We start from the raw sequence: 57,671 nt of genomic DNA, 5'->3' as shown, positions 1-57,671 counted from the left end.
TTGCGACGCTCGAAGTGGGCAGCGCGGCGCTCGATCTGCGCCATGAACTGGCCGCGCTGCCCGCGCAGCCGAAGTACGCGGCGGGCACGCCGTGGCGCGCCGCCATCGACGCGACGCTCAAGGCCGTCGGCGCCCTGTTCGACCGGCCGAACGCCGCGCGCTACGGCCGCGCGCTCGCCGCCACCGACGCCGCCATCGAAGCGAGCCAGCGCGTGCTGCAAGGCATGTATTCCGCCGATCCAACCGATGCAACCGCCGATATGCCCGCTATACCCGCCATGCCCGCCGTGCCCAGTCACGCCGGCACGGCGGCGCGCGAAGCACGCCACCGTTTGCAGCGCATCCAGAGCCATCTGCATTTTGTCCGCACGGCGCTCATCGACCCGCAATCGCCGCTCGCCGGCTACGCGCGCGATGGGCGGCCGGCCGCCGCCCAGCAAGGAGCCCGCCATGCCCCGTGACGTTGCGTTTCTCGACGCCTATATCCCGGCGATCGTGCTGCTGTTCATGCTCGGCGCGGCGCTCACCTGGGTGCTCGATTCGCTGCTCGCCAGAACCGGCCTTTACCGCGTGGTCTGGCACCCGTCCCTCTTTCGCGTGAGTCTGCTCGTGGTCGTGTGCTGCGCGCTCGCTCTCGCCGTTTATCGCTGAACACGCTGACATCATGACTATCCGCAACCTCATTGGCTTTATCGCGACGGCCATCATCTTCGTCGTCGCCATTCTGATCGGGCGCGTGCTGTGGGTGCATTACATGGACGAGCCGTGGACGCGCGACGGCCGCGTGCGCGCCGACGTCGTGAACATCGCGCCCGACGTCTCGGGCGCCGTGGTCGACCTGCCGGTACGCGACAACCAGCTCGTGCGCAAGGGCGACCTGCTCATGCAGATCGACCCGTCGCACTACCAGATCGCCGTGGAGCAGGCGCAGGCCGCCGTGGCCGCGCGCAAGGCCGAACTCACGATGCGCCTCGACGACGCCAAACGCCGCGCCGACATGGACAGCGAAGTCGTCTCGCAGGAAAGCCGCGAAAACGCCTCGCACACGGCGAACTCGGCGCAGGCGCAGTACCAGCAGGCGCTGGCCGCGCTCGACGCCGCGAAGCTCAATCTCGAACGCACGCGCGTGATCTCGCCCGTGGACGGCTACGTGACCAATCTGCAAGTGTTCAAGGGCGACTACGCGACGGCCGGGCAGCCCAAGCTGGCCGTGGTGGACAGCCATTCCTTCTGGGTCTACGGCTATTTCGAGGAAACCAGGCTGCCGCACGTGAAGATCGGCAACAAGGCCGACATCAAGCTGATGAGCGGCGGCACGCTGGAGGGCCATGTGGAAAGCATTTCGCGCGGCATTTACGACCGCGACAATCCGCAAAGCAAGGAACTGCTCGCCGACGTGAACCCGACCTTCAACTGGGTGCGGCTCGCGCAGCGCGTGCCGGTGCGCATTCACATCGACAGGATTCCCGACGACATGATTCTCTCGGCGGGCACGACCTGCACGGTGGTGGTGAAGCCGGGCACGTGACGGCCGCGCCTGGGCGCGCCCGCAACGAAAGAGCCAGACCGCGCGTCTGGCTTTTTTGCGTTTGCGACGGCATTCGGCGCCGCTGAAACTTTGCCGAAGGTTTGTCCGACAGGCAATCCGCGTTCTTTGCAAAATCTTTTCCTTCGCGATATTAAGGCTCGCCGAATTTGATTCACATCAATCAAATATTCGCGATTTGCTAGGACGATTCCGATTTCTTGGTCTCGCTCAATTCTTCAACGTGATTTTCCATGCCCCCATCCTGCGCGAAATCGGACGCGCGCCGCTGTCGATGCACGGACTTGTGCGCCGGGCGCTTGCCGGGCTCGCGAAACGAACCGCGCCGCCGCCCGAACGCGTCGTCGTGCTCGCACTCGGCAACGAGAAATGGGGCGACGCCGACGCGGGCGCGCAGTCGCTCGCGCGCCTGAAAGCGCGCTGGGTGCTGCCCGCGCAGGTCGAGCTGGTCGATGGCGAGACGCTCGGCCGCGCCCTCGTGCCTCTGCTCGAATCCGCCTCGCGGCTCATCGTTTTGAGCGCCCTCGACCTGCAAGGGCCGCCCGGCACGCTGCACGTTCTCACCGGCGACGCCGCCGCCGAGCAGCTTTACGTGCGCGGCCCGAAGCGTCCCGGCATGGGCTTCGCGGCCGCGCTCGCATGCGCGCAACTGGCCGGGCGCGTGCCGCGCGAACTCGTGCTGATCGGCCTGCAGCCGCAGCGCGGCGACCGCCACGGCGCGCAGCTCTCGCCGGCCGTGGCCGCGCAACTCGACCGCGCCGCCGACGTCGCGTGCGACTGGCTGCGGCGCTGGCGCGTGGAGACGCTGGCGCGCGAGACGGAGCCGCCCGCCCGGCCCTCCTGAAGGCGGCGCTTGCGGCCTTGCGCATTTGCTGGTTTGCGGGTTCGCGGGTTCGCGGGTTCGCCACTTTGCCGCCGTGCCCATTTGCCGCCTTGCGCGTTTGCGCGTTTGCGCGTTTGCGCGTTTGCCGCCTTGCCGCCTTGCCGCCTTGCCGCCGTGCCCATTTGCCGCCTTGCGCGTTTGCGGTTTGCCGCCTTGCCGCCTTGCCGCCTTGCCGCCTTGCCGCCTTGCCGCCTTGCCGATTTGCGCGTTTGCCGCTCCGCCCCGACGCCAGGCAAGTACGCCGCCGCCAACGCGCATAGTGGTGAACCCGCGTTGCCCGCGCGCGCTGCGCTGCACTATCCTCGAAAGCTGGAGCCGCGTCGGGCCGCGCGCCATCAGCACGAGGAAGCCAGTCATGCGTTACCGCGACTTTCATCGCGAGTCGATCGCGAACCCCGAGGACTTCTGGCGCCGCGAAGCCGCGCGCATCCACTGGGAAACGCCGTTCGGGCAAGTGCTCGACCGCTCGAATCCGCCGTTCGCCCGCTGGTTCGGCGGCGGGCGCACCAATCTTTGCTTCAATGCCGTCGACCGTCATCTCGCCTCGCGCGCGCAACAGAACGCGCTCGTGTACGTATCGACGGAAACCGGCATCGAGCGCCGCTACACCTACGCCGACCTGCACGCCGAAGTGAACCGCATGGCCGCCGTGATGCGCTCGCTCGGCGTGAAGCGCGGCGACCGCGTGCTCATCTATCTGCCGATGATTCCCGAAGCCGTGTTCGCGATGCTCGCCAGTGCGCGGCTCGGCGCGATCCACTCGGTCGTGTTCGGCGGTTTCGCGGCGCCGAGCCTCGCCGCGCGCATCGACGACGCCAGGCCCGCGCTGATCGTGAGCGCCGACGCGGGCGCGCGCGGCGGCAAGGTGATCGACTACACGCCGCTCGTCGACGAGGCAATGGCGCGCGCCGAACACAAGACGCCGCGCGTCCTGCTGATCGACCGCCAGCTTGCGCCCGAGCGCCTGAACGCCGAAAACGCGCCCTATCTCGTCGATTACGAGCCGCTGCGCGAGCAGCACTACAACGCGCACGTGCCCTGCGAATGGCTCGAATCGAACGAGCCGTCGTACGTGCTCTACACCTCGGGCACGACGGGCAAGCCGAAGGGCGTGCAGCGCGACGTGGGCGGCTACGCGGTGGCGCTCGCGGCGTCGATGGAATACATCTTCGAAGGCCGCGCGGGCGACACGATGTTCACGGCGTCCGATATCGGCTGGGTGGTCGGGCACAGCTACATCATCTACGCGCCGCTGCTCGCGGGCATGACGACGGTGATGTACGAGGGCACGCCCATTCGCCCCGACGGCGGCGTGTGGTGGCGGCTCGTCGAGCAGCATCGCATCAACCTCATGTTCACGGCGCCCACGGCCATACGCGTGCTCAAGAAGCAGGACCCGGCGCTGTTGCGCGCGGCCGATCTCTCTAGCCTGCGCACCTTGTTTCTGGCGGGCGAGCCGCTCGACGAGCCCACGGCGACGTGGATTTCCGGTGCGCTCGGCAAACCCGTCGTCGACAACTACTGGCAGACCGAGACCGGCTGGCCGATGCTCGCGATTCAGGGCGGCGTGCAGAAGCTGCCGCAAAAGCCCGGCTCGCCGGGCGTGCCGTGCTACGGCTACGACCTCGTGCTGCGCAACGAGCACACGGGCGAGCCGTGCGCGACGGGCGAAAAAGGCGTCATCACGCTCGGCTGGCCGCTGCCGCCGGGCTGCATGCAGACGGTTTGGGGCGACGACGCGCGCTTCGTCAAAACCTACTGGGACAGCGTGCCGGCCCAGCAGGTCTATTCGACGTTCGACTGGGGCGTGCAGGACGAAAACGGCTACGTGACGATCCTCGGCCGCACCGACGACGTGATCAACGTGGCCGGGCACCGGCTCGGCACGCGCGAGATCGAGGAAGCGATTTCGTCGCACGCGGCGGTCGCGGAAGTGGCCGTGGTGGGCGTGAGCGACGCGGTGAAAGGCCAGGCCGCGCTCGCTTTCGTCGTGCTGCGCGACGCGGGCACGGCGGCGGACGCGCAAGCGGCGCAAAAGCTCGCGGCCGCGCTCGCGGCGACGGTCGACCGCCAGCTCGGCGCGATCGGGCGGCCGGCGCGCGTGCATTTCGTTTCGATGCTGCCGAAAACCCGCTCGGGCAAGCTGCTGCGGCGCGCGATCGCGGCGCTCGCGGAAGGACGCGAGCCTGGCGAACTGCCGACGATCGAGGACGCCGCGGCATTGACGCAGATTCGCGAGGCGGTGGCGGCGGGCGCCGGAGGCTGAGGAACGGCGCAGGTGCGCGGGGTTGCGCGGGGCGGTTTGTTGTCGGTTTGGTCGCGGTTTGGTCGCGGTTTGGTCGCGGTTTGTTGGCAGTTTTCCGGCCGTTTTTCGGCAGTTTTTTGGCGGCTTCGTTTCGCGCAACGCTTTTCCGCCGCCGGGTTGCGCTGACGACCTCGCGTTTCGCCGCGCACCAACACGGCATGGCGAGCCGGAAACCGGCTTCCGCGCGATGGTCGGCCAGCATCGCCTTCGTTTCGACGTGATGCCAGGTGGTGCTACACGGTGCTACGTGTGCTTCGGTTCAGTGTGCCGCACCCGCAACGGCGCCGGCCGTTTCACATCGACAAGGCCCGGCGAGGAGAAACCGGCGCCATCGTTGCCCTCGCCCGCGCGCCGATGCGGCGCTTCCGGTCAGTGCGTTGCGCTCGAAACCGCACGCCATCGACGATAAAAAAGTCACGACATCCGCGCACCGCCGACCGCTCGCCCGCGATCATCGGCTTCGGCATCGGCATTGGCCGCCGCCTCGCCGCGCGCCCGCGACGGCAGCGCGGCGACGGCCAGCGCCGCCACCAGCGCCGTGGCCGCGAACGCCACGAAATTCCACGCGAGGTCCGCGCCGACGCTCGCGATATAGCCGCCCATCAACGGCCCGCACATCGCGCCGAAGCGCGCGAAACTGAGCGCCCAGCCCGTCGCCGCGCCGCGCGCATGCGCGGGATAAAAATGCGTGAGATGGCCGGTAAGAATGAGCGACGCGGAAATGCTGCCGACGCCCGCCAGCGCCACCAGCAGGTAGCTCACCGCGAGCGCGTTTTTCGTCATCAGCGCGGCGATGGCCAGCGCCCCCGCCGCATACGCCAGCGCCACGGTCGCGCGCACGCCGAAGCGGTCGGCGATCTTGCCGAGCACGAGTCCGCCGAACGCCGAAGTCAGGCTGAACACGAACAGAAACGCGAGGCTCGATCCGAGGTCGTAGCCCTTTTTGCGCATGATCATCGGCAGCCACGTATTGAGGCCGTAGACGAGCAACATGCCGCAAAAAAGCGCGATCCAGAAGCACACGGTGGCGCGCAAGCGCCGCTTCGCGAAGATCGCCGCGACCACTTCGCGCAGGCCCGCGCGCTCGCGCTTCGCCGCGCTCGCATCCGCGACGCGCGAGACCCATGCGCCCGCAATGCCGAGCCGCGCGGCCAGCGCCTGCGCTTCGGCCACGCGGCCGCCCGCCACGAGATAGTCGATCGATTCGGGAAGCGCGCGCGCCATCGGCCACAACGCCGCGAGCGGCAATGCGCCCACGGCCATCACGCCGCGCCAGCCCCACACGGGCAGGAGCGCCATCGCCACGAGCGCCGCGCACAGGATGCCGAGCGAGTAGCCCGAGTACATCATCCCGTAGTTGAAGCTGCGACGCGCTTCGGGCGAATACTCGATGGTGAGCGCCGCCGCCACCGGAATCACGCCGCCGAGCCCCACGCCGCCGAGCAGCCGGCACACGCCGAACCAGAACGGCGTGGGCGCGAGCGCCGCACCCGCCATCGTCAGCGAAAAGAGCGCGACGCAACCGAGCAGCATGCGTCTGCGCCCGAGCAGATCGCCGAGCGTGCCGACGATCAACCCGCCGAAAAACATGCCGGCGAGCGCGTAGCTGCCGAGCGCGCCGAGCTGCATGGGCGTGAGTTGCCAGTGGCGGTCGGCGGCGAGCGCGGGCAGCACCGCGCCGATGCTGCCCACGTCGTAGCCTTCGAACAGCACGGCAAGGCCGCAGACGAGCAATACGGCGCGCGTCGTGCGCGCGGGAATGGAGCGGGCTTCGGACATGGCGGCGCGGCGCAAGAGGAACGAAAAAGCGAAACGGAAAAGGCGACGGTTCGCAGCTACGCCGGGACGCATCGGCGTGGGATTCGGCGCGTCAATCCAACGCGCGAATTCAGCAACCCGGTGCGAACCAGATTACTTGAGACATAAATAAATTCACAGTCATTGTTAACCCGCGCGGGTCCGATCAGCGGTACGACGCGAGAAAGCGCTTGAGAATGCCGGTGGAATAGGTGCCGGCGATGGCGGTGAGGAACGAGGAAAACGACGCGCTCGCGTGTTCGTCGGCGGTATCGGAAATCGTGCGCACGACCGCGCACGGCACGCCGTATTCGTAGCAAACCTGCGCGATGGCCGCGCCTTCCATCTCGACGGCGAGCGCGTCGGGCAGCAATGCGCGCAACGCGCCCACGGCCGCGGCGCTGGCGACGAACTGGTCGCCGCTGATCACGAGCCCGCGATGCACCCGCGGCGCCGCGCTCGCCAGACGCGGCAACGCGCCGCCGAACTGCGCCGCGAGCGAGGCGCCCTCCTCGGCGATAAAGCGCTCGCACGCGGCGGCGAGCGCGTCGGCGAGCGCACGCTCGGTGTCGAAACGCGCGCGCCCGAGCAGCGGAATTTCGTGACGGGGAAAAATCGGCTCGCAGTTCATGTCGTGCTGAAGCAGCGTGTCGCCGACCACCACGTCGCCCACGTGTACCTGGCCGCCGACGCCGCCCGCCACGCCCGTGAACACGATGGCTTCGACGTCGAACGCGTGGATCAGCGCGCTCGCGGTGGCCGCCGCCGCGACCTTGCCCACGCGCGCCAGGGTGACGACGCACGGCGCACCGTGGACCGTGCCGAGGTGATAGTCGCGCTGCCCGAACGTGCGCGTGACCACGCCCGATTCGGCCCGCATCGCCGCGATCAGATCGCCCAGTTCCTGCGGCAGCGCCGCCAGCACGCCGAGCGGACGCGCGGCCGCGCCGCCCGGTTGCGCCGGCGCCGGGGTCGGCATCTGGGTCGGCGTTGGCGTCGGCGGCGGCGTTTGAGTCGAATCGTTCATCGTCGGGGAAAGGAATTCGTTGCGTTATTCGACGGCCTGAAGCTTCGCGACCGCGAGCGCGAGCCACTTCTCGCCGTGCCGCTTGAAGCGCACTTGCGCCTTGGCGTCGGCGCCGCTGCCTTCGAGCGCCGTGATCGTGCCTTCGCCGAACTTCGTGTGAAACACGCCCTGACCGACGCGGAAGCCGGTTTCGGCCGCGCGCTGCGCGTTGGCGAACGCGGGCGCCGGGCTGTTGTCGGCGACATAGGCGTCGCGATCGCGCGAGCCACCGCCGCCGTTGCCGCCACGCGCGAACCAGTCGCGCCCCCAACCGGCGTTGTCCGAGCGGCCGCCCCAGCGCGCGCCCGCCTCGACCTTCGGCGTGAGCCACTTGAGCGCTTCCTGCGGCAGTTCGTCGAAAAAGCGCGAGCGCACGTTATAGCGCGTCTGGCCGTGCAGCAGGCGGCTTTGCGCGAACGAGATGTACAAACGCTCCTTCGCGCGCGTAATCGCCACATACATCAGGCGGCGCTCCTCCTCGAGGCCGTCGGCTTCCATTGCGCTGTTTTCGTGCGGGAACAAGCCTTCTTCGAGACCGGTGATGAACACCGCCGTGAATTCGAGGCCCTTCGCCGCGTGCACCGTCATCAGTTGCACGGCGTCCTGACCGGCTTGCGCCTGGTTGTCGCCCGCTTCGAGCGACGCATGCGAGAGAAAACCCGCGAGCGGCGTCATGAGGTCGGGATTCTGCGCGGGGTCGGTGATGCCGGGCGCGTCGAGCACTTCGATCTCGCCGTCCTGCGAGACGATTTCGGGCAGCGCGCTCGCGCCGGGACGCAGCGGAATCGAGCGCGCGGGCGTGTCGAGCCCGTAGCCCGCCTCGCTCACGAACGCGGTGGCCGCGTTCACGAGTTCCTGCAAGTTTTCGAGCCGGTCCTGGCCTTCGCGCTCGGTTTGATAGAACTCGGCGAGACCGCTCATGCGCACCGTGTATTCGACGGTTTCCGGCAGGCTCATCTGCGCGGTTTCTGCGCGCATCTTCGCGATCAGATTGGCGAACGAACCGAGGCTCGTGCCGGCCTTGCCCGTGACGTACGGAATGGCCGCCGCCATCGAGCAGTTGTAGAGACGCGCCGCGTCGGCCAGTTGCTCGATCGAGCGCGCACCGATGCCGCGCGTGGGAAAGTTCACCACGCGCGAAAACGCCGTGTCGTCGTTCGGGTTGTCGATCAAGCGCAGATACGCGAGCGCGTGCTTCACTTCCTGACGCTCGAAGAAGCGCAGGCCGCCGTACACCTTGTACGGCACGCCCGCGTTCACGAGCGTGTGCTCGATCGTGCGCGACTGCGCGTTGCTGCGGTAAAGAATGGCGATCTCGTTGCGCGCGAGCCCCTGGTTGATGAGCGCGCGGATTTCCTCGACGATCCAGCCCGCCTCCTGCGAATCCGTGGCCGATTCGTACACGCGCACGGGCTCGCCGTGGCCCGCGTCGGTGCGCAGGTTCTTGCCGAGACGCCGCGAGTTGTGCGCGATCAGGTGATTCGCGGCATCGAGAATATGACCGTGCGAGCGGTAGTTCTGCTCGAGCTTGATCATGTGTTTCACGCGGAATTCGCGCTCGAAGTCGCGCATGTTGCCGACGTTCGCGCCGCGAAACGCGTAGATCGACTGGTCGTCGTCGCCCACCGCGAAAATCGCGTTGCCCGGGCCCGCGAGCAGCTTGAGCCAGGCGTACTGAAGCTTGTTGGTGTCCTGGAACTCGTCCACGAGGATGTCGCGAAAGCGCGCCTGATAATGCGCGCGCAGCGGCGCGTTGTAGGCCAGCAGTTCGTAGCAGCGCAGCAGCAGCTCGGCGAAATCGACCACGCCTTCGCGCTGGCATTGCTGGTCGTAGGCTTCGTAAAGCTCGACGAACTTGCGGTTGAAGTCGTCCGTCACGTCGACGTCCTTCGGCCGCAGCCCCTGCTCCTTCGCGTTGTTGATGAAGTACTGGAGGTTTTTCGGCGGATATTTTTCGTCGTCGATGTTCAAGCCCTTCATCAGGCGCTTGATGGCCGAAAGCTGGTCGGCCGTGTCGAGAATCTGGAAGGTTTGCGGCAGGCCGGCGTCGCGGTAATGCGCGCGCAGCATGCGGTTGCACAGGCCGTGAAAGGTGCCGATCCACATGCCGCGCGTGTCGATGGGCATCATCGCCTGAAGGCGGGTCATCATCTCGCGCGCGGCCTTGTTCGTGAAGGTCACGGCGAGAATGGTCATCGGCGAGGCGAGACCTTGCTGGATCAGCCACGCGATGCGCGTGATGAGCACGCGCGTCTTGCCGCTGCCGGCCCCGGCCAGAATGAGCGCCGGCTCGTTGGGCAAGGTGACGGCGGCGTGTTGTTCGGGATTCAGGTTCGCGAGCAGTTCGGGCATGGGGCGAAAAAAGGGACGAGGCGCAAGAGGACGGCACGGCGGCGCGCGGCTTCGGGCGCCCGCGCCAACGCCTGTCGATCGCGCCGATCAATGGCAGACCGACATTATAAGTGCGCGCGCCCTGGCTGGCCTCGCGCCGGATCGCGGCGGTCGCGCCGCGCGGTGGCGTTCGCCGCACGAAGATCGGTGCGGGCTTCATTGCAGACTTCATGCAGGCTTCATGCGGGCTTCGCGCCGCATTCGTTTCGTAGCCGGGCCTTCGCGTGTTCTTCGTGTACCGATATTGCGTGCCGTGCGTGTTCATTGCGTAACCATTACGCGCCGAGTGTCTGCCGATTACGTGCCGAGTGCCTGCCGACTGCGTGCCGATTACGAGCCGATCGCGCCCCCATCGCGTGCTCTTTTTGCGTCGTAATCGCGTCGCAATCGCGCCGTGCTCGCGCCGTTTGCGCGCGTCCCGCGTCCGGCGGCGCGTCGGCGCGGCAAGCGCTTGCCCTTATAATCGAACGTTTCACGCATCTTTTTTCGGCAGATTCCACCCATGAGCGACAGCACGCTAGCGAAAAGCTTCGAGCCCCAGACGATCGAGGCCCAATGGGGCCCCGAGTGGGAGCGTCGCGGCTACGCCGCGCCGACCTTCGAGCCCGGCAGCAAGAACTTCTCGATCCAGTTGCCGCCGCCCAACGTCACCGGCACGCTGCACATGGGGCACGCGTTCAACCAGACGATCATGGACGGCCTCACGCGCTATCACCGCATGCTCGGCGAGAACACGCTGTGGGTGCCCGGCACCGACCACGCCGGCATCGCCACGCAGATCGTCGTCGAACGCCAGCTCGACGCGCAGAAGATTTCGCGCCACGACCTGGGCCGCGAGAAGTTCGTCGAACGCGTGTGGGAGTGGAAGCAGAAGTCGGGCTCGACCATCACCGGCCAGGTGCGGCGCCTCGGCGCGTCGATCGACTGGTCGCGCGAATATTTCACGATGGACGACAAGATGTCGGCCGCCGTGCGCGACGTGTTCGTGCGCCTCTACGAACAGGGCCTGATCTATCGCGGCAAGCGTCTCGTGAACTGGGACCCGGTGCTGCTCACGGCCGTCTCGGACCTCGAAGTGGCGAGCGAGGAGGAAAACGGCAGCCTGTGGCACCTGCGCTACCCGCTCGCCGACGGCTCGGGCCATCTCACGGTCGCCACCACGCGTCCGGAAACCCTGCTTGGCGATACGGCCGTCATGGTCCACCCGGAAGACGAGCGCTATGCGCACCTGATCGGCAAGACGGTGAAGCTGCCGCTCACCGAGCGCGAGATTCCCATCATCGCCGACGAATACGTGGACCGCGAGTTCGGCACGGGCGTCGTGAAGGTCACGCCCGCGCACGACTTCAACGACTATCAGGTGGGTCTGCGCCACGGCCTGCCGATGATCGAGATCCTTACGCTCGACGCGAAGATCAACGCGAACGCGCCCGGGAAATACCGTGGCCTCGACCGCTTCGAGGCGCGCAAGCAGGTGGTCGCCGACTTCGAGGCGCTCGGCCTGCTGGATTCCGTGCAGCCGCACAAGCTGATGGTGCCGCGCGGCGACCGCACGGGCGTCGTGATCGAGCCGATGCTCACCGACCAGTGGTTCGTGGCGATGACCAGGCCCGCGCCCGAAGGCACCTTCAACCCCGGCAAGTCGATCACCGAAACCGCGCTCGAAGTGGTGCGCAACGGCCAGATCCGGTTCGTGCCGGAAAACTGGACCACCACCTACAACCAGTGGCTCGAAAACATCCAGGACTGGTGCATTTCGCGCCAGCTCTGGTGGGGCCATCAAATTCCGGCGTGGTACGGCGAAAACGGCGAGATCTTCGTCGCGAAGACCGAGGAAGAAGCGCGCGCCAAGGCCGAAGCGCAAGGCTACAAGGGCGCGCTCAAACGCGACGAAGACGTGCTCGACACGTGGTTCTCGTCGGCGCTCGTGCCGTTCTCCTCGCTCGGCTGGCCGCAGGAGACGCCCGAACTGAAGGCGTTCCTGCCCTCCTCCGTGCTGGTTACGGGCTTCGACATCATCTTCTTCTGGGTCGCGCGCATGGTCATGATGACCACGCACTTCACCGGCAAGGTGCCGTTCGAAACGGTGTACGTGCACGGTCTCGTGCGCGACGCCGAAGGCCAGAAGATGTCCAAGAGCAAGGGCAACACGCTCGACCCGATCGACATCGTGGACGGCATCGATCTGGAAACGCTGGTGGCCAAGCGCACGACCGGCCTCATGAATCCGAAGCAGGCCGCGACCATCGAGAAAAAGACGCGCAAGGAATTCCCGGAAGGCATTCCCGCGTTCGGCACCGACGCGCTGCGCTTCACCATGGCGTCCATGGCCACGCTCGGGCGCAACGTCAACTTCGACCTCGCGCGCTGCGAAGGCTATCGCAACTTCTGCAACAAGCTCTGGAACGCCACGCGTTTCGTGCTGATGAACTGCGAAGGCCACGACTGCGGTTTCAGCAAGCCGGGAGACTGCCGGCCGGGCGATTGCGGCCCCGGCGGCTACACGGATTTTTCGCAGGCCGACCGCTGGATCGTCTCGCTGCTGCAACGCGTGGAAGCCGAAGTCGCGAAGGGCTTCGCCGACTATCGCTTCGACAATGTGGCGAACGCCCTATACAAGTTCGTTTGGGACGAATACTGTGACTGGTATCTCGAACTGGCGAAGGTGCAGATCCAGACCGGCAGGCCCGAGCAGCAGCGCGCCACGCGCCGCACGCTGCTGCGCGTGCTGGAAACGGTGCTGCGTCTCGCGCATCCGGTGATTCCGTTCATCACCGAAGCGCTCTGGCAAAAGGTCGCGCCGCTCACCGACGCTTACCCGCAAGGCAAGCAGGAAGGCGAAGCGTCGATCATGACGCAGCGCTACCCGCAGGCCGAGCAGAAGAAGATCGACGAGTCGGCCGAGCAATGGGCCGCCGACCTGAAGGCCGTGATCGACGCGTGCCGCAACCTGCGCGGCGAGATGAATCTCTCGCCCGCGACCAGGGTGCCGCTGCTCGTCACGGGCAACGCCGAACGTCTTGCGAGCTTCGCGCCGTACGCGCAGGCGCTCGCGCGGCTTTCGGAGGTCCAGATCATCGCCGACGAAGCGACGCTCGACGCCGCCTCGGCAGGCGCGCCAGTTGCTATCGTGGGTACGGACAAACTCGTGCTCAAGGTAGAGATCGACGTTGCCGCCGAACGCGAGCGCCTGTCCAGGGAAATCGCCCGACTCGGCAATGAGGTGACAAAGTGCAAGGCAAAACTGGGAAATGACAGTTTTGTAGCAAAAGCACCGCCCGCAGTCGTTGAGCAGGAGCAGAAAAGACTGGCAGAATACCAGGCAACGCTGGACAAGCTGACCGCGCAACTCGCGCGGTTGCCGGCCTGAAATCAATCTGGCAAACGAGGCTGTAGCGTGTGGCGCCGCGAAAACGGCGTCATGCAAGCACCAGGACAGGGACTAAAGACATGCTAAAAGTGACAAAAGCGGTATTTCCGGTGGCGGGTCTCGGCACGCGCTTCCTTCCGGCTACGAAAGCGAGCCCGAAGGAAATGCTGCCGGTCGTCGACAAACCGCTGATTCAGTATGCCGTCGAGGAAGCCGTGGCAGCGGGCATCACCGAAATGATCTTCGTGACCGGGCGCAGCAAGCGCGCAATCGAGGACCATTTCGACAAGTCGTACGAGATCGAAGCCGAACTGGAAGCGCGCGGCAAGGAAAAGCTGCTCGAACTCGTGCGCAGCATCAAGCCGAATAACGTGGACTGCTTTTACGTGCGCCAGCCGGAAGCGCTCGGTCTCGGCCACGCCGTGCTGTGCGCCGAAAAGCTCGTGGGCGACAACCCGTTCGCCGTGATTCTCGCCGACGACCTGCTGTACGGCACGCCGCCCGTCATGCAGCAGATGGTGGAAGTGTTCGACCACTATCACAGCTCGGTGCTGGGCGTGGAAGAAATCCCGCCCTCGGAAACGCGCTCGTACGGCATTGTCGACGGCAAGGAATGGGAAGATTCGATCGTCAAGCTTTCGGGCATCGTCGAAAAGCCGGCGCCCGAAGTCGCGCCGTCGAACCTCGGCGTGGTGGGCCGCTACGTGCTCAAGCCGCGCATTTTCGACCATCTGCGTGCGCTCAAGCCGGGCGCGGGCGGCGAACTCCAGCTCACGGACGCGATCCAGTCGCTGCTCGCCGACGAACAGGTGCTCGCGTACAAGTATCACGGCACGCGTTTCGACTGCGGCAGCAAGCTCGGCTATTTGAAGGCGACCGTGGAATTCGCGCTGCGCCACCCGGAAGTGGGCGCCGATTTCGACGAATATCTGCGCACGCGCAATCCGGTGCTCGAAGGCTGAGTTGCCGCGTTCGCGGCGATAACCTGCGCTAACCTGCACTACCCCGCCGAACAAAAAGGCCCGCGTGAATCACGCGGACCTTTTTCATTTTCGGGGCGATCAGCGCCGCCGCATCAGAAACACGAACGTTTTGTCCTCGTGCGTGCTTTCGACGATCTCGTTGCCGGTCTGCTTCGCGAACGCGGCGAAATCGCGCTGCGAGCCGGGATCGGTCGCGAGCACCTTGAGAATCTGGCCGCTTTCCATGTCGGCGAGCGCCTTCTTGGCGCGCAGGATCGGCAGCGGGCAGTTCAGCCCGCGCGCATCCACTTCCTTGTGAACCTGAATTTGCATCGGGGTTGGATCCTTCGGTGAGCCGCCATGACGCGCGATGCTCGGGGCAACGCAGCGCGGGCGATAACGGCGATTTTACCGCAGCCGCGCCAATCTGCCCGGCGCAGGCCAACGCCCACCACGCCGCGCCCGCCGCGCGGCGCATTGCGTCACAGGGTGCCGCTCACAGCGACACCGCCGCGCCCGCCAGCAACGACGCCCGCAGCGCCTGCCCGATGCGCGTGGCCTCCAGCGCGTCTTCGAGCGTCGCGCCCTGCCCTTCGCCGGCCGCGCCGCCGTTCGCTTCGCGCGCGCGCACCGCCGCGACGAATGCCTGCGCCTCGATCAGAAACGCCTCCTCGAAGCGGTCGAAGAAAGTGGGCGTGCATTCGCTGCGCACGCCCGCCGCGTCGTAAATCTCCACGCGATTCGCGCGCGGCACGCGCCCGATCGCGAGCGCGCCCGCGGTGCCGATCACCTCGCTCGACGTGTCGTTGCCGTGCGCCATCGTGCGCGACGCGTAGAACATCGCGAGCCGCCCGCCTTCGAATTCGCAGATCGCCGCGCCGTTGTCCACGTCGCCGAATTCGCGCAAGCCTTCGTGAAGCGCGATCGCGCCGGCCGCAAACACGCGCGTTGCGCGCGGCTTGCCGAGCAGCCAGCGCGCGACGTCGATGTCGTGTACGCTGCAATCGAGAAAAATGCCGCCCGAGGTGGGCGCGAAACGCACGAAAAAGCCGTCCGGATCGTTGAGATCGCAGGTTTGCGAGCGCACGAGAAACGGCTTGCCGATCGCGCCCGCCCGCACTTTCGCGTAGGCGTCCTGATAACTCGGGTCGAAGCGGCGCATGAAGCCGATCGTCACCTGACGATCCGCATGGCGGCGCGCCACGCTCACGACGCGCTCGCATTCCACCACGTCGAGCGAGAGCGGCTTCTCGCAGAACACGTGCTTGCCCGCTTCGAGCGCTTCGAGAATCTGTTGCGCGTGCAACGAGGAAGGCGTGACGAGCCACACGGCGTCGAGCGACGCGTCGGCGAGCAGTTCGGCGTAACCGGCATATCGACGCGTCTGCGGCAGCGCCTCGCGCGCCCACGCGAGGTCCGCGTCGAGCGGGCTGCACGCGGCCGCGAGCGTCGCACCCGGCACGCGATACGCAAGATTGAGCGCATGACGCCGCCCGAGCCGCCCGAGTCCCGCCACGCCCACGCGCAACGGCCGCGCGCGATCAATCGTCTGCATGTTTTCGTCTCCTCGTTTCGCCGCGTCGTGAAGCGTCATCGCCGGTTTCGTCGCCGGTTTCGTCGCCGGTTTCGTCGCCGGGTTTCGTCGCCGGGTTTCATCGCCGGTTTCATCGCCGGGCTTCGTCGCCGGGTTTCGTCGCCGGGTTTCGTCGCCGGGTTTCATCGCCGGTTTCATCGCCGGGCTTCGTCGCCGGGTTTCGTCGCCGGGCTTCGTCGCCGGTTTCATCGCGCCCTTAAACGCCGAAGAAACCGTCCGGGGCTCACGCGCCCAGCGTCACCACGCGCCCCTCGCGCCACGACTGCGCCGCCGCTTCCGCGAGTTCGAGCGCCTTCAACCCGTCGGCGACCGTGGTGCGCACGCGCACGCCCTGCGTCACCGCCTCGTGGAAATGCGCCATCTCGCGCGCGTAAGCGGCGCGGTAGCGTTCGAGGAAAAACGCTTCGGGCACGTCCTGCGCCACCGCGGTTTTCGACCACGCGACCACTTCGGTCGGCTTCACGTTGCCCGCTTGCAGCATGCCTGCGCTGCCGAGAATCTCGAAGCGCTGGTCGTAGCCATAGGCCGCGCGCCGCGCCGTGTTGATCTGGCAAAGTCGGCCGCGCTTCGTGCGGATCGTCACGGCGGTCGAGTCGATATCGCCCGCGTCGGCAATGGCGGGATCGGAAAGACAACTGCCGGTGGCATGCACGGTGTGCGCCTCGTCATCGAGAATCCAGCGGAAGATGTCGAAGTCGTGGATCAGCATGTCCTTGAAGATGCCGCCCGAATGCTTGATGTACTCCACCGGCGGCGCGCCCGGGTCGCGGCTCGTGACGATCAGCATTTCGGGCGTGCCGATCTCGCCCGCTTCGAGCCGCGCCTTGAGCGCCGAAAAGGTCGGGTCGTAGCGGCGCTGAAAGCCGATCATGCAAACCACGCCCGCGCGCTCGACCGCTTCGGCGCAGGCGCGCGCGCGCTCGAGGGTGAGATCGACGGGCTTTTCGCAGAAAACCGCCTTGCCCGCGGCGCTCGATTTCAAAATCAGTTCGGAGTGCGTATCGGTGCTGGAGCAGATCACGCTCGCGCCCACCGCCGCGTCGCCGAGCGCGCCGTCGATATCGGCCACTTGCGCGCCGTGCTGCGCCGCAAGCGCGGCCGCCGCCTCGCGGTTCACGTCGACCACGTATTTGAGCCGCACGCCCGGCTGGCGCGCGAGGTTCGCCGCGTGAATGCGCCCGATGCGGCCCGCGCCGAATACCGCTACGTCGATCGTCTTGCCCGCTGCTTCAGTCATCGTATCCTCCGGTGTCGGTCGATTCTTCCACGTTGAGTTCGAGCCGGTACGCGAGCGCGATAAAGAGCGCCTGGCACAGGCAAAAGGTGCTCGTGAGCGAGCGGAACGCGAATGCGCTGCCCTCTTTCACGTAAAGCTGCGCGCTCGCGTGGCGCGCGAGCGGCGAAAGCTGGCTGTCGGTGATGACGAGGGTTTTCGCGTGATGCTCCTGGGCGACGCGCAGGCAATACTGCGTTTCCTTGCCGTAGGGCGCGAAGCTGATGGCGATCACCACGTCGCCCTTTCTCACGCTGCGGATCTGCTCGTGATACATGCCGCCGAAGCCGGACACGAGATGCACGCGCTTGCGCGTGTGCTGGAGCGCGTAGACGATGTAGCTCGCCACCGGAAACGAGCGCCGCACGCCGATCACGTAGATGTTGTCGGCCGCTTCCAGCATTTGCACGGCGGCGTCGAACTGCGCGCCGTCGAGGCCCGCTTCGAGTTCGTCGAGCCCGCTGCGGCACGCGCCGATGAATTCGCGCGCCACCGCGCCGCCCATGTCGAGGCTCGCGTCCTTCGCGTCGATCAACTGGCGAATGCGCTGCTGATAGCTCGTGGCCGACGCGCCTTGCGCGCCGTATGCCTGACGAAACACCGCTTGCAGGTCGGAGAACCCCGAAAAACCGAAGCGCTGCGCAAACCGCACGACCGCCGACGGATGCACGCCGCAACTCGCGGCAATGTCGCTCGTGCGATCCATCATCACGCTCGCGCGATGCTGCTCGATATAGCTCGCGACACTCTTCAACTGGCGCGGCAACGCCTCGTAATCCAGCGCGACGCGCTGCATCAATTCGTCCACGCCCGCGAGGGCTTCGCTCGTTTCGTCCGCCATGGCTGCTGTTCTCCCGACTGCCGCGCTGCCGCAAACCCTTGCCGCGCCTGCGTTTCGAAGCAAGCCGACCGAGCCGATTATAGGCAGCGCCGCTCATGAATGGAACAGATTTTCCATTTTTATTCGTCATGAAATTTTCATTGCACGCGGCACGCCGTTGTCCTACTCTTGTTCGTGAGCGCGATGGCAAGCGCAGATGTCACGACTGCCCACGGCTTCGACGCTCATCCCAAGAACGAACGACAGACCGAGAAAGGTGGAGACAATGACGCAACGCAAGGGCAAGACCCTGCTCCGAAGGCTGGCCGCGGCGCTCGCGCTGACGGCGGGACTGGGCACGATCGGCGGGCTCGCGGCACAGCCGGCGCGCGCCGCCGACGCGCATTTCGTGCTGATCAGCCACGCTCCCGATTCGGACTCGTGGTGGAACACGATCAAGAACGCCATCAAACAGGCCGACGAAGACTTCAACGTCGAGACCGACTACCGCAATCCGCCCAACGGCGACATCGCCGACATGGCGCGCCTGATCGAGCAGGCCGCCGCGCGCAACTACGACGGCGTCATCACCACCATCGCCGACTTCGACGTGCTGAAAAGCTCCATCGCCAAGGTGACGGAGAAGAAGATTCCGCTCGTGACGATCAATTCCGGCACCGAGGAGCAGAGCGCGCAGCTCGGCGCGATCATGCACGTAGGCCAGCCCGAATACGTGGCGGGCCACGCGGCCGGCGAAAAGGCCAAGGCCGCAGGCGTGAAGTCGTTCCTGTGCGTGAACCACATCGCGACGAACACGGTGTCGTTCGACCGTTGCCGCGGTTTTGCCGATGCGATCGGCGTGAACTACAAGTCGTCCACGATCGACTCGGGCCAGGACCCGACGGAAATCCAGTCGAAGGTGAGCGCGTATTTGCGCAATCACCCGAACACGGGCGCGATTCTCACGCTCGGCCCGGTGCCGGCGGCGGCCACGCTCAAGGCCGTGCAACAGATGGGCCTCGCGGGCAAGATCTACTTCTGCACCTTCGACTTCTCCGACGACATCGCCAAGGCGATTCGCGCGGGCACGATCCAGTTCGCGATCGACCAGCAGCCGTATTTGCAGGGCTACATTCCCGTGGCCGTGCTGGCTATCGCGAAGAAGGAGCACACCACCGATCCCGCGAAAATCCGCCAGATTCTCGAAGCGAATCCGAAGTTCAAGCAGCGCCTCGATACCTACGGCCTGCAACCGTCGTATGGGCCGAAGAACATTCGCTCGGGCCCCGGGTTCATCACGAAGGACAACCTCGACAAGGTCGTGAAATACGCCGGCCAGTACCGCTAGACAAGCGCCGATCGCATGAAGCGCGCCGCTGGGCGCGCACCTCGTCAATCGTCAGACCCGCGCGGCGAAGGCTCGCATCGCTCGATGCCCCATCGCTGTTCGCCAGCTTCGCCGCGCGTCATTCACCGGTTCGCTCGTGCCCTGCCTCGCGTGGCGAGGCGCCGCGCGCGCGCCGGTCACGGAGAAAGTGTCATGGGTGTAGCCGGCAAACATTTTGGATCGCGCGCACAGGACGAAGGCGCGGCGCAGACGGGCGCGACGCCCGCGGCTCCCGCCAGCGCGTCCGGCGACGAGCGCGTGCGCCGCGAATCGCGGTTCGGCCATTTGCTCGGCCGCCCCGAATTCGCCGCGATTTCCGGCACCGTGCTCGTGTTCGCCGTGTTCGCGATCGGCGCGGGCGGCTCGGGCATGTTCGACCTCGACGGCGTGATGAACTGGTCGCAGGTCGCCGCCTACTTAGGCATCCTGAGCGTCGGCGCCTGCCTCTTGATGATCGCGGGCGAGTTCGACCTGTCGATCGGCTCGATGATCGGCTTCGCGGGCATGATGGTGGCCATTCCCACCATGTATTTCCACTGGCCGATCTCGCTGTCGATCCTGTTCGCGTTCGCGGGATGCATCGCGCTGGGCGCGCTCAACGGCTATCTCGTGATGCGCACGCGCCTGCCCTCGTTCATCGTCACGCTGGCGTTCCTGTTCATCCTGCGCGGCCTCACGCTCGCGCTTTCGATCCTGTTCGCCGACCGCACCATCGTTTCGGGCGTGGGCGACGTCGCCAAAGCCGACTACGTGACCAACCTGCTCTTTCACGGCACGGCGTTCAAGGGCCTCTTCATCGCGCTCGCGCATCTCGGCATCGGCAAGATGCTCGACAACGGCCAGCCGCTCGTGCCGGGCGTGCCGAAGGTGATCCTCTGGTGGTTCGTGCTCGTGGCGATCGGCGCGTTCGTGCTCGCGAAAACGCGCTACGGCAACTGGATTCTGGCCGTGGGCGGCGACGCCAACGCCGCGAAGAACGTGGGCGTGCCGGTCAAGCGCGTGAAGATCGCACTCTTCATGCTGACGGCGTTCTGCTCGTGCCTGTTCGCGGTGCTGCAAGTGTGCGACATCGGTTCGGCCGCCGCCGACCGCGGCCTGCAAAAAGAATTCGAAGCGATCATCGCGGCCGTGATCGGCGGCACGCTGCTCACGGGCGGCTACGGCTCGGTGATCGGCGCCGCGTTCGGCGCGCTGATCTTCGGCGTGGTGCAGATCGGCATCACCTACACCAACATCGACTCGGACTGGTTCCGCGTGTTTCTCGGCATGATGCTGCTGATCGCGGTGCTGTTCAATCACTACGTGCGCCGTCGCGTCGCGCAGTCGTAACGCGGATTACATCGGGAGTCCGAAATGTCAGGTACCACGAATCATCCAGCCCGTGTCGAAGCCGGTCTCGAACACGGCGAAACCTCTAACAACACACGCGGCGAAACACAAGCCGAAACACAAGCCGAAACGATCCTCGCGCTCGAAAACGTCAGCAAGTACTTCGGCAAGGTCATCGCGCTCAACGGCGTCACGCTGCGCCTCAAACGCGGCGAAGTGCATTGCCTGCTGGGCGACAACGGCGCGGGCAAATCCACGCTCATCAAGACGCTGGCGGGCGTGCATGCGCCCACCACGGGCCAGTATTTCGTCGACGGCAAGCCGGTGCGGTTCGAGTCGCCGAAAGACGCGCTCGATCTCGGCATTGCCACCGTGTATCAGGATCTCGCGCTCGTGCCGCTGCTCTCGGTCGCGCGCAACTTCTTCATGGGCCGCGAGCCGCAGAAGAAATTGTTCGGTTTCCTCAACGTGATGGATCTCGATGCGAGCGCCGCCATTGCAAAGGCCAAGCTCTCCGAAATGGGCATTCACGTGCGCGACCCGCATCAGGCGATCGGCACGATGTCGGGCGGCGAGCGCCAGTGTCTCGCGATCGCGCGCGCGATTCACTTCGGCGCGCGCGTGCTGATTCTCGACGAACCCACGGCCGCGCTCGGCGTGAAGCAAAGCTTCAACGTCCTCCGGCTGATTCACGCGGCGCGCGCGAAAGGCATCTCCGTGATCTTCATCACGCACAACGTGCATCACGCCTACCCGATCGGCGATTCGTTCACGCTGCTCAACCGCGGCCGCTCACTCGGCACCTACACGAAAGAAACGATCAGCAAGAACGAAGTGCTCGACATGATGGCGGGCGGCGCCGAAATGCAGAAGATGATCGCCGAACTCGACGGCGCGACCGTCTGAGTCCCGGGTCGCGATCATGACGGAACCGAATTCACGAGGAGCGCACATGGCAGCACCGAAAAACCCCGCAAGCCGGTTTGCCGCAGGACGCAGCCGCGACATCATCTGCCTCGGGCGGCTCGGCGTCGACCTCTACGCGCAGCAGGTGGGCGCGCGGCTCGAAGATGTCTCCACTTTCGCGAAATACCTGGGCGGCTCGTCGGCCAACATCGCGTTCGGCTGCTCGCGGCTCGGTTTGCAAGCCGCCATGCTCACGCGCGTCGGCGACGACCACATGGGCCGCTTTCTCGTGAAAACGCTGGCGCAAGAAGGCTGCGACACGAGCCACGTTCGCGTGGATCACGAGCGCTTGACGGCGCTCGTGCTGCTGGGCATCAAGGACCGCGACACGTTTCCGCTCGTCTTCTATCGCGACCATTGCGCCGACATGGCCGTGGACGCGCAGGATTTCGACGAAGCCTTCATCGCTTCGTCGAAGGCGCTTCTCATCACGGGCACGCATTTTTCGACCGAGCACGTGAACCGCACGAGCCTCGTGGCGCTCGATCATGCGCGCCGCAACGCGGTGCGTACCGTGCTCGACATCGACTATCGCCCGGTGCTCTGGGGACTCACGGGCAAGGCCGACGGCGAAACGCGCTTCGTGGCGAGCGAGGGCGTGAGCGCGCATTTGCAACGCATCCTGCCGATGTTCGATCTCGTGATCGGCACCGAGGAAGAGTTTCGCATCGCGGGCGGCAAGCCCACGCTCGTCGATGCGCTGCGCCGCGTGCGCGAAGTGACGAACGCGACGCTGCTCGTCAAGCGCGGGCCGCTCGGCTGCCAGATCATCGAAGGCGCGGTGCCCGCCTCGCTCGATGCATTGCCGATGCAACGCGGCGTGGGAGTCGAAGTGCTCAACGTGCTGGGCGCGGGAGACGCGTTCGCGGCCGGCTTTCTCTCGGGCTGGCTGCGCGACGCGCCGCTCGAAGACTGCGCGCGCGCGGCCAACGCGTGCGGCGCGCTCGTGGTGTCGCGCCACGGCTGCGCGCCCGCGATGCCCACGCCCGCCGAACTCGACTACTTCCTGCGCGAAGCGGCCGCCGATCCCGCACGCATGCGCCGCCCCGACCGCGACGCCGTGCTCGCGCGCCTGCATCGCGTCACGCCGCCGCGCACGCCGCGCGACGAAGTGCTCGGCTTCGCGTTCGATCATCGCAATCCGCTGTTCGAACTCGCGCAGCAAGCGGGCGCCGACGAAGCCCGCATCGCCCCGCTCAAGCAGTTGTTCGTCGAAGCCGTCGCGCAAACCGAACGCTCGCTCGGCTTGCAGGGATGTATCGGAGTCCTGATCGACGACCGTTACGGCCAGGATGCGCTCAACGCCGCGAGCGGGCGCGGCTGGTGGATTGGCCGCCCGGTGGAGCTGCCTGGCTCCGTGCCGCTCGTGTTCGATCACGGCCGCTCGATCGGCACCACGCTCGCCTCGTGGCCGATCGAGCATACGGCGAAGTGCCTCGTGCAGTTTCATCCCGACGAGCCTGTCGAGCAGCGTCTCGAACAGGAAGCGCAATTGCGCGCGCTCTACGACGCCACCCAGGCGAGCGGCCACGAACTGCTGCTCGAAGTGATTCCGCCAAAGCGCGACGGCGCGCCCAATGCGCCCGACACGGTGTATCGCGCGCTCAAGCGGCTCTACAACATCGGCATTTATCCCGAGTGGTGGAAGCTCGAACCGATGGACGCCGCGCAGTGGCAAGCCGTCGACGCGCTCATTGCCGAGCGCGATCCGTATTGCCGCGGCGTGGTGCTGCTCGGGCTCGCCGCGCCCATCGAGCAACTGGTCGACGGCTTTCGCGCCGCCGCCGCTTCGCGAACGTGCCGCGGCTTCACCGTGGGCCGCTCGATCTTCTACGAGCCGAGCCGTGCCTGGCTCGCGGGCGAAATCGGCGACGACGAAGCCATCGCGCGCACGCGCCGCGCCTTCGAAACACTGATTTCCGCATGGCGCGCGGCGCGCGAGGGCGCAGACGACGGCACGGGCGAAAAGCACGAGGAGAAAGCGGCATGAATCAACGCATCGCTTCAATCGCCGGCGCGGCGCAGCACGACACCGCGCCCGCGCACACGATTCGGCTCACCGCCGCGCAGGCGCTCGTGCGTTTTCTCGCCGCGCAGCGCGTGGCGAGCGACGACGGTTCGAGCCGCACCGAGCCGCTATTCGGCGGCGTATTCGCGATCTTCGGCCACGGCAACGTCGCGGGCATCGGCGAGGCGCTTTATCAGCATCGGCACGAATTGCCCACGCTGCGCGCGCATAACGAACAAGCCATGGCGCACAGCGCGATCGCCTATGCGAAGGCGCATTTCCGCCGGCGCATGATGGCGGTGACCACGTCGATCGGCCCCGGCGCGACGAATCTCGTCACGGCGGCCGCGCTCGCGCATGTGAACCGTCTGCCCGTGCTGTTGCTGCCCGGCGATATTTTCGTTTCTCGCGAGCCCGACCCGGTGCTTCAGCAGCTCGAAGATGCGCACGACGGCGGCGCGTCCGTGAACGATGCGCTCAAGCCCGTCTCGCGTTACTTCGACCGCATCGTGCATCCGGCGCAATTGCTCACCGCGCTGCCGCGCGCGCTGCGCGTGCTTACCGACGCCGCGCTCTGCGGCCCGGTCACGCTCGCGCTGCCGCAAGACGTGCAGGCGGCGGCGTGGGATTATCCCGCGAGTTTCTTCGCACCGCGCCTCGTGACCTTCCATGCGCCCGCGCCTCTCGCCGCGGAGATCGACGCCGCGCTGGCGCGATTGCAGCGCGCGCAGCGGCCGCTGATCGTCGCGGGCGGCGGCGTGCTCTATGCGCGCGCGGCGCAGGCGCTGGCGGCGTTCGCCACGGCGCGCGGCATTCCCGTCGCGGAAACGCAGGCCGGCAAAAGCTCGCTCGCGTGGGACGACCCGCTCAACGTGGGCGCGATCGGCGTGACCGGCTCGCCCGCCGCGAACGCGCTCGCCCGCGACGCCGACTGCATTCTCGCCGTCGGCACGCGTTTGCAGGACTTCACCACCGGCTCGAACTCGATGTTCACGCAGGCGCAGGTGATCGGCGTGAACGCCAACGGCTTCGACGCGCTCAAGCACAACGGCCTCGCCGTGCAGGCCGACGCGCGCCTCGCGCTGGACGCGCTGCACGGCGCACTCGCCGGCTGGCGCGCGCATGCCGACTGGACCGCGCGCGCGCAAAACCTCGCCGGCGCATGGCGCGCGGACGTCGATCGGCTCACGGCAACCCGCGAGGAAGCCGCGCCGTCCCTGCCCTACGACGCCGACGTGATCGGCGCCGTGCAACGTTCGTCGAATCGTTCGGACACCGAAGATATCGTGGTTTGCGCGGCCGGCACGCTGCCCGCCGAATTGCACAAGCTCTGGCGCGCGGGACGGCCGGGCGCCTATCACGTCGAATACGGCTACTCGTGCATGGGCTACGAAATCGCGGGCGGCCTTGGCGCCAAGCTCGCGCGGCCCGAACGCGAAGTAATCGTGATGATCGGCGACGGCAGCTATCTGATGATGAACAGCGAGATCGCGACTTCCGTGATGCTGGGCGCGAAGCTCATCATCGTGGTGCTCGACAACCGCGGTTATGGCTGCATCAACCGGTTACAGCAGGCTTGCGGCGGCGCGCCTTTCAACAATCTTTTCGACGATTGCGCGCAAGGCCCGCTCGGCGCGCCGCGCATCGACTTCGCCGCGCATGCGCGCGCGCTGGGCGCGCAAGCCGAGCACGTCGCCGACATCGCGCAACTCGAAGCGGCGCTGCAACGCGCGCGCGCCGCATCGCGCACCTATCTCGTCAGCATCGACACCGATCCCGCGCGCACGACCGAGGAAGGCGGCTGGTGGTGGGAAGTGGCGGTGCCCGAAGTGTCGCCGCGAGCCGGCGTGCGCGAGGCGCGCGAACGCTACGACGCGCAGCTCGCGGCGCGCGGCGGCCACGCCACGCACGACGTCACGAACGACGTCACGCACGACGCCACTCATCCCGCAACGCCCGGCAACGACAACGAACCCGGCCACGAGGAGCGCACATGAGCGCATTCGACGTACGTATCGGCATCAATCCGCTTTCGTGGATGAACGACGACCTGCCGTCGCTCGGCGGCGAAACACCGCTTGCCACGGCGCTCACCGAAGGCCGCGAGATCGGCTACGAAGGCTTCGAACTCGGCAACAAGTTTCCGCGCGAACCGCAAGCGCTCAAGGCGCTGCTCGCGCAATACTCGCTTGCGCTCGTGTCGGGCTGGTATTCGGGCAGGCTCGCGCGGCGCGGCGTGGAGGAGGAAATCGCCGCCGTGGAGCCGCATCTCGATCTGCTCGCGCAAAACGGCGCCACGGTGATGGTGTACGGCGAAGTCGCCGATTCGATCCAGGGCGCGCCGCGTCCGCTCTATCAACGGCCGCGCTTTTTCAGCGATCGGCAGTGGGACGACTACGCCGCGCGCCTCGATGCGTTCGCGCGTCACACGCTCTCGCGCGGCGTGCGGCTCGCCTATCATCACCACATGGGCGCCTATGTCGAAACCCCCGCCGACATCGACAAGCTGATGGCGCGCACGAGCGACGCCGTGGGCTTGCTGTTCGACGCCGGGCACATCACGTTCGCGGGCGGCGACCCGGTTGCCGAACTCGACAAGCACATCGAGCGCGTGTGCCACGTGCATTGCAAGGACGTGCGCCCCGCCGTGGTGAAGCTGGCGCGCAACCGCAACTGGAGCTTTCTCGACGCCGTCCTCGCGGGCGCGTTCACGGTGCCCGGCGACGGCAGCGTGGATTTTCCCGCGATCGTCGCGCGGCTCAAGCGTCATGGTTATCGCGGCTGGCTCGTGGTGGAAGCCGAGCAGGACCCGGTGATCGCTCCTTCGTATGCGTATGCGCAAAAGGGTTATCGAACCTTGCGCACGCTCGCCGATGCTACGGATTCCGAATCAAGGGAGGCAGCATGAATGCTTACGCGAATTCGAGCAGGAGCTTGCTCGTGAAGGCCGCGCGCGAAGGACAGTCCATCGCGCGCGTCACGCCCGAGTCGGCGGGCTGGCGTTATGTCGGTTTTGCCGCGTACCGGCTCGCCGCGAACGAAATCGTCTATGTACACGAACGCGAGCGCGAAAGCTGTATCGTCGTGCTGGCGGGCGCCGTGGATATCGAGGCGAACGGCGAGCGCTGGTCGAGTCTCGGCTCGCGCGACAGCGTGTTCGAGGACGCCGCGCCCTGCGCGCTCTATGTGCCGCCGAACGTGAAGGCCACCGTGCGCGCGACGCGCGACGCCGAAGTGGGCGTGGCGAGCGCGCCCGCGAAAGGCACGCTGCCGGTGCGGCTCATCGAGCCCGCGCAAATGAAGCGCTCCACGCGCGGCAAGGGCGCGAATACGCGTTACGTCTGCGATATCCTGCCGCAAACCGAGCCGGCCGAAGCGCTGCTCGTGGTGGAAGTGCGCACGCCTTCGGGTCATTCGTCGAGCTACCCGCCGCACAAGCACGACGCCGATCGCTTGCCGCAGGAAAGCGCGCTCGAGGAAACGTACTATCACCGGCTCGATCCGCGCCAGGGTTTTGCGTTCCAGCGCGTCTATACCGACGCGCGCGATCTCGACGAAACGATGGCCGTGGAAGATCACGATGTCGTGATGGTGCCGCGCGGCTATCATCCCGTGGTCGTGCCGTACGGTTACGACTCGTATTATCTGAACGTGATGGCCGGCCCCAAGCGCGAATGGCACTTCCACAACGATCCCGCGCACGAGTGGATCATCGCGCGCGACGCGAAATAGCGGCGCCGGTCCACCACGTCCGTAACGCCTGGCATCTCCGCCACGCCGCATGAAAAAAAAACGCCGCGCTCGTCCAGCGCGGCGTTTTTCGTTGCACGCACAACTTGCGGCGCGGCTCAGGCGAGCTGGAATTTTCCCACGAGCCGCTTGAGCACCTTGGCCTGATCGTCGAGCGATTGCGCGGCGGCCGTCGCTTCTTCCACGAGCGCCGCGTTTTGCTGCGTGCCCGCGTCCATCTGCGAAACCGCGAGGCCGATCTCCTCGATGCCGGTGCGCTGCTCGCGCGACGCCGCCGAGATTTCGCCGATGATGTCGCTCACGCGCTTCACGGCCTTCACGACTTCGTCCATCGTCGCGCCCGCGTCCTGCGCGAGCGCCGAGCCGTTTTCCACGCGCTCGACCGAAGCGTGAATCAGCGCCTTGATCTCCTTGGCCGCCGCCGCGCTGCGCTGCGCGAGGTTGCGCACCTCGGCCGCGACCACCGAGAAGCCGCGCCCTTCCTCGCCCGCGCGCGCGGCTTCCACCGCGGCGTTGAGCGCGAGAATGTTGGTCTGGAACGCAATGCCCTCGATCACGCCGATGATGTCGGCGATGCTCTTGGCGCTGTCGTTGATCTGCTCCATCGTCGCGACCACGCGGCCCACGACCGAGCCGCCCTTTTCCGCGATATCGGAAGCCGTGCTCGCGAGCGTGCTGGCCTGCTCGGCGTTTTCGGCGTTCAGGCGCACCGTCGACGTGAGCTGCTCCATGCTGCTCGCCGTGCGTTCGAGCGCGACGGCCTGCTGCTCCGTGCGATGCGAAAGGTCGAGATTGCCGGTCGAGATTTCGCTCGATGCCGAAGCGATCGCTTCCGCGCTCGCGGCGATCTCGGCCACCGTCGTCGAAAGACCGGTTTGCATGTCGCGCAGCGCGCCTATCATGCTGGCCGCGTCGCGCGCGCTCACCTGCACCGGCTGCGCGAGGTCGCCGGCCGCGATGCGCGCGGCGATCGCCTTGGCGTGCGCGGGCTCGCCGCCAAGCTGGCGCGCGATGCGCCGCACGACCCACTCGCTCACGAAGAACGCCAGCACGAACATCGCGGCGGTCGCCACCGCCAGCATCACGAACGACGACTTGAAGATGAACGCCGCCTTGTCCATGGTCGCCTTCGCGGCGGCGCCGCGTTGCGCGACGAGATCGTCCACGAGCGTTTCGAGCTTGCCCGTTTCCACCAGCAGCGAGACGTCCTGCGTGCCCACTTGCCAGCTCATCTGCGAAAGATCGAGCGGCTGCTGCTTCACGAGCGTCACGAAGTCGTGCAGATGGCCGCTCCACGCGGCAGCCGCGTCGGCGAGCTTCTTTTGCAGCGCGAGCGCGTCGCCGCCCTGTTCCTGCGCATAGGTCTGCAACTGGCTCATTTCGTGGCCGAGCGCGCCCAGATCCTTGTCGATGCCGGCGCCCAGCTCGTCGCGCTCGGCCGCCGTGGTGGCCGTGAGCAACTGCTTTTGCGCGCGGCTCGCGCGCAGCACGTGGCCGCGCACTTCCTCGGCGGAGCGCGTCGCGACGTAACCCTGTTCGTAGATCGATTGCGTCGAGCCGTTCAGGCGGCTCGCCTGCGTGAGCGAAAACGCGCCGATCGCCAGCGTGCCGACCAGCACGAGCGCGAAGGCAAGACGCAGCGTCGCCTTCACCGAGAGACGGGCGCTGCCTGGATTGCCGCCCTCGCGGCGCGCGGGCTTGCGGCGCTTTTGCGCGTCCGTTGCGCCGCTCGCGCCGTCTTGCGGCACGAAGCTCGCGCGTTGCGATACTGCTTTCATGTTTTTCGGTCTCCCACCTGGTTCGGCGGCACAGCGTGTTGCTTGATGTGCGTTCCGCCTTATCTCCGGTCTACGGCACGCCGCGGCGCAATCTTTAATGCCGCGCGCGAGGCGTTCTGCGTGTTCCGGCCCCGTAACGCGCGCTTCGTGGGCGCACGCCATCGCGGGTTATACACGTTCCCGGCAGCCGCCAAAATTCGCTGCGGTTTTTTCGAGACATCGTTCGGCGACCCGCGACGCTGTGCCGCGCACGAACTCGGGGCATTGGCTGTCCGATTCGCGACAAAACTTGTCCGTACGATTCGAGCGAGACACATTACACTGCGTGAATCATTTCTATAAACGATCCTTTCTAGCTGCCGCCGCCGGGCCGTTTTTCTGGGCTGCCGCTGAAACCTTCTGCCGCGAACCGACAACATGGAAACCAGTCTCGACAAGCGCGCCCTTTCCGGCGCCGCCCCGGCTTCGCCGACGCCCGCCGCGCAACGCACCGTTTATTCGGTGCTTGGCGCGATCAGCTTTTCGCATCTGCTCAACGACATGATCCAGTCGTTGATCCTGGCCATCTACCCGATGCTCAAGGACAACTTCTCGCTGTCGTTCACGCAGATCGGCCTCATCACGCTCACCTACCAGATCACGGCTTCGATGCTGCAACCGCTCGTGGGCGTTTATACCGACAAGCGTCCGCTGCCTTACTCGCTGCCCGTCGGCATGGGCTTCACGCTGTGCGGCCTGCTGCTGATGTCGGTGGCGCCCAGCTTCGGCGTGTTGCTGGCGGCGGCGGCGCTGGTCGGCTGCGGCTCGTCGGTGTTTCATCCGGAGTCGTCGCGCGTCGCGCGCATGGCGTCGGGCGGCAAGCACGGTCTCGCGCAATCGCTCTTTCAGGTGGGCGGCAACGCGGGTTCGTCGCTCGGGCCGCTGCTCGCGGCGGCCATCATCATTCCGCACGGCCAGCGCAGCATCGCGTGGTTTTCGGCGGCGGCGCTCGTCGGCATGCTCGTGCTCACGCAGATCGGCCGCTGGTACAAGGCGCATCCGGCGCTCAAGAAAAAGCGCGCCGAAGTTGCGCACGCGCAGCTTTCGCGCGGCCGCGTGGCCATGGCGATCAGCATTCTCGTGCTGCTCGTGTTCTCGAAGTACTTTTACCTCGCGAGCATCAACAGCTACTTCACGTTCTATCTGATCGACCGTTTCCATCTGCCCGTGCAGGCCGCGCAGGTGCATCTGTTCGTGTTCCTCGCGGCGGTGGCGGCGGGCACGATCATCGGCGGCCCGGTGGGCGACCGCATCGGCCGCAAGTACGTGATCTGGGGCTCGATTCTCGGCGTCGCGCCGTTCACGCTGCTCCTGCCCTACGCGAATCTGTTCTGGACCAGCGTGCTCTCGATCGTCATCGGCGTGGTGCTGGCTTCGGCGTTCTCGGCGATTCTCGTCTACGCGCAGGAACTGATTCCGGGCAAGGTCGGCATGGTCGCGGGCCTCTTCTTCGGCTTCGCGTTCGGCCTGGGCGGCATCGGCGCGGCAGTGCTCGGCCAGCTCGCCGACGCGACGAGCATCACGTTCGTCTACAAGGTCTGCTCGTTCCTGCCGCTGATCGGCATACTGACCGTGCTGCTGCCCGATGTCGAAGGCAAGAAAGCGAAACCGGCGGCTTGAGTCGGCTTGAGTCGGCTTGAGTCGGCTTGAGTCGGCTTGAGTCGGCTTGAGTCGGCTTGAGTCGGCCGAAGCGGCTGAGGCGGAAATAAAGCCGACGTACAGCGGCGGTCGCGCTGAGATCAACGCGGCCACGCGGACACGAAGCAGGCACGAGATTCGCGCGCACGCCGTGCCGAATCCGCGCCCGATCCCGCGACACGACCGAACGGCCGGATGCCTGCGAAGGCGCCGGCCGTTTTGTTTTTCACCGATTCGCTTCGAGGCAACCCGTGACGTCGCTCCAGCACGCCATCGACAGGCAAACGCAACACGCGCTCGCGTGCGGCGCGCTGCATCCGATCGAAACCGCGCACACTTTTATCGACGACGGCGGCGTGCGCTTTGCCGTGCGCGTGGCCGCGAATCTCGCGCGCAAGGAAGCCGCGGGCCTCACGCCGCGCACGCAGCCGCCGCGCGATCCGTTTCTGCCTTACGAGCGCGAGATGTTCGTCGCGGATCTTTCGCCCACGCACGTCGCCTTGCTCAACAAGTTCAACGTGCTGCCGCATCATCTGCTGATCGTGACGCGCGCTTTCGTGGCGCAGGAAACGCTGCTCGACGCCGCCGATTTCGCGGCGCTCGTGCTCGCGCTGCGCGAGATCGACGGACTCGGTTTCTACAATGGCGGCGCGGTCGCGGGCGCGAGCCAGGCGCACAAGCATTTGCAGTTGGTGCCGTTGCCGCTCGAAGGCGGCGGCGCGGGCACGCAGGCGCGCGCGCCCATCGAGGCGCTGTTCGGCGGCGCGCGGGCGGCGGCGAACGCCACCCTCGAACTGCCCGCGCTGCCGTTCCGGCATGCCTTCGCGCGGCTCGACCTGGGCGACGCCTCGGCGCCGCTCGAACCGGCGGCCAATGCCGCGCATGAGGTTTATCGCGCGCTGCTGGGCGCGGCTGGCGTGCCGGCCGTCGCGACGAATGGCGCGACGAATGGCTCAATGAGCGGCGCGGTGCAACAAGGCGCGCCGTACAACCTGCTGGTCACGCGCCGCTGGATGCTGGTCGTGCCGCGTTCGGCGGAGCGCGTCGAGGGCATTTCGATCAATTCGCTCGGTTTCGCGGGCTCGTTCTTCGTGCGCGACGCCGCGCAGCTCGAAGCGCTCGCGCAGGTGAGACCGATGACGGCGCTCGCGCGCGTGAGCGTGGCGCGCTGAATCTTGCGCCGCATACGCCGGGTCAAGCGGTGCCGGGCCAGTCGCGCGCGCTCGCCGGATACGTACCCAGATCCGCACGCAGATACGCACACAGATACGCACGCAGACACGCCCAACATTCAGCCGATGCCGAGCCAGTCGCGCACGACGTCCTCGCGTTGCGCAAGCGCATCGGGCGCGCCGTCGAATACGATGCGCCCATGCCCCATCACCGCCACGCGATCCGCCAGCGTGGGCGCGAGCGCGAGGCGCTGCTCGATCAGCAGGATCGCGACGCCGCGCGCCCGCAACGCCGCGAGCGCGTCGCCCACACGCGCGGCCATTTGTTGCGAAAGCCCTTCGGTCGGTTCGTCGACGATCAGCAGATCGGGCGCGCCCACGAGCGCGCGCGCCAGCGCGAGCATCTGCTGCTCGCCGCCGGACAGCACGCCCGCGCGCGCCGCGCGGCGTTCGGCCAGCACGGGAAACAAGGCACGCGTTTCGTCGATCGAAAAGCGCCCCGCACGCCGCGCGAGACCGAGGCGCAGGTTTTCGTCGACGGTGAGCGTCGGGAATACGTCGCGCGCCTCGGCCACGTAACCCAGGCCGAGGCGCGCGATTTCGAACGTGCGCAGCGGCGCGAGATTCGCGCCCGCGAAACGCCGCACGCCTTCGGCGCGCACCATCGACGTCAGCGCCTTCGCGAGCGTCGAGCGGCCCGAGCCGTTGCGTCCCGCGAGCGCCACCACTTCTCCCGCCGCCACGCCCAAATCCACGCCGTGCAGCACCTGGCTCGCGCCGTACCACGCGCGCAATCCGCCGATTTCGAGCAGCGCGCTCATCCTGCCGCGCCTAGGGCGAAGGCGCCGAGATACGCGTCGCGCACGGCGGCGTTCGCGCGGATGTCGGCCGGGGTGCCGGTGGCGATCACGCGGCCGCGCACGAGCACCGAAACGCGATCGGCGAGACCGAACACGGCGTCCATGTCGTGCTCGATCAGCAGCAGCGTTTTGCCCGCCGTGGTCGCGCGAATCAGCTCGATGGCGCGCGCGGCTTCGGCGCGGTTCATGCCGGCCGTGGGCTCGTCGAGCAGCAGCGTGTGCGCGCCGCCCGCGAGCGCGAGGCCGAGGTCCAGCGCGCGCTGCTCAGCGTAACCGAGCGCGCCCGCTTCGCGCTGCGCGGCGGCGGCAAGCCCGATGGCCTCCAGCACCTCATGCGCGCGCGCCTCCACGCGCGCCGAGCCGAACCAGCGCGCCGCCGCGCCCGCGCCGCCCGGCAGCGAAGCCAGCGCCGCGCAGCGCAGGTTCTCGATCACGCTCAGACGCGCGAACACGTTCGTCGTCTGGAAACTGCGCGCGAGACCGCGACGCGCCCGCGCGGCGCTCGCGAGACGCGTGATGTCGGCGCCGTCGAGCACGACGCGGCCCGCGCTCGCGCGCCGCTCGCCCGCGATCAGGCTGAACAGCGTGGACTTGCCCGCGCCGTTCGGTCCGATCAGCGCGTGACGCTCGCCCGCGCGCACGCTCAGATCGACGCCGCGCAAGACCGCCGTATCGCCGAAACGCTTTTCGATGCCGATCAGGCGCAGCGCGTCGGTCATGGGCGCGGCTCCCGCGCGGTGCCGGCTTGCGCGCGGCGGCCGGCGAGCCACGCCAGCGCACTCGCCGCGACGATCGCCGCGAGCTTCGGCCACGCCGGCGAACCGGCGCTCGCGCCGCCGCCCTCGTCGCCGAAACGCCATGCGTAGGCCCATTCGACCGCGATCGCGTACGCGAGCGCCGCGCACGCCGCCGCCAGCGCGCCCGCGCACCATCTCGCGCGGCAGGCGCGCCAGCCGTCGCGCGCGAGACGCACACGCTCGCGCGCGAGCCCGCCCGCGATGCCGTCGGGCAGCGCCATCACCACGACGATGAAGAAAACGCCCACGTAAAGCATCCACGCGCGCGAAACGCCGGCCACGCCCACGCTGAACGCCACCCAGACGAGCGCGCCCAGCGCCGGGCCGAAGAACGACGCCGCGCCGCCCGTGACCGTCGCGATCAGCACCGCCGCCGAGCGCATCATGCCGACGCTTTCGGCCGCCGCCAGTTCGACGTTGATGAGCGCGAGCGTGCCCGCGACGCCCGCGAACGCGCTGGCGCAGACGATCATCGTCGCCCGCACGCGCGCCGGCGACACGCCCAGCGCCGCCGCGCGCACGGCGTTGTCGCGCACGGCATTGGCGAGGCGCGCGTAAGGCGTGCGCGAAAGCGCGTAGATCGCGGCGCACGCGAGCAGGCACCACGCGGCGATCAGCCAGTACGCTTCGCGGTCGGGGCCGAACGTCCAGCCCGCGACGGCGGGGCCGCCGGCGCGGTCGATCGCCACGCCCGCCTCGCCGCCGAACCAGTCGGGCAGCGCCCACGCGGCGGCCGCCACGAGTTCGCCCACGCCGAGCGTAATCATGGCGAACGCCGTGCCCGCGCGCCGCGCCGCGACGAGCGCGAGCAACGCGCCGAACGCCGCGCCGCCCGCGGCGCCCACGAGCGGCAGCAGCGGCAACGGCAGCGCGTGGCGGCTGAACACCTGCGCGGCCGCGAGCGCGCCCAGCCCCGCGGGCGCGGCGTGGCCGAGCGAGAGCAAGCCCGTTTCGCCAAGCAGGAGGTTGTACGAGAGCGCGAAGACGATCATCGTCGCGGCTTGCGCGAGGCAGGCGAGCAGCCAGCCTTGCGGCACGCGCGCGGGCGACAGCGCCGCGCTCGCGAGCGGCGGCAGCGCCAGCAGCGCGGCCAGCGCGAGCCATGCCCAGGCGGCGCGCGCGGGGGCGCTCGGCGAGCGGGGTTCGAGGCGCATGGCGTGAGCGCGCTCAGTCGGCGTCGCCGCGTTCGCCGAGCAGGCCGCGCGGGCGCACCGCCAGCATCGCGACGAGCAGCAGATACGGCAGCAACGGCGCCATTTGCGCGAGCGTGAGCGATTGCCACGCGTCGCTCATGCGCACGCCGAGCGGCGCGGCGAGATCGCCGAGCGTCGCGTCGCTGGCCACGGCAAAAGTTTGCAGCAGCCCCACCGCGAGCGAGGCGGCGAACGCGCCGCCGAGCGAGCCAAGCCCGCCGATCACCACGACCACGAACACGATCGAGCCGACCGATTCGGCCATCGCGGGCTCGACGACGAACAGCGGCGCCGCCACCACGCCCGCGAGCGCGGCGAGCGCCGTGCCGAGCGCGAACACCAGCGTCTGCACGCGCGGCACGTCGTGGCCGAGCGCTTCGACCGCGCGCGCATGCGTGAGCGCCGCGCGCACCACGAGGCCGATTTTCGTGAGCCGCAGCACGGCGTGCAGCGCCACGAGCATCGCCGCTGAAATCGCCATCGAAAATGCGCGGTACCGCGAGAACGCCGCGCCGCCGATGTCGAACAGCGGGCCGTCGAGGCTTGCGGGCATCGTCACGGCGAGCGGTTGCAAACCCCACACGAGCTTGACGATTTCGCCGATTGCATACGCCGCGCCGAACGTGAGCAGCAGCGCATTGAGCGGGCCGGCCGGCCGCACGCGCCGCAGCAGCACGCGTTCGAATGCCGCGCCCGCCGCGCCCACGGCCAGCGGCGCGGCCACCAGCGCGGCGCCGAAACCGAGCCCATGCGCGAGACTCGCGCCAACATACGCGCCGAGCATGTAGAAGCTCGCGTGCGCGAAGTTGAGCACGCCGAGCAGGCTGAAGATGAGCGTGAGCCCGGCCGACAGCATGAAAAGCAGCAGCCCGTAGCTGACGCCGTTGAGCGCGTCGATGACGAAGGTTTGCACGCTTGATTCCGCTTGAGTGCGCTTGATTCCGCTTGATGCCGCCTGATTCCGCCGGTGCGCGCGCTTACGCAGCGAGCGGTTCGAGCGCGCGCCACAAGGCATCGGGCAACGCGGCCACGGGGCGGCGCGTCGCGCGATCGACATAGACATGGACGAAATGCCCCTGCGCGGCGGGCGTGACCTCGCCTTCGCGAAAGAGCCCGACTTCGTAGCGCACGCTCGACGAGCCGAGCCGCGCGACGCGCAGCCCCGCCTCCACGCGCTCGGGAAACGTCAGCGGCGCGAAATAGTTGCACTGCGTTTCCACCACGAGGCCGATCGTTTCGCCCCGCTCGAGGTCGAGCGCGCCCGCGCCTATCAGATACGCGTTCACGACCGTATCGAAGTAGCTGTAATAGACGACGTTGTTCACGTGGCCGTAGACGTCGTTGTCCATCCAGCGCGTGCCGATCGGCAGAAAATGGCGATACGCGGCGCGTTCGACGAGAGCGGGTCGGTTCATCGGCGAAATCCTGTGCGGAGAAAGAAGCGGCCGGCGCTTACTGGCCGGGACGGTCGACAAATTCGAACGGCAGGTCGCGCGCGCGCATCCAGTCGCCGAGCGCGTAGCCCGTGCCCGCGCGCCACGGCCGCAGTTGCGCGGGCTCGACGAGGCGGTATTCGAGCAGTTCGGGCGAAAGCGCGATGTTCCCCGAAGCTTTCACGTGATACGCGATGATCAGTTCGTTTTTGCGGATGAATTCGTAAACGCCGACGAGCGTCACGCTTTCGGCGCGCAGCGAGGTTTCTTCGAGCACTTCGCGCGCGATGCCGGCCTCGGGCGTTTCGCCGTTTTCGAGAAAGCCTGTGATGAGCGCGAACATGCCTTCGGGCCACGCGGCGTTGCGCGCGAGCAGGATGCGCCCTTCGTATTCGACGATGGCGGCCACCACCGGCAGCGGATTGTTCCAGAACACGTAGCCGCAGCCGAGGTCGGGACAGGCGAGGCGCAGGCGGCCGCCTTCATGGGCGGCGTCGGTGCGCTCGACGAGACGCGAGGCACAGCGCGGGCAAAATTGATAGTCGGTCATGGGGATCGGCGCGTTCTGTCGATTCTGGGCGATTTCGTGGCGACCTGGCGGTGACCTGGTGGTGACCTGGTGTCGATTTCGGTGTCGATTTCGTGCGGGGCCCGCTGCCCACGCGCGCCGAAAGATCGACGGGCGGCGCGCAGGCAAACCGCCATTCTAGTGCCTCGCCGCGAGGCGCGTGCGGGCGACTTGCTGCACCGGAGCGCACTTCCCGCCTGGCCGGGATACGCCCCGACCGATCGGCCTGTGCGCCCATGCGTGCGCCGGGTCATGCGCCGATTCGTGCGCCGATTCGTGCGCCGGGTCGTGCGCCGGGTCGCGTGCCGATTCGTACGCCGGGTCGTGCGCCGATTCGTACGCCGGGTCACGCGCCGATTCGTGCGCCGACTCGTACTCCGGGACGTTGCCGGCCGCTCCGGGTCGTTATCGCGCGCCGCGCGTATTCATCGGTTCCCGCATGGGGAAAGCCGCGGCGTGCAACGCGTCGGGCATCCTGCAAATTGCCGTGTCCGGTCCCGCGAACCGGCGGACCGGCGCGGGCCGCCGCTCACGCCCGCGCCGCGCGCCAGACGAGACCTGCCGCGCCCAGCACGAGCGCGGCCGCCGCGAGCCACAACGAAGGCGAGAACGAGCCCGTCGATGCCGCCAGCGGCGCCGCCACGAGCGGCCCGGCGATCTGCCCGATGCCATAGGCCGCCGTCGCGTAACCCATCAGCGCGGCGGCGTGCTCGCCGCGCAGCACGCGCGCCTCGCGCATCGCGAACAGCGTGATCGCCGTGAACGGCAGCCCGATCAGCACGCTGCCGAACGAAAATCCCGCCGCATTCGGCCACACGATGCCCAGCGCAATGCCCACCGCCTGCAACACGTAACAGCCCGCGAGCATGAAGCGGTTGTCCCAGTGCAGCGGCAGGCGCGCCGCGCCCAGCGCGCCCGCGATCAGCGCCGCGCCGAACATCGGCCAGAACAGGTCCGGCCACACCGAGCCGTGCGCGAGCGCGTGGCGCGCGATCACGGGCAGGAACGTCGCCGTGATGATGTAGCCGAAGCCCGGCACGGCGTAGAGCAGCACGAGCCAGAAAGCGTCGGCGCGATTCGCGGGTGCGTTCGCGACGGCATCCGCCGACTTCGCAGCCGATGCCGATGCCGACGCCGACGAAGAACGCGGCGGCGGCGCGCTGGAAGCGTCGCTGTCGCCGAACGCCGGCCAGACCAGCGCCGCAAGCAACGCGCTGACCGCCGCAAAGGCGAGCCAGCCCGCGCGCGCGCCCAGGCCGCCCGCCGCGCTCACCCACAAACCCGTTGCGATGATGCCGAAGCCCGGCCCCGTATAGATCACGCCGCTCCACTCGTGCGCGCCAAGCTGCGCGAGCCGCCGCAGTCCCCATTGCGAGGCGAACACGAACGTCCACGCGCTCACCGCGCCCGCGACGAAGCGCACCGCCGCCCACAGCCAGAACTGCTGCGTGAGTCCCATGGCAAGCGTGAGCAGCACCGTCGCGGCGAGTCCCGCGCGCACGATGCGGCCATGCGGCAAGCGCAGCGCGACGCAGCTCACGGCGCCCGCGAAATAGCCCGCGTAATTGAGCGAAGCGAGCCAGCCGCCGCCGCGCAGATCGAGCGCGCCGCCGTGGAGCATCAGCGGCAACAGCGGCGTGAACGCGAAACGGCCCACGCCCAGCGCGACGGCCAGCGCCGCCATGCAGGCGAGCGCGGCGCGGCGCGCGGGATGGCCGTGCGAATCGTGGTGCGAATCGTCGTGCGCTTCGTGGTGCGCTTCGTGGTTCGAAGGCCCGTGCAAATCGCCGTGCGAAAGGCTATGCGAATGCAGGCGCGGCGGCGTGCCGTTGACGCGCGCGGCGTGGCCGTTCGCGGGATCGTCGAGGTTCATGTGCGGCTTGGGAAATAGAGTCAGCCTGCATCTTAGGCCGACGGAACGTTCACGAAAAATGAATTAAGATGAACAAATCCATCCCGAGGAGAGAATCATGGATCTCGCCGCGCTGGCGATCTTCCGCGCCGTCGTCCGCGAAAACGGCGTGACGCGCGCCGCGGCCAAGCTCAATCGCGTGCAGTCCAACGTGACCACGCGCATCAAGCAGCTCGAGGAGCAGCTCGGCACGCCGCTGTTCACGCGCGAGGGCCGGCGGCTCGTGCTCACCCCCGCGGGCGAAACGCTGCTGCCCTACGCCGAACGCCTGCTCGCGCTCGCCGACGAAGCGCGCCACGCGATCAAGGCGGGGCGGCCTTCGGGGCGGTTGCGGCTCGGCACGATGGAAAGCGCGGCGGCAAGCCGTCTGCCGGGCGCGCTCGCGCGCTATCACCAGACATGGCCCGACGTCACGCTCGAACTGGAGACCGGCACCACGGGATGCTTGATCGAGCGGCTGCGCGAATTCGAAATAGATGCGGCGCTGATCGCGACGCCGCTCGACGGTCTGCCCGACCCCGACGTGTTCGAGCAGGTTCCCGTGTTTCATGAAGAACTGGTGATGATCACGCCGCGCGGCCATCGGCCAATCCGCCAGCCCCGCGACGTCGCGCTCTCCACGCTCGTGGCCTTCGAGCGCGGCTGCGCTTATCGCAGCTACGTCGAGCGCTGGTATCTCGAACACGGCATTCGGCCCACGCGCGTGCTCGAACTCGGCTCGTATCATGCGATCGTCGCGTGCGTGGCGGCGGGCGCGGGCGTCGCGGTCGCGCCGCGCTCGGTGCTGGAATTGCAGCGCAATAGCGACGAGATCGCCATTCATTCCCTCGGCAAGCTCGGCCGCATCGACACGCTGCTCGTATGGCGGCGCGGCCATTTTTCGCCCGCGCTCGCCGCGCTTAAACAGGCGCTGCTCGATCCCGCGCAGCACGCCGGCGCGCCGGCCAACGCCGACGCGGGTTTGCAAACCGCCTGACGCGCGCGCGAGCGTCGCGCTTCAGGCCGCGAAAAAAAAGGGCTGCCCGACCGGACAGCCCTTCTTGATCCTCATTGCCGCGCCGAAACGACGCGGCGCCGAGGGTGCCAAAACCCGCTTACAGCTTCGCTTCGACCCAGGCCTTCACGCCCGCGAGCGCGGACGGCAGGTTGGCCGGCTCGGTGCCGCCGGCTTGCGCCATATCCGGACGGCCGCCGCCCTTGCCGCCCACCTGCTGCGCGACGAAGTTCACGAGCTCGCCGGCCTTGACCTTCTTGCTGGCCTCGGCGGTGACGCCCGCGATCAGGCTGACCTTACCGCCTTCGACGGCCGCCAGCACGATGGCGGCGCTCTTGAGCTTGTCCTTGAGCTTGTCGACGGTTTCGCGCAGCGTTTTCGAGTCCGCGCCTTCGAGCGTCGCCGCGAGCACGCGCACGCCGTTCACGTCGATGGCCTGGGCCGCGAGTTCGTCGCCCTGACTCGACGCGAGCCTGGACTTGAGCGCGCCCAGCTCCTTTTCCAGCGCCTTCACCTGGTCCTGCACCTGCGCGATGCGCTGCGTGAGTTCCGAAGGCTGCGCCTTGAGCGCCGCCGCCGCCGCGTTGATGCGCGCGTCGAGTTCCTGCACGAAGCGCACGGCGTTGTCGCCCGTGATGGCTTCCACGCGGCGGATGCCGGCCGCGACGCCGCCTTCCATCACGATCTTGAAGAGACCGATGTCGCCGCTGCGCTGCACGTGCGTGCCGCCGCAGAGTTCGCGCGAGAAGCCGAGGTCGAGCACGCGCACTTCGTCGCCGTATTTTTCGCCGAACAGCGCCATCGCGCCGCCCTTCACGGCTTCGTCGTACGACATCACGCGCACGATGCCGGGTGCGTTCGCGAGCACTTCCGCGTTGACGATTTCCTCCACGCGGCGGATTTGCTCGTCGGTCATCGGCGCGTTGTGCGCGAAGTCGAAGCGGGTTTTATCGGCGTCGACAAGCGAGCCTTTCTGCTGCACGTGCGCGCCCAGCACTTCGCGCAGCGCCTTGTGCATCAGGTGCGTGGCCGAGTGGTTACGCGCGGTGCGGGCGCGGCGCACCGTGTCGATTTCCGCCTTCACGACGTCGCCGACCTTCAGCGCGCCCTGCTCGACGGTGCCGTGGTGGCCCGTGACGTCGGCCTGCACCTTGAGCGTGTCGAGCACCGCGAAGCGCGCGCTCGCGTTCGAGATCACGCCCTGATCGCCGACCTGGCCGCCCGATTCCGCGTAGAACGGCGTGTGGTCGAGCACGACCACGGCGTCCTGGCCCGCCTTCGCTTCGTTGACCGAGGCGCCGTCCACATAAAGCGCGACGATCTTCGCGTCATCGAACGCGATGCCCTCGTAGCCGTGGAACGTGGTTTTCGCGCCCGAATATTCGAGGCCCTGCGCCATCTTGAACTTGCCCGCCGCGCGCGCCTGCTCGCGCTGGCGCGCCATGGCTTCGTCGAACGCCGCTTCGTCCACCGTCACGTTGCGCTCGCGGCACACGTCGGCCGTGAGGTCGAGCGGGAAGCCGTAGGTGTCGTGCAGCTTGAACGCGAGTTCGCCGTCGAGCGTCTTGCCGCCCTTGCTGTCCAGATCCGCCAGCGCGGCGTCGAGAATCGACATGCCGTGCTCGATGGTCTCGAAAAAGCGCCCCTCTTCCTGGCGCAGCACGTCGGTCACGCGCTGCTGCGCGTCCGCGAGTTCGGGATACGCGGCGCCCATTTCGGCGACCAGATCCGCCACCAGCTTGTGGAAGAACGCGTTCTTCTGGCCGAGCTTGTAGCCGTGGCGGATCGCGCGGCGCACGATGCGGCGCAGCACGTAGCCACGGCCTTCGTTGCCGGGAATCACGCCGTCGACGATCAGGAACGAGCACGCGCGAATGTGGTCGGCGATGACCTTCAGCGAGTTGTTGTTCAGATCGGCCGTGTGCGTTTCGCGGCCGGCGGCCTTGATGAGGTTCTGGAACAGGTCGATTTCGTAGTTGCTGTGGACGTGCTGGAGCACGGCGGCAAGACGTTCGAGACCCATGCCGGTGTCGACGCACTGCTTGGGCAGCGGCGTCATGTTGCCCTGCGCGTCGCGGTTGAACTGCATGAACACGAGATTCCAGATCTCGATGAAGCGGTCGCCGTCTTCTTCGGCCGATCCCGGCGGCCCGCCCCAGATTTCCGGGCCGTGGTCGTAGAACACTTCCGAGCACGGGCCGCACGGGCCGGTGTCGGCCATCTGCCAGAAGTTGTCCGAGGCGTAGCGCGCGCCCTTGTTGTCGCCGATGCGGATGATGCGCTCGGCCGGCACGCCGATTTCCTTCGCCCAGATGTCGTAGGCTTCGTCGTCTTCCTGGTAGACGGTGACGGTGAGCTTTTCTGCCGGCAGCGCGTAGACCTTCGTCAGCAGTTCCCAGCAATAGTGGATGGCGTCGCGCTTGAAGTAGTCACCGAACGAGAAGTTGCCGAGCATCTCGAAGAACGTGTGGTGGCGCGCGGTGTAGCCGACGTTTTCGAGGTCGTTGTGCTTGCCGCCCGCGCGCACGCTGCGCTGCGCGGTCGTGGCGCGCGAGTACGGGCGCTTTTCGGTGCCGAGGAACACGTCCTTGAACTGCACCATGCCCGAGTTCGTGAACAGCAGCGTGGGGTCGTTGCCCGGCACGAGGCTCGACGAGCGCACGATCGTGTGGCCCTTCGACTCGAAGAACTTGAGGAATTTCTCGCGGATTTCGGCGGCTTTCATGGCGTGCGTTGGGTCCTTCCCGGGGGCGTTCTGTACTGAATCTTGTAGACGGGGTGCGCCGCGCGGCACGCGCCTCGTGCCTTGCACGAACGCGAGGGCGGAAAAACCCCGATGCTGAATCGAACGATTATACGGGATCGCCGCGCGCTCGCGGCGGCGCGGCCGGCGCGGTTTGCATGCGCGCGACACAGGCCGCCGCCCAAAAACCCGCGCGTCAATCTGTTCCGCACAGCAAAACGTCGTACCGAAAATTAGCATTCGCGCAACGAATCGCTTACCATTGCCCGAACCGGCCGGCGCGACGCGCAGGCGGCCGGTTTCGCCACAGAACGACATGGGAAGACACTGCATGGGCGCACTCAGCCATATTCGCGTACTCGATCTCACCCGCGTGCTCGCCGGGCCGTGGTGCGCGCAAACGCTTGCCGATTTCGGCGCCGATGTCATCAAGATCGAGCGCCCCGGCGCCGGCGACGACACGCGCCACTGGGGGCCGCCCTACCTGAAAACGCCCGATGGCCGCGACACCGCCGAAGCCGCCTACTATCTCGCCGCGAACCGCAACAAGCGCTCGGTGACCGTGGATATCGCCACGCCCGAAGGCCAGCGCATCGTGCGCGAGCTGGCCGCGCAGAGCGACGTGGTGCTGGAGAACTACAAGGCGGGCCAGCTCGTGAAGTATGGGCTCGACTACGAAGCGCTGAAAGCGGTGAAGCCGGATCTCATCTACTGCTCGGTGACGGGGTTCGGGCAAACCGGCCCGTACGCGTCGCGCGCGGGTTACGACTTCATCGTGCAGGGAATGGGCGGCTTCATGAGCGTCACGGGCGAGCGCGACGCGCTGCCGGGCGGCGGCCCGCAGAAAGCGGGCGTGGCCATCGCCGACCTCATGACCGGCATGTACGCGACGGTGGCCGTGCTCACGGCCCTCGCGCACCGCGACCGCACGGGCGTCGGCCAGTACGTCGACATGGCGCTGCTCGACGTGCAGGTGGCCATGCTCGCGAACATGAACTCGAATTATCTGGCGAGCGGCAATCCGCCCGCGCGCTGGGGCAACGCGCATCCGAACATCGTGCCCTATCAGGCATTCCAGACGAGCGATAGCTGGATCATTCTCGCCGTGGGCAACGACGGTCAGTTCCGCAAGTTCGTCGAAGTCGCGGGGCGCCCCGAACTCGCCGACGACGAGCGTTTCGCCACCAATCCGCTGCGCGTGCGCCACCGCGACACGCTCGTGCCGATCGTGGCCGGCCTGATCCGCACGCGCGCGAAGGCCGACTGGATCGACGCGCTGGAAGCGGCGGGCGTGCCCTGCGGGCCGATCAACGATCTCGGCGAAGTGTTCGAGAACGAACAGGTGCTCGCGCGCGGCTTGCAGGTGGACGTGGCGCATCCGTCGGGCGGCACGGCGCGGCTCGTCGGCAACCCGATCCGCATGAGCGAGACGCCGCCGCGCGTGGCGAGCCATCCGCCGACGCTCGGCGAACACACCGAAACGGTGCTGCGCGACGTGCTGGGCTACGGCGCGGAGGACGTGGCGGCGTTGCGCGGCAAGGGCGTGGTCTAGCGGTTTCAAGCGCGCGGTTTTAAGCGCGCGATTCGGGCGTGGTTCGGCGGTTCGCGCTTGGCTCGGGCGCGATTCGGGCGTGGTTCGGGCGCGGTTCGGCGCGATTCGCGCGTGGCTCGACGGCGCGCGCGGCCCAGGCCCGGTCGCGCCCGGTTCGGCCAAACGGCTCAGGCGCGCGCCATCGACATGAGCCACTCCATGCCCTGCGGCCAGTCGCCAAGTCCGCTTTGCGCGTTGATGTGGCCGCGCGCGCCGATCTCCTCGTAACGGCTGCCCCACGCGTGCGCGCAGCGCTGCGCGAAGGCGGTGCTGCAATACGGGTCGTCGGTGCTCGCGACCACCACGCCCGGAAACGGCAACGCCGCCATCGGCAGCGGCAGGTAGCCGCGTATGTCGCCGGGGAAACCCGGCGCGTGCGGGTCGGGCAGCGCCGCGAGCAGCGCGCCCGCCACTTTCGCGCGCGTCGCGCCGCTCGCATGATGCGCCGCCCAATGCGCCACGGTCAGGCAGCCAAGGCTGTGCGCCGCTAGCAGCACGCCGCCCTCGCCCGCCTCCACGGCGGCCAGCGTTTGCTCCAGCGTCGCGCACCACGCGCCGCACTCGGGGTGGTCCCAGTCGGGCATGGGCACCCGCGTAAAGCCTGCGTGCGCCGCTTCCCAGCGCGTTTGCCAATGTCCCGGCCCGGAGTTCATGTAGCCCGGCAGCACCAGCACCCGTGTTGCGTTCATCGTCGAATCTCTCCTCGTTTGTTGCGGCTCGCGCGCCGCGCGCCCCGGCGCCCCGCGGCAAGACTGGCGGCGCGGGGCGCGTCAGGTAGAATGGAAGGCACCACTGGCCGCCCGGACCGCCAGCCGCGTAATGGCTCGCGGCCTGGAGGGCGCCCGAGAAACGACTCCCTTTTCGCATGAATACCGAACGTAAAGACGCCGACCGCACGGACGCGCCTGCGGCATCCAATTTCATCCGCAACATCATCGACGACGACAACCAGTCGGGCAAGTGGGCGCAGCGCGTGGAAACGCGCTTTCCGCCGGAACCGAACGGTTATCTGCATATCGGCCACGCGAAGAGCATCTGCCTGAACTTCGGCGTGGCGAAGCGCTATGGCGGCGTTTGCCACCTGCGCTTCGACGACACCAACCCGGAAAAGGAAAGCGTCGAGTACGTGAATTCGATCGTCGACGCCGTGACGTGGCTCGGCTTCGAGTGGAAGAAGGACGATCGCGACTACCTGTTCTACGCGAGCGATTACTACGACAAGCTCTACGAATTCGCCGAACTGCTGATCCAGCGCGGCAAGGCGTACGTCGACAGCCAGACGCCGGAAGAGATGCGCGCGAACCGCGGCTCGGCCACGGAAGCCGGCACGAATTCGCCGTTCCGCGAGCGCACGGTCGAAGAGAATCTCGACCTGTTCCGCCGCATGAAGGCCGGCGAGTTCGAGGAAGGCGCGCACGTGCTGCGCGCGAAGATCGACATGGCGTCGCCGAACTTCAACATGCGCGACCCGGTCATCTATCGCATTCGCTTCGCGCATCACTACCGCACCGGCGACAAATGGTGCGTGTATCCGATGTACGACTACACGCACTGCATTTCGGACGCGCTCGAAAACATCACGCACTCGCTGTGTACGCTGGAGTTCGAGGATCATCGCCCGCTCTACGACTGGGTGCTCAATGAACTGGCCGACGCCGGCGTGTTCACGCGGCCGCTGCCGCAACAGATCGAGTTCTCGCGCCTGAACCTCACCTACGCGATCACGAGCAAGCGCAAGCTGCTGCAACTCGTGAACGAAGGGCACGTGGACGGCTGGGACGATCCGCGCATGCCCACCATCGTCGGCGTGCGCCGCCGCGGCTTCACGCCCGAAGCGATCCAGTTGTTCTGCGAGCGCATCGGCGTGACGAAGGTCGATTCGTGGATCGACATGAGCGTGTTCGAAGGCGCGCTGCGCGACGATCTCGACGACAAGGCGCCGCGCGCGACGGCCGTGCTCGATCCGCTCAAGCTCGTCATCGACAACTATCCCGAGGGCCAGTCGGAGCCGTGCAGCGCGCCCGTGCATCCGCATCATCCCGAGCGCGGCATTCGCGAGTTCTCGTTTTCGCGCGAACTGTGGATCGAGCGCGAGGACTTCCAGGAAACGCCGCCGAAGGGCTACTTCCGGCTGTTCCCCGGCAACAAGGTGCGGCTGAAGTACGGCTTCGTGGTCGAATGCACGGGCGCGGAGAAGGACGCCGAAGGCAACGTCGTCGCGGTGCATTGCAATTATTTCCCCGACAGCAAATCGGGCACCGAAGGCGCGAGCCACTACAAGGTCAAGGGCACGATTCACTGGGTCAGCGCCGAACATGCCGTGCCGGCCGAAGTGCGGCTCTACGACCGCCTGTTCCGCGAGGAGCAGCCGGACGCGGGCGGGCGCGACTTCCTCGAAGCGCTGAACCCGGATTCGAAGCGCGTCGTGCAGGCCTATCTCGAACCGGGCGCGAAAAGCGCCGCGCCGGAAGACCGCTTCCAGTTCGAGCGTCACGGTTATTTCGTGGCCGATCGCGTGGATTCGAAGCCGGGCGCGCCGGTGTTCAACCGCATCGTCGGACTGCGCGATAGCTGGGGCAAATAAGCGGGGCCGGGTGTCGCCGGGCGTCGTCTGGCGTCACCTTGGCGCCCGCAAACGGAAAAGCCCGCACGGTTGGCGCCGTGCGGGCTTTTTTATTGTCGTCGCGAAATCAAAGCCGTTCGTGCAGCTCGGCGAGCGAAAGCGTGGTCTGGAAAAGACGCGCGAGACTGCGGCTCGCGTAATCGCCCACTTCGGCGGGCGCGACCCAGCGCCAGGCGTCCATCTCGGGAATCATCACGCCGTCGTGGCGGCGCGGAAACAGCGAGACGCACACGCAGCGCGACAGGTCGCGCTCGCCCTCGAGCGCGCGTGCGGCGAACAGATGCAGGTCCTTGTCGCGCCGATACGCGAAGCGGCCCAGATCGGTCAGACGCGCGGCGTCGATGTCGATGCCGGTTTCCTCCACCATTTCGCGGCGCGCACTGTCCACTTCCGTTTCGCCGGGATCGCCCTGCCCCTTCGGAATGTCCCAGTGATTCGTGCCCGTCGCGTGCGCGAGCAGCACGCGGCCCGCGGGATCGAGCAGCACGATGCCGCACGAAACGGTCTTCGCGTTCACCGCGCGCTCAGTGCGTTTTCTGGAACACCCACGCGCCGCTTTCGCCAGTGCGGCAAAAGCGCGGACGCAGCGTCATCGACTGGCCTTTCGCGTTGACGACGACTTCCGTGGCGCGGCAGGTCTTGTCGCCGTCCTTGTCGGTTTTCGTCGGCGTAATGGTGGCGTCGATCTTCACGCCGTTGCGCGTGCCTTCGTTGGTCCACGTGGTGGCTTCGCCGTCGGCCTTGCTGGCCACGGCGTCGCGCACCGCGCGCGTGAGCGAGGCGTAGTCGGCCTGATTCATGTACGACGCGGGCGTGTCGTGCAGAAACCCGAGGTTGGCGGCATGCGCCTGGCTCATGCCGATCGTGACGAGCAGCGCCGCGCTGAACGCGCGCAGGATTCGGGGCGGTTTCGACATCGAGGGCTCTCCTTGAGGATGTTGCGAGGCGACCCGGCGCCAATGAAGGCCAATGAAGGCAACGGATCAAACGAAAAAGTCTAACACGCGCCCCATTTTCCGCCGCCGTGCATGGCCGCGCCGGATCACAGTTTCGCCGCCGATATCGCGCGCGCTCAGCGCATTCGTGCCGGCGTCGGCGCTTGCGATTGCGCTTGCGAAGGCGGCTGCCAGCCGTCCGTGAGCGTGCCGAGGAACGCGATCACGTCCTTGATCTCGGCGTCGTCGAACACGGGCTTGCCGCCGGGTTTGCGATCGAACGGCGCGTCGGTATTCAGATTCGCCCAGTATTGCCGCGGCAGATCGTCGAACTTTTGCACCCGGCCCTTCACCACCGGATAGAACTCTTCGGGATTCGTGTCGCGCCGCGCGTAGAAGCGCAGCACGTCGTCGAGCGAATGGTAGATGCCGTTGTGGAAGAAGGTCTTCTTGAGCGCGACATTGCGCAGCGTCGGCGTGCGAAACAGCCCGCAGAATTCGGCGTCGCGATGATCGGTGCGCTCGGGGCCGCACATGCCGAGATCGTAAAAGCGCTTGTCGCGATTCACGGCGAGCGCCCGGTTGCGCGGCACGCCGATGGCGATCAGCCCGAAGTCGCTGAATTGCGGCGCCGTGCCGTCCTTGCCGCGCTGGCTGATGTGGCAACTCGCGCAATTGCCCTTGTTCTCGTCGTTGAACAGCTTCAGGCCGCGCATTTCGGCGGCGCTCAAGGTCGTCTTGCCCGCGAGATACGCGTCGTATTTGCTCGAATACGGATAGAACGTTTCCGGCTGCTGCTCGAAGGTTTCGAGCGCGCGCAGCACGGCTTCGAAGGTCGCGTCGGCGTTATCGAACACGTTCGCGCCGAACGCCGCACGAAACGCGTCCGCGTACGGCGCCGCGCGCACGGCCGCCACGACCTTCGCGGGCGAACTCGCCATCTCGAAGGTCGAGAGCAGCGGAATGCGCGCCTGGTCGCGGCCGCGATCGACGCGACCGTCCCACGTGAGACCGCCGGTCGGACCGGCGTCGATGCTCTCGTCGCCTTCGTCGTCGGACTCGTGATAGTGGTCGCTAAACGCGGGCACCGCTTGCAGATACTTGAGCGTGGGCACGGCGCGCATGCCCTGCCGATGCAGCTTCGCGCCGCCGATCTGCACGTCGAGCGCATTCGCGGGCGTGAACGCATGGTCCGGGCTATGGCAGGACGCGCACGCGAGCTTGCCCGAACCGGACAGCGACGGGTCGAAGAACATTTGCTTGCCGAGCACGGTCATGCGCTCGGCCTGCGCATAGACCTCGGCGCGCGATTGCGGAGCTTGCGCGGGCGCGGCGATCTTTACCGGTATCGCGCCTCGCGGCGCGGGCGGCCGCGTGCGCGCGTCCTTGCTGGCCGCGTTGCCCGCCTGGCTGGCTTCGGCTTCATGGGTCGCGACGCCGCCGCCATCGTCGCAGGCAGCCAGCAACGCCAGCGCGGCCGCCGCCGCGAACCCTGCCGCGCGGCGGCGCAAACCGCCTCGCGAACAGGGTTTCCGCTCGTGTGTGTGATGTGACTCGTGGTTGAGCGCCGAACGGCGCGCCGGATTGCGCAGCATGCTGATCCCCGAACTTGAACGCGGCGCGCGCGTGACCGAACCGGCACGCGCGCAATGAAGTGGCGCCAGCGTATGTCAGGCACATGACGACTCAATGACAGTCAGTAATACGAAAGTCATTCAATCACAGGCTAAATAAAAGCTCGGTGTAATTATTTACATATGCCTGTCAAATTCGATTGCGACACTGCGCGTCGCCCCAATGGCCGACGCCGTTCCCGCGCCGGCCGCTCACCGAGCACAACGGGCCCCCAACGCGAGAGAGAGAAAAATGATGAACAGAAAGTGGTTCTATGCGACGCCGATCGCAGCGGCAGCGGCGGCGCTGACAGTCGCGGCATGCGGCGGCAGTGACGACAACAAGCCCGCGCTGTCGTCGGTGAAGAACATCGTCGTGATCTACGCCGAAAACCGCAGCTTCGACAACCTCTACGGCGGCTTCCCGAACGCCAACGGCCTGCAAAACGTCACGGCGGCCAGCGCGAAGCAGCTCGACCGCGACGGCTCCGTGCTCGCCACGCTGCCGACCGTCTGGAACGGTCTCACGCATACGGGCGTGACGCCCGTGATCACGGCCGCGATGACCGAGAACATGGCGAATGCGCCGTTCGCGATCGACGATCCGAAGGGCTACAACGCGCCGCTTTCGGCCACGACGCGCGACCTGTACCACCGCTTCTACGAAAACCAGATGCAAATCGACGGCGGCAAGAACGACAAGTTCGCCGCGTGGGCCGATTCGGGCGGTCTCGTGATGGGCTATTACTCGACCAGCGCGCAACAACTGCCGCTCTGGAAGATCGCGCAGCAATACACGCTCGCCGACAACTTCTTCATGGGTGCGTTCGGCGGCTCGTTCCTGAACCACCAGTGGCTGATCTGCGCATGTACGCCGTACTACGCGAATGCGAACGCGAGCCCCGCGTCGGGTTCGATCTCGGCGGTCGACGCCGATGGCGTTTCGCTCACGGTGGCCGCGGATTCGCCGAAATCGGCGCTCACCGGCGTGCCGAAGTTCGTGAAGTCGGGCACGCTCACGCCGGACTTCTACGCGGTCAACACGATGCAGCCGCCGTACCAGCCGAGCGGCAACAAGTCGGCTTCGGGCGGCGATCCCAATCTCGCCGACCCGTCGCAGGCCACCACGTTGCCGGCGCAAACCGCGACGACCATCGGCGACCTGCTTTCGAACGCGAACGTCTCGTGGGCATGGTACGGCGGCGCATGGGGCGCGGCCGTGAGCGCGGTGCAGAACAGCACGTCGAACGTGATCTACGGCGCGGACATGACGGTGCCGAACTTCCAGCCGCACCATCAGCCGTTCAACTACTTCGCGAACTACGCGCCGGGCACCGGCGCGCGCTCGGCCCACCTGGTCGACGGCGGCATGAACGGCTCGGAGTTCATCAAGGCGATCGACGCGGGCACGCTGCCGCAGGTTTCCTTCTACAAGCCGCAGGGCAACCTGAACGAGCACGCGGGCTACACCGACGTGCAAAGCGGCGACCAGCACATCGCCGACGTGATCGCGCATCTGCAAAAGAGCCCGCAGTGGAACAACATGGTCGTGGTCGTGACGTATGACGAAAACGGCGGCTTCTGGGATCACGTCGCGCCGCCGAAGGGCGACCGCTGGGGTCCGGGCTCGCGCATTCCGGCGCTCGTCATCTCGCCGTATGCGAAGAAGAACTACGTCGATCACACGCAGTACGACACGACGTCGATCCTGCGCCTCATCACGCGCCGCTTCTCGCTGCCGCAATTGCCGGGGCTCGCGAGCCGCGACGCCGCGCTCAAGAGTAACGGCGGCCAGGCGATGGGCGACCTGACGAATGCGCTCGACGTGAAGCTTTGAGCGCATAGCGCGGCAAAGGCCACGCGGTTGCCGGCTGAGGGTCATCCGGTTTTGGTTTTGGCGGGCAGCCCTCGGGCTGCCTTTTTTCCCATGCCCGGATACGTTTGACGATGAAAAAAGCCCGGCTGTCTAAACCGGGCTCATTACTTGAATTTATTGGCGCGACAGGAGGGGCTCGAACCCCCGACCCTCGGCTTAGAAGGCCGATGCTCTATCCAGCTGAGCTACTGTCGCCCGAGTTTTTGCAGGCCCGCGTATCGTTTCGAATCGGATCGTTTCGAATCGTAAGCGGGCCGCTAAGACGGGGCTGGATTATACCGCGATCGCCTCGCGCGGTCGCGCCCCGCCCTTCCGGGATTCGCCCCGCCTTGCGCGCGGCGATCAGGCCGGCTGCGGATGCATGATGAACCAGCCGAGGAAAATCGCGCCCGCGATCACGCAATACACGCCGAACGACGCGAGACGGCCGCGTCCTTCGAAATAGCGCATCAGGAACTTCACGCTCAACCACGCGGCGATACCCGTGAGCACGCCGCCGACGAGCGCCGTCGTCAGTTGATCGCGCGCGTGGAACAGCTTGGGCAGTTCGAGGATGCCCGCGGCGAAAATGATCGGCGTGCCGAGCAGGAACGAGAATTCCGCCGCCTTTTCCGTCGTGAGACCCGCCGCGTTGCCCGCGATCATCGTCAGGCCGCTGCGCGAAAAGCCGGGGATGAGCGCGCCGATCTGCGCGAGGCCCACGAAAAACGCCTGGCCGAACGAAAGCCTTTCCGGCGCGAGATGCAGGCGCGAACGCTGCAAACGGTCGCCGAACCACAGCAGCACGCCGTTGATCATCAGCGCGGCGGCCACGATGCGCAGATCGTGAAAAATCGCTTCGATGCGCTTTTCGAGCACCAGCCCGACCAGACCGGCCGGAATCGTGCCGATGATGAGCGCCCACATCATGTGGCCGTCGGGGTTGCGGCGGCCGCCGAGCGACGCGAAGAAGCCGCGGATCAGCGCGATCCAGCGCTCGCGGAAATACCAGAGCAGCGCGACGGCGGTACCGAGGTGCAGCGCCACGAGGAACGGCAGCAATTGCGGCGCGTGCTTGTCGATATGCATGCCGAAGAGTGCCGGCACGAGCAGCGTGTGACCGAGGCTGCTCACCGGAAAGAGTTCGGTGACGCCTTGCAGCACGCTCAAGAAAAGTAGAAACCAGAGACTCACGCGCAGGTCCTCGTAATGGTTGTGTAATTGAAGGCCGAACCGTCGCGGAGTCGGCGCGGCAAAGCGCACCGATTATGCCGGGGCCGAATTGCACCGCCAAGCGTCGAGGAGGTTTTGTCGAAAAAGTTACCGCGTCGCAACAAAAATACGCTGCGTACGCGAACAGACAGACGCGCGCGCAGTGAAGGCGCGCGATCGAGCGGAAGGGAAAAGCGGGGAAATCGAAACGCAGCGCGCGCGGCGCGCCGCTTCAACGCGCCATCTTGTAGAAAAAGTACGCGCTGCTGCCGACAAACAAGCTAAAAAGGCCCATGCTCATTGCCATTGCGAGGTCCATCGGCGTTCTCCTGCGGAAATCTCTGTGCGTATTCGCACGGTCATACGAATTATCCTGACTCTTTGCCGACAAACCAACCCACGCTTTCCCGACGAAGGGTTTTCACGCATCGGAAAGCGGCGCACAATCCGCAAGCCCCGCCGCCGCGAGGCGCGCGCCCCTCCTTCCACCGATTCCGAACGCGAATGAACCCAGCCATGAATGCCCAACCGCAACAGGACATCCTTACCCTTTCCCGCGGCGCTTCGACACTGCGCGTCGCCCCTTGGGCGGGCGCTCGCCTGCTCTCGTGGGAACTGGATGGCCGGCCCGTCATCGTCTGGCCCGAAAACGCGAACTGGGCACAACCGGCGCGCGTGCGAGGCGGCAATCCGCTGCTGTTTCCCTTCCTTGGCCGCCATTTCGTCGACGGCAAGATCGGCCGCTGGCGCGACGCCGAGGGCGTGGTGCGCGACCTGCCGATGCACGGCTTCGCGCGCGACCTGCCCTTCGAGGCGCAGCCCGACGCCGACGGCCACGGGTTGCGCATGACGCTCGTCGATACCGAAGCCACGCGCACCGGCTATCCCTTCGCGTTCCGTTTCGAGGCCGAATACCGTCTCGTCGACGAACACACGCTCGAGGCGACCCTGAGCGCGACCAACACCGGCACCGAGCCGATGCCGTGGTACGCCGGCCATCACTTCTACTTCGCCCTGCCGCACGCGCAGCGCGCGCAGACGACGCTGGAATTCCCGCCCTCGGAACTTCGCCATCAATTGCCGGACGGCTCGATCTCGGCGGCGACGGCCGGTGCCGCTCAGTATCGCCTTTCCGACGCGAGCATCGTCGATCGTTTCCACGTTTTGACGCCGACGCCGCCCGCCGCGCCGGTGCGCCTGCTCGCGCCCGGCCTCGGTCGGGCGATCACGATCGACCTGAACCGCCCGGACTCGTTGCCGTGGTACGCAGTCACGACGTGGACCGAAGCCGCCGACTCCGACTTCTATTGCGTGGAGCCGTGGCTCGGGCTGCCCGATGCGATCCACAACGGCCTTGGCCTGCGTTGGCTCGCGCCGGGCGCCACGGAAACGGCCACGCTGCGCATCGGAGTCGAGGCGCTGCCGTCTTGATCATCGGGGCGCGTCGGGGCGCTTTTTTCGCGTGGCGCGCGGCAATGTCGTCGCGTCTGAAAACGTCCGGATGCCGCCCCACCGTCGGACATTTGTCAGGCGATAAAGCAGTCGTTCGCGCAAACCCGCTAGAATCGGTCGTTTTGCCGATGCGGCGGACGCGAATCCGTCGCAAGGCGGCGTCTTGCGAGGTTCAATGTTGGCATCAGGAATCAGACGGATTGCACAGGCGGCTTCGGCCGCATCGTTGATCGCGGCGTTGGCCGCGTGCGGATCGGCGCCGGTCGGCCCCGGTTACTATCGCGTCGAGCGCGGCGACACGGTCTACAAGATCGCACGCAGCAACCACCAGTCCGTGCAGAACATCGTGCGCTGGAACAATCTGTCGAATCCTGACGCCATCGAAGTCGATCAGGTGTTGCGCGTCGAGCCGCCCGCCGGTTCGGCAGCCATGCGCACCGCGCCCCGCTCCGAGGCCAGCGCCGCCACCCCGCGCGCCAACGCCGCCGATTCCGCAACCACGGCCGCGCCCGCCAATGCGCCGTCGATTTCACTCGTCTGGCCGACGAGCGGCAAGGTGGTCCGCAGCTTCGACGGTCGCAATTCCAAGGGCATCGACATCGTCAACGCGGCGGGCACGCCGATCGTGGCGGCGGCGCCGGGCACCGTCGTCTACGCGGGCAACGGCCTGCGCGGCTACGGCAATCTGCTCATCATCAAGCACAGCGGCGAGTACCTGACCGCTTATGCGCACAACCAGACGCTGTTCGTGAAGGAAGGCCAGACCGTCGAGCAAGGCCAGAAGATCGCGGATATGGGCGATTCGGACAACGACCGCGTGATGCTGCATTTCGAGCTGCGCTACCAGGGCCGCTCGATCGACCCGACGCGCGAGCTTCCGGCACGCTGATTCGGCAACCGCTTTGTTCGCCCCGGCGGGCGCCAATTCCCCCGGTTCGCCAAGTTCATCGACGCAAGGCCAACAGCCAAAAAAAAGCCCGGCATGGTGCCGGGCTAACGGGGGTTTGGCGCATTTCGGCAAAGGACCGGTTTACCATGCGCCGAGTCGCAATCTATCAACGGGCTTCCTGAGGCGCAATCACTTAATTAGAGCGAAAATGTGCTTCGCCGCACGGATTATGTGCCGCATCACTTTTCATCGAAGCGCCCGGATGTCGAATTAATCTCTTTCGCGCAAAAACCGGCGGGTTTCAAATTCGCATCACGCGTTACCGCGAAAGCCTGAAACGCTTATTGGGCGTGGCTTTCGTCGATATACGACTTAATCCCGCCCTGCGCTCCTGTATTGCTTGACGCCGCTATACGACGATGTTTCCGGCATTTTTCAGCGCCCTCGCGCTTTAGTGGGCGAACGCACGTAACGCGGCACTTAATTGCCGTTGTTCAGATTTGAAACATCAATTCCTGATTCGCTTAAATCAGATGTTTAAACTAAAACCCGAGCGAATAGTCTGCATTTTGTCTGTTTAATACGGATACTCGCGATTGCTCAACGCGAAATCCCGGCACCTGGAATTCGCCTCGGCCCATCTTGGCAAAGGCAGCTATCGTTTATAGTATCGGCCGCAACGATTCCCCAACGCCCATGACTATTGACGACGCCAATCCCAGTCCGCTTTACGCCAAACTGCTCGGCGAAACCGCCAAGATCGACTGGCAGGACCTCGAACGATTCTTCGCGCAAGGCAAGCTGCTGAGCGTGGCGCGCGACCTCGACCTCGTGAGCGTGGCCGAAGCCATCGCCAGCGACAGCAGCGCGTCGGTCACGCAATGGCTTTCGGCAGGCCTCGTCGAGCGCATGCAGGCCGAGACCGCCGCCGATTACGCGGCGCGCAAACCGGAGCTGTGGGCGGTCGTCGTCTCCCCGTGGGTTTGCGTGCAGGAACGCAGTTGAGCGGCGCCGAAGCGCTGCCGAACGAACGCGGCTGGCATCGGCGCGTCCTGACACTCGCGTTTCCGATCGTCCTCGCGAATCTGACCCAGCCGATACTCGGCGCCGTGGATACCGCCGTCGCGGGGCATCTAGGCAGCGCGGCGGATCTTGGCGGCGTCGCGCTCGGCGGCCTTTTCTTCAATTTCGTGTTCTGGGGCTTCGGCTTCCTGCGCATGGGCACGACCGGGCTTGTCGCACAGGCGCACGGCGCGCGCGACGACGCGGCATTGCGGGCCAACGTCGTGCGCGCATTGCTGCTCGCGTTCGCCATCGGCGTGGCAATTCTGCTGATTCAATCGCCGTTGATCCGCTATGCACTCCACGCCATCGGCGGCAGCGCCGACGTGCAACGCAACGCGATCGCCTATTGCCGCGCACGCATTGGCTCGGCGCCCTTCGCGCTGGCCAACTACGTCGTGCTCGGTTATCTGCTCGGCACGCAGCGCGTACGCATTGCATTGGCGTCGCAAATCTTTATCAATGTGACGAACATCGTTGCCGTGGTCGCGTACGTCTACGGTTTCCACTGGGGCATTGCGGGCATCGGCGCGGCGACCGCCACCGCCGATGCACTCGGCTTCGTGTTCGGCGCATGTGTGTTGTGGCATTCGCGGCCGCGCGGGCTCGGTCCGCTTGCGCTCCACACGGTGCTCGAGCCGGCGGCGCTCAAGCGTCTCGTCGCGCTCAATCGCGATATTTTCCTGCGCACGATGTGCCTGCTCGGCTCGTTCGGATGGTTCGCCCATCTCGGTGCCCGGCAGGGCGACACGATTCTCGCGGCGAACGCGTTGCTGCTGAACTTTCAGACTTTCATGGCCTACGGGCTGGACGGCTTCGCGCATGCGGCGGAGGCGCTCGTCGGCGCGGCCATTGGCGCACGCGATCGACATGCGTTCCGGCAAGCCGTGAAGATCAATCTGCTATGGTCCGCGATGGGTGCGCTGGGCTTTTCGGTCGCGTACTGGACCTGCGGTTCGTGGATCATCAACCGGCTTACCGACCAGGAAGGCGTGCGTGTCGCCGCGATGAGTTTTCTTCCGTGGGCGGCGCTGTCCCCGCTCGTGTCGGTGTGGGGATTTTTGCTCGACGGCGTCTTTATCGGCGCGACACGCACGCGCGAGCTGATGCAGGCAATGGCGATGTCGCTCGCCATGTTTTTGCTCGCCTCCTGGGCTTTGGTCGGCCCGTTCGGCAATCACGGACTGTGGATTGCCCTGCTCATTTTCATGGCCGCGCGCGGACTGACGCTTTCGCCGCTGTTGCCTCGCATCGGCGGATCGATTGCGCCACCTTCTGTTCAGCTACGCTGAACCTTCGCCGGCCTACTTCGCCGACTGCGGCGCCTCGAGCATCATCGGCGGCCGGTCATCGGTCGGCACACCATGATAGTCGGGCGGATCCTGCGGCGGCGCGCCGTGGTGACGCGAGTTAGTATCCGCGCACGCGGAAAGCGTGGCGGCTACGGTCAAAGCCACGGTCAGATAAAGACTGCGCATCGACTGATTCTCCTTATTTCGATTACACGATTGATTACCCGCCGGAGCATTTGGCGGCTGGTGATAGAGCCCGAATTTTCTTCTCGTGCGCTGCTGTCCTAACATATAGGCGTGGCTGCAATTGAACGGAGGCTGCCATGGATGCCGAAACCATTGCGGGACTTGCGGGGCTGGCGGTCGGACTGCTGGTGCTACTGGGGCTATCGATCTTCGAATCGCGCGCCTATCGCCAGGAACACGACGGGGAGGGAATGATGCACCACTGGTTGGCGGAGCATCATGTGCTTGAGCGGGTACGTCGCCGACGCTGATTGTTACGCTGACGGACGGATTGCCTGCCTGCAAGGTAGGCGCTTCTGATGCGCGAAACACTGTGAGACGGACTGG

The 57,671-nt window shown here is 66.8% G+C and carries 49 protein-coding genes and 1 tRNA gene (1 of these 50 running past the window's edge); 27 read left to right on the top strand and 23 right to left on the bottom strand.

Annotated elements, in window-relative coordinates:
* The 5 genes from U5805_RS26175 to U5805_RS26155 form a co-directional block, all read left to right on the top strand.
* Window positions 1–461: the final stretch of an FUSC family protein gene (locus U5805_RS26175; RefSeq protein ID WP_322106419.1), read on the top strand. 1,870 nt of this gene lie to the left of the window's left edge; only the last 461 of its 2,331 coding nucleotides appear in the window; the start codon falls outside the window, past its left edge; it ends in the stop codon at window positions 459–461.
* Window positions 451–651, top strand: coding sequence for a DUF1656 domain-containing protein (locus tag U5805_RS26170; protein ID WP_322106418.1), 201 nt, complete (start codon window positions 451–453; stop codon window positions 649–651). The genes U5805_RS26175 and U5805_RS26170 overlap by 11 nt, the downstream gene beginning before the upstream one ends.
* Before the next feature lie 13 nt (window positions 652–664).
* Window positions 665–1,528 (top strand): HlyD family secretion protein, encoded by an 864-nt coding sequence (locus U5805_RS26165; protein WP_322106417.1) that lies wholly within the window; start codon window positions 665–667, stop codon window positions 1,526–1,528.
* 241 nt (window positions 1,529–1,769) lie between these two features.
* A complete protein-coding gene (locus U5805_RS26160; RefSeq protein WP_322106416.1) occupies window positions 1,770–2,390 on the top strand; it encodes a hydrogenase maturation protease in 621 nt (206 codons plus the stop codon).
* A gap of 394 nt (window positions 2,391–2,784) precedes the next feature.
* A complete protein-coding gene (locus U5805_RS26155) occupies window positions 2,785–4,695 on the top strand; it encodes a propionate--CoA ligase (RefSeq protein ID WP_322106415.1) in 1,911 nt (636 codons plus the stop codon).
* 453 nt (window positions 4,696–5,148) lie between these two features.
* Here the strand turns inward: U5805_RS26155 and U5805_RS26150 are convergent, their stop codons facing one another.
* The 3 genes from U5805_RS26150 to U5805_RS26140 all read right to left on the bottom strand — a co-directional run bounded on the left by U5805_RS26150 (window position 5,149) and on the right by U5805_RS26140 (window position 9,949).
* The gene (locus tag U5805_RS26150) at window positions 5,149–6,513 is read right to left on the bottom strand and encodes an MFS transporter (protein WP_322106414.1); all 1,365 of its coding nucleotides are present in this window, start codon (window positions 6,511–6,513) and stop codon (window positions 5,149–5,151) included.
* Window positions 6,514–6,697: 184 nt separating this feature from the next.
* Window positions 6,698–7,510 carry a 5'-methylthioadenosine/adenosylhomocysteine nucleosidase gene (locus U5805_RS26145; protein WP_322106413.1) on the bottom strand — a complete coding sequence of 271 codons (813 nt, stop codon included), beginning with the start codon at window positions 7,508–7,510 and terminating at the stop codon, window positions 6,698–6,700.
* Between the two features lie 72 nt (window positions 7,511–7,582).
* Complete coding sequence (locus tag U5805_RS26140) at window positions 7,583–9,949, bottom strand: UvrD-helicase domain-containing protein (protein WP_322106412.1); 2,367 nt, start codon at window positions 9,947–9,949, stop codon at window positions 7,583–7,585.
* Window positions 9,950–10,490: 541 nt separating this feature from the next.
* Between U5805_RS26140 and U5805_RS26135 the strand changes: the two genes are divergently transcribed.
* Both U5805_RS26135 and galU read left to right on the top strand, forming a co-directional pair.
* A complete protein-coding gene (locus tag U5805_RS26135; protein WP_322106411.1) occupies window positions 10,491–13,358 on the top strand; it encodes a valine--tRNA ligase in 2,868 nt (955 codons plus the stop codon).
* 80 nt (window positions 13,359–13,438) lie between these two features.
* Window positions 13,439–14,320: a UTP--glucose-1-phosphate uridylyltransferase GalU gene (gene galU, locus U5805_RS26130; RefSeq protein ID WP_322106410.1), complete on the top strand. Its 882-nt coding sequence runs from the start codon at window positions 13,439–13,441 to the stop codon at window positions 14,318–14,320.
* 99 nt (window positions 14,321–14,419) lie between these two features.
* Here the strand turns inward: galU and U5805_RS26125 are convergent, their stop codons facing one another.
* The 4 genes from U5805_RS26125 to U5805_RS26110 all read right to left on the bottom strand — a co-directional run bounded on the left by U5805_RS26125 (window position 14,420) and on the right by U5805_RS26110 (window position 18,028).
* Window positions 14,420–14,647 (bottom strand): sulfurtransferase TusA family protein, encoded by a 228-nt coding sequence (locus U5805_RS26125; RefSeq protein WP_322106434.1) that lies wholly within the window; start codon window positions 14,645–14,647, stop codon window positions 14,420–14,422.
* Window positions 14,648–14,816: 169 nt separating this feature from the next.
* Window positions 14,817–15,875 carry a Gfo/Idh/MocA family oxidoreductase gene (locus tag U5805_RS26120; protein WP_322106409.1) on the bottom strand — a complete coding sequence of 353 codons (1,059 nt, stop codon included), beginning with the start codon at window positions 15,873–15,875 and terminating at the stop codon, window positions 14,817–14,819.
* 262 nt (window positions 15,876–16,137) lie between these two features.
* A complete protein-coding gene (gene iolG / locus U5805_RS26115) occupies window positions 16,138–17,151 on the bottom strand; it encodes an inositol 2-dehydrogenase (protein ID WP_322106408.1) in 1,014 nt (337 codons plus the stop codon).
* Window positions 17,144–18,028 (bottom strand): MurR/RpiR family transcriptional regulator, encoded by an 885-nt coding sequence (locus U5805_RS26110; protein WP_322106407.1) that lies wholly within the window; start codon window positions 18,026–18,028, stop codon window positions 17,144–17,146. Before U5805_RS26110 ends, iolG begins: the two co-directional genes overlap by 8 nt.
* Between U5805_RS26110 and U5805_RS26105 the strand changes: the two genes are divergently transcribed.
* The 8 genes from U5805_RS26105 to iolB all read left to right on the top strand — a co-directional run bounded on the left by U5805_RS26105 (window position 18,027) and on the right by iolB (window position 27,429).
* Window positions 18,027–18,206, top strand: a complete 180-nt coding sequence (locus U5805_RS26105; protein ID WP_322106406.1) for a hypothetical protein — start codon at window positions 18,027–18,029, stop codon at window positions 18,204–18,206. The two genes, U5805_RS26110 and U5805_RS26105, sit on opposite strands and share 2 nt — an antisense overlap.
* 87 nt (window positions 18,207–18,293) lie before the next feature.
* Window positions 18,294–19,355: a sugar ABC transporter substrate-binding protein gene (locus tag U5805_RS26100; RefSeq protein WP_322106405.1), complete on the top strand. Its 1,062-nt coding sequence runs from the start codon at window positions 18,294–18,296 to the stop codon at window positions 19,353–19,355.
* Between the two features lie 192 nt (window positions 19,356–19,547).
* The gene (locus tag U5805_RS26095; protein WP_322106404.1) at window positions 19,548–20,723 is read left to right on the top strand and encodes an ABC transporter permease; all 1,176 of its coding nucleotides are present in this window, start codon (window positions 19,548–19,550) and stop codon (window positions 20,721–20,723) included.
* A gap of 24 nt (window positions 20,724–20,747) precedes the next feature.
* The gene (locus U5805_RS26090) at window positions 20,748–21,629 is read left to right on the top strand and encodes an ATP-binding cassette domain-containing protein (RefSeq protein WP_322106403.1); all 882 of its coding nucleotides are present in this window, start codon (window positions 20,748–20,750) and stop codon (window positions 21,627–21,629) included.
* Between the two features lie 46 nt (window positions 21,630–21,675).
* The gene (locus U5805_RS26085) at window positions 21,676–23,679 is read left to right on the top strand and encodes a bifunctional 5-dehydro-2-deoxygluconokinase/5-dehydro-2-deoxyphosphogluconate aldolase (protein WP_322106402.1); all 2,004 of its coding nucleotides are present in this window, start codon (window positions 21,676–21,678) and stop codon (window positions 23,677–23,679) included.
* Window positions 23,676–25,694: a 3D-(3,5/4)-trihydroxycyclohexane-1,2-dione acylhydrolase (decyclizing) gene (gene iolD / locus U5805_RS26080; RefSeq protein WP_322106401.1), complete on the top strand. Its 2,019-nt coding sequence runs from the start codon at window positions 23,676–23,678 to the stop codon at window positions 25,692–25,694. Before U5805_RS26085 ends, iolD begins: the two co-directional genes overlap by 4 nt.
* Entirely contained in the window at window positions 25,691–26,605 is a 915-nt protein-coding gene (gene iolE / locus U5805_RS26075; protein ID WP_322106400.1) for a myo-inosose-2 dehydratase, read from the top strand. Before iolD ends, iolE begins: the two co-directional genes overlap by 4 nt.
* A complete protein-coding gene (gene iolB, locus U5805_RS26070) occupies window positions 26,602–27,429 on the top strand; it encodes a 5-deoxy-glucuronate isomerase (RefSeq protein ID WP_322106399.1) in 828 nt (275 codons plus the stop codon). Before iolE ends, iolB begins: the two co-directional genes overlap by 4 nt.
* A gap of 116 nt (window positions 27,430–27,545) precedes the next feature.
* Here iolB and U5805_RS26065 read toward each other — a convergent pair whose 3' ends face one another.
* Complete coding sequence (locus tag U5805_RS26065) at window positions 27,546–29,225, bottom strand: methyl-accepting chemotaxis protein (RefSeq protein WP_322106398.1); 1,680 nt, start codon at window positions 29,223–29,225, stop codon at window positions 27,546–27,548.
* 417 nt (window positions 29,226–29,642) lie between these two features.
* Between U5805_RS26065 and U5805_RS26060 the strand changes: the two genes are divergently transcribed.
* Together U5805_RS26060 and U5805_RS26055 are read left to right on the top strand one after the other, a co-directional pair.
* The gene (locus U5805_RS26060) at window positions 29,643–30,884 is read left to right on the top strand and encodes an MFS transporter (protein ID WP_322106397.1); all 1,242 of its coding nucleotides are present in this window, start codon (window positions 29,643–29,645) and stop codon (window positions 30,882–30,884) included.
* A gap of 269 nt (window positions 30,885–31,153) precedes the next feature.
* On the top strand, window positions 31,154–32,074 hold the full coding sequence (locus U5805_RS26055; RefSeq protein WP_322106396.1) for a phosphorylase: 921 nt from the start codon (window positions 31,154–31,156) through the stop codon (window positions 32,072–32,074).
* A gap of 119 nt (window positions 32,075–32,193) precedes the next feature.
* Here U5805_RS26055 and U5805_RS26050 read toward each other — a convergent pair whose 3' ends face one another.
* The 7 genes from U5805_RS26050 to U5805_RS26020 all read right to left on the bottom strand — a co-directional run bounded on the left by U5805_RS26050 (window position 32,194) and on the right by U5805_RS26020 (window position 38,609).
* Complete coding sequence (locus U5805_RS26050; RefSeq protein WP_322106395.1) at window positions 32,194–32,895, bottom strand: ABC transporter ATP-binding protein; 702 nt, start codon at window positions 32,893–32,895, stop codon at window positions 32,194–32,196.
* The gene (locus U5805_RS26045) at window positions 32,892–33,653 is read right to left on the bottom strand and encodes an ABC transporter ATP-binding protein (RefSeq protein WP_322106394.1); all 762 of its coding nucleotides are present in this window, start codon (window positions 33,651–33,653) and stop codon (window positions 32,892–32,894) included. The genes U5805_RS26050 and U5805_RS26045 overlap by 4 nt, the downstream gene beginning before the upstream one ends.
* Complete coding sequence (locus U5805_RS26040) at window positions 33,650–34,885, bottom strand: branched-chain amino acid ABC transporter permease (protein WP_322106393.1); 1,236 nt, start codon at window positions 34,883–34,885, stop codon at window positions 33,650–33,652. Before U5805_RS26040 ends, U5805_RS26045 begins: the two co-directional genes overlap by 4 nt.
* 13 nt (window positions 34,886–34,898) lie before the next feature.
* Complete coding sequence (locus U5805_RS26035; protein WP_322106392.1) at window positions 34,899–35,837, bottom strand: branched-chain amino acid ABC transporter permease; 939 nt, start codon at window positions 35,835–35,837, stop codon at window positions 34,899–34,901.
* A gap of 64 nt (window positions 35,838–35,901) precedes the next feature.
* A complete protein-coding gene (locus tag U5805_RS26030; protein WP_322106391.1) occupies window positions 35,902–36,339 on the bottom strand; it encodes a thioesterase family protein in 438 nt (145 codons plus the stop codon).
* Window positions 36,340–36,376: 37 nt separating this feature from the next.
* The gene (locus U5805_RS26025) at window positions 36,377–36,907 is read right to left on the bottom strand and encodes an NUDIX domain-containing protein (RefSeq protein ID WP_322106390.1); all 531 of its coding nucleotides are present in this window, start codon (window positions 36,905–36,907) and stop codon (window positions 36,377–36,379) included.
* Between the two features lie 547 nt (window positions 36,908–37,454).
* The gene (locus tag U5805_RS26020) at window positions 37,455–38,609 is read right to left on the bottom strand and encodes a YbfB/YjiJ family MFS transporter (protein WP_415914670.1); all 1,155 of its coding nucleotides are present in this window, start codon (window positions 38,607–38,609) and stop codon (window positions 37,455–37,457) included.
* Between the two features lie 286 nt (window positions 38,610–38,895).
* On the opposite strand from U5805_RS26020, the gene U5805_RS26015 reads away from it, so the two are divergent.
* A complete protein-coding gene (locus U5805_RS26015; protein WP_322106388.1) occupies window positions 38,896–39,813 on the top strand; it encodes a LysR substrate-binding domain-containing protein in 918 nt (305 codons plus the stop codon).
* Between the two features lie 118 nt (window positions 39,814–39,931).
* Here U5805_RS26015 and alaS read toward each other — a convergent pair whose 3' ends face one another.
* Window positions 39,932–42,556, bottom strand: coding sequence for an alanine--tRNA ligase (gene alaS, locus U5805_RS26010; RefSeq protein ID WP_322106387.1), 2,625 nt, complete (start codon window positions 42,554–42,556; stop codon window positions 39,932–39,934).
* 349 nt (window positions 42,557–42,905) lie between these two features.
* Between alaS and U5805_RS26005 the strand changes: the two genes are divergently transcribed.
* Window positions 42,906–44,126 (top strand): CaiB/BaiF CoA-transferase family protein, encoded by a 1,221-nt coding sequence (locus U5805_RS26005; protein WP_322106386.1) that lies wholly within the window; start codon window positions 42,906–42,908, stop codon window positions 44,124–44,126.
* Window positions 44,127–44,293: 167 nt separating this feature from the next.
* Here the strand turns inward: U5805_RS26005 and U5805_RS26000 are convergent, their stop codons facing one another.
* Window positions 44,294–44,854 (bottom strand): RBBP9/YdeN family alpha/beta hydrolase, encoded by a 561-nt coding sequence (locus U5805_RS26000; protein WP_322106385.1) that lies wholly within the window; start codon window positions 44,852–44,854, stop codon window positions 44,294–44,296.
* 176 nt (window positions 44,855–45,030) lie between these two features.
* Between U5805_RS26000 and U5805_RS25995 the strand changes: the two genes are divergently transcribed.
* Window positions 45,031–46,749 (top strand): glutamine--tRNA ligase/YqeY domain fusion protein, encoded by a 1,719-nt coding sequence (locus U5805_RS25995; protein ID WP_322106384.1) that lies wholly within the window; start codon window positions 45,031–45,033, stop codon window positions 46,747–46,749.
* A gap of 106 nt (window positions 46,750–46,855) precedes the next feature.
* On the opposite strand, the gene U5805_RS25990 is transcribed toward U5805_RS25995, so the two are convergent.
* The 3 genes from U5805_RS25990 to U5805_RS25980 all read right to left on the bottom strand — a co-directional run bounded on the left by U5805_RS25990 (window position 46,856) and on the right by U5805_RS25980 (window position 49,318).
* Window positions 46,856–47,305: an NUDIX hydrolase gene (locus tag U5805_RS25990; RefSeq protein ID WP_322106383.1), complete on the bottom strand. Its 450-nt coding sequence runs from the start codon at window positions 47,303–47,305 to the stop codon at window positions 46,856–46,858.
* A 7-nt stretch (window positions 47,306–47,312) separates the two neighbouring features.
* A complete protein-coding gene (locus U5805_RS25985; protein ID WP_322106382.1) occupies window positions 47,313–47,705 on the bottom strand; it encodes a hypothetical protein in 393 nt (130 codons plus the stop codon).
* Window positions 47,706–47,860: 155 nt separating this feature from the next.
* A complete protein-coding gene (locus U5805_RS25980) occupies window positions 47,861–49,318 on the bottom strand; it encodes a cytochrome-c peroxidase (RefSeq protein WP_415914667.1) in 1,458 nt (485 codons plus the stop codon).
* Between the two features lie 274 nt (window positions 49,319–49,592).
* Between U5805_RS25980 and U5805_RS25975 the strand changes: the two genes are divergently transcribed.
* Window positions 49,593–51,173, top strand: coding sequence for an acid phosphatase (locus U5805_RS25975; protein WP_322106433.1), 1,581 nt, complete (start codon window positions 49,593–49,595; stop codon window positions 51,171–51,173).
* Between the two features lie 157 nt (window positions 51,174–51,330).
* Here the strand turns inward: U5805_RS25975 and U5805_RS25970 are convergent.
* Window positions 51,331–51,407: transfer RNA gene (locus U5805_RS25970), tRNA-Arg, on the bottom strand.
* A gap of 147 nt (window positions 51,408–51,554) precedes the next feature.
* Window positions 51,555–52,385, bottom strand: a complete 831-nt coding sequence (locus tag U5805_RS25965) for an undecaprenyl-diphosphate phosphatase (RefSeq protein WP_322106380.1) — start codon at window positions 52,383–52,385, stop codon at window positions 51,555–51,557.
* A gap of 181 nt (window positions 52,386–52,566) precedes the next feature.
* Here U5805_RS25965 and U5805_RS25960 point away from each other — a divergent pair, with 181 nt between their 5' ends.
* The 5 genes from U5805_RS25960 (at window position 52,567) to U5805_RS25940 (ending at window position 57,098) form a co-directional block, all read left to right on the top strand.
* Window positions 52,567–52,911: a hypothetical protein gene (locus U5805_RS25960; RefSeq protein WP_322106379.1), complete on the top strand. Its 345-nt coding sequence runs from the start codon at window positions 52,567–52,569 to the stop codon at window positions 52,909–52,911.
* An 8-nt stretch (window positions 52,912–52,919) separates the two neighbouring features.
* Entirely contained in the window at window positions 52,920–53,834 is a 915-nt protein-coding gene (locus U5805_RS25955; RefSeq protein WP_322106378.1) for an aldose epimerase, read from the top strand.
* Window positions 53,835–54,030: 196 nt separating this feature from the next.
* On the top strand, window positions 54,031–54,744 hold the full coding sequence (locus U5805_RS25950) for a peptidoglycan DD-metalloendopeptidase family protein (RefSeq protein WP_322106377.1): 714 nt from the start codon (window positions 54,031–54,033) through the stop codon (window positions 54,742–54,744).
* Window positions 54,745–55,440: 696 nt separating this feature from the next.
* On the top strand, window positions 55,441–55,749 hold the full coding sequence (locus U5805_RS25945) for a DUF2288 domain-containing protein (protein WP_322106376.1): 309 nt from the start codon (window positions 55,441–55,443) through the stop codon (window positions 55,747–55,749).
* Complete coding sequence (locus U5805_RS25940) at window positions 55,722–57,098, top strand: MATE family efflux transporter (protein ID WP_415914666.1); 1,377 nt, start codon at window positions 55,722–55,724, stop codon at window positions 57,096–57,098. The genes U5805_RS25945 and U5805_RS25940 overlap by 28 nt, the downstream gene beginning before the upstream one ends.
* Window positions 57,099–57,110: 12 nt before the next feature.
* On the opposite strand, the gene U5805_RS25935 is transcribed toward U5805_RS25940, so the two are convergent.
* A complete protein-coding gene (locus U5805_RS25935; protein ID WP_322106374.1) occupies window positions 57,111–57,284 on the bottom strand; it encodes a hypothetical protein in 174 nt (57 codons plus the stop codon).
* A 137-nt stretch (window positions 57,285–57,421) separates the two neighbouring features.
* Here U5805_RS25935 and U5805_RS25930 point away from each other — a divergent pair, with 137 nt between their 5' ends.
* Entirely contained in the window at window positions 57,422–57,595 is a 174-nt protein-coding gene (locus U5805_RS25930; RefSeq protein ID WP_322106373.1) for a hypothetical protein, read from the top strand.
* The last annotated feature ends 76 nt before the right edge of the window (window positions 57,596–57,671 follow it).

Origin of the sequence: Paraburkholderia sp. J41, from assembly GCF_905220235.1 — a bacterium.
Taxonomy (GTDB): Bacteria; Pseudomonadota; Gammaproteobacteria; order Burkholderiales; family Burkholderiaceae; genus Paraburkholderia.
Note: the sequence above shows the minus strand (reverse complement) of the source record. Positions and strands in the feature narration are given on the sequence as shown.

Coding starts and splice junctions, on each gene's coding strand:
- U5805_RS26170 (WP_322106418.1), top strand. CDS start 451: ATGCCCCGTGACGTTGCGTTTCTCGACGCCTATATCCCGGCGATCGTG.
- U5805_RS26165 (WP_322106417.1), top strand. CDS start 665: ATGACTATCCGCAACCTCATTGGCTTTATCGCGACGGCCATCATCTTC.
- U5805_RS26155 (WP_322106415.1), top strand. CDS start 2,785: ATGCGTTACCGCGACTTTCATCGCGAGTCGATCGCGAACCCCGAGGAC.
- U5805_RS26150 (WP_322106414.1), bottom strand. CDS start 6,513: ATGTCCGAAGCCCGCTCCATTCCCGCGCGCACGACGCGCGCCGTATTG.
- U5805_RS26145 (WP_322106413.1), bottom strand. CDS start 7,510: ATGCCGACCCCGGCGCCGGCGCAACCGGGCGGCGCGGCCGCGCGTCCG.
- U5805_RS26140 (WP_322106412.1), bottom strand. CDS start 9,949: ATGCCCGAACTGCTCGCGAACCTGAATCCCGAACAACACGCCGCCGTC.
- U5805_RS26135 (WP_322106411.1), top strand. CDS start 10,491: ATGAGCGACAGCACGCTAGCGAAAAGCTTCGAGCCCCAGACGATCGAG.
- galU (WP_322106410.1), top strand. CDS start 13,439: ATGCTAAAAGTGACAAAAGCGGTATTTCCGGTGGCGGGTCTCGGCACG.
- U5805_RS26120 (WP_322106409.1), bottom strand. CDS start 15,875: ATGCAGACGATTGATCGCGCGCGGCCGTTGCGCGTGGGCGTGGCGGGA.
- iolG (WP_322106408.1), bottom strand. CDS start 17,151: ATGACTGAAGCAGCGGGCAAGACGATCGACGTAGCGGTATTCGGCGCG.
- U5805_RS26105 (WP_322106406.1), top strand. CDS start 18,027: ATGGCTGCTGTTCTCCCGACTGCCGCGCTGCCGCAAACCCTTGCCGCG.
- U5805_RS26110 (WP_322106407.1), bottom strand. CDS start 18,028: ATGGCGGACGAAACGAGCGAAGCCCTCGCGGGCGTGGACGAATTGATG.
- U5805_RS26100 (WP_322106405.1), top strand. CDS start 18,294: ATGACGCAACGCAAGGGCAAGACCCTGCTCCGAAGGCTGGCCGCGGCG.
- U5805_RS26095 (WP_322106404.1), top strand. CDS start 19,548: ATGGGTGTAGCCGGCAAACATTTTGGATCGCGCGCACAGGACGAAGGC.
- U5805_RS26090 (WP_322106403.1), top strand. CDS start 20,748: ATGTCAGGTACCACGAATCATCCAGCCCGTGTCGAAGCCGGTCTCGAA.
- U5805_RS26085 (WP_322106402.1), top strand. CDS start 21,676: ATGGCAGCACCGAAAAACCCCGCAAGCCGGTTTGCCGCAGGACGCAGC.
- iolD (WP_322106401.1), top strand. CDS start 23,676: ATGAATCAACGCATCGCTTCAATCGCCGGCGCGGCGCAGCACGACACC.
- iolE (WP_322106400.1), top strand. CDS start 25,691: ATGAGCGCATTCGACGTACGTATCGGCATCAATCCGCTTTCGTGGATG.
- iolB (WP_322106399.1), top strand. CDS start 26,602: ATGAATGCTTACGCGAATTCGAGCAGGAGCTTGCTCGTGAAGGCCGCG.
- U5805_RS26065 (WP_322106398.1), bottom strand. CDS start 29,225: ATGAAAGCAGTATCGCAACGCGCGAGCTTCGTGCCGCAAGACGGCGCG.
- U5805_RS26060 (WP_322106397.1), top strand. CDS start 29,643: ATGGAAACCAGTCTCGACAAGCGCGCCCTTTCCGGCGCCGCCCCGGCT.
- U5805_RS26050 (WP_322106395.1), bottom strand. CDS start 32,895: ATGAGCGCGCTGCTCGAAATCGGCGGATTGCGCGCGTGGTACGGCGCG.
- U5805_RS26045 (WP_322106394.1), bottom strand. CDS start 33,653: ATGACCGACGCGCTGCGCCTGATCGGCATCGAAAAGCGTTTCGGCGAT.
- U5805_RS26040 (WP_322106393.1), bottom strand. CDS start 34,885: ATGCGCCTCGAACCCCGCTCGCCGAGCGCCCCCGCGCGCGCCGCCTGG.
- U5805_RS26030 (WP_322106391.1), bottom strand. CDS start 36,339: ATGAACCGACCCGCTCTCGTCGAACGCGCCGCGTATCGCCATTTTCTG.
- U5805_RS26025 (WP_322106390.1), bottom strand. CDS start 36,907: ATGACCGACTATCAATTTTGCCCGCGCTGTGCCTCGCGTCTCGTCGAG.
- U5805_RS26020 (WP_415914670.1), bottom strand. CDS start 38,609: ATGGCGGCGCTGGCCGTCGCGCTGGGCGTGGGCCGTTTCGCGTTCACG.
- U5805_RS26015 (WP_322106388.1), top strand. CDS start 38,896: ATGGATCTCGCCGCGCTGGCGATCTTCCGCGCCGTCGTCCGCGAAAAC.
- alaS (WP_322106387.1), bottom strand. CDS start 42,556: ATGAAAGCCGCCGAAATCCGCGAGAAATTCCTCAAGTTCTTCGAGTCG.
- U5805_RS26005 (WP_322106386.1), top strand. CDS start 42,906: ATGGGCGCACTCAGCCATATTCGCGTACTCGATCTCACCCGCGTGCTC.
- U5805_RS26000 (WP_322106385.1), bottom strand. CDS start 44,854: ATGAACGCAACACGGGTGCTGGTGCTGCCGGGCTACATGAACTCCGGG.
- U5805_RS25995 (WP_322106384.1), top strand. CDS start 45,031: ATGAATACCGAACGTAAAGACGCCGACCGCACGGACGCGCCTGCGGCA.
- U5805_RS25985 (WP_322106382.1), bottom strand. CDS start 47,705: ATGTCGAAACCGCCCCGAATCCTGCGCGCGTTCAGCGCGGCGCTGCTC.
- U5805_RS25980 (WP_415914667.1), bottom strand. CDS start 49,318: ATGCTGCGCAATCCGGCGCGCCGTTCGGCGCTCAACCACGAGTCACAT.
- U5805_RS25975 (WP_322106433.1), top strand. CDS start 49,593: ATGAACAGAAAGTGGTTCTATGCGACGCCGATCGCAGCGGCAGCGGCG.
- U5805_RS25955 (WP_322106378.1), top strand. CDS start 52,920: ATGAATGCCCAACCGCAACAGGACATCCTTACCCTTTCCCGCGGCGCT.
- U5805_RS25950 (WP_322106377.1), top strand. CDS start 54,031: ATGTTGGCATCAGGAATCAGACGGATTGCACAGGCGGCTTCGGCCGCA.
- U5805_RS25945 (WP_322106376.1), top strand. CDS start 55,441: ATGACTATTGACGACGCCAATCCCAGTCCGCTTTACGCCAAACTGCTC.
- U5805_RS25935 (WP_322106374.1), bottom strand. CDS start 57,284: ATGCGCAGTCTTTATCTGACCGTGGCTTTGACCGTAGCCGCCACGCTT.
- U5805_RS25930 (WP_322106373.1), top strand. CDS start 57,422: ATGGATGCCGAAACCATTGCGGGACTTGCGGGGCTGGCGGTCGGACTG.